Origin of the sequence: Pseudomonas crudilactis (assembly GCF_013433315.1) — a bacterium.
Classification (GTDB): Bacteria; Pseudomonadota; Gammaproteobacteria; order Pseudomonadales; family Pseudomonadaceae; genus Aquipseudomonas; species Aquipseudomonas crudilactis.
Genome location: NZ_WXVV01000025.1, coordinates 55,469 through 113,139, shown reverse-complemented (window position 1 = coordinate 113,139; position 57,671 = coordinate 55,469). Strand labels below are relative to the sequence as shown.

Here is a 57,671-nt window from a genome sequence, read left to right as displayed (position 1 = left end):
CGTGGCGCTGTATGCCGCATGGTTGTCCCACGAACGTCCGTCGAAAGCCTTCTGGGCCTGCGCGGCGCTGGGCAGTGCGTTGGTGCTCGGCTATGCGTTGTATACGGGGGCCGGCAGCATTCAAGCGGGTGATCTGCTGATGCTCGGCGCGATTGCCGTCGGTGGGCTGGGCTATGCCGAGGGCGGCCGCTTGGCCAAGGAGATGGGCGGCTGGCAGGTGATCTGCTGGGCGCTGGTGCTGTCGACGCCGCTGTTGCTCGGGCCGGTGTTGTACCTGGCGCTGCAACATCAGGGCGCGGTGTCGGCCAAGACCTGGTGGGCGTTTGGTTATGTGGCGTTGTTTTCGCAGTTTTTCGGTTTCTTTGCCTGGTACGCCGGGTTGGCCATGGGCGGGATCGCTCGGGTCAGTCAGATCCAGTTGTTGCAGATTTTCTTCACCATCGCCTTTTCGGCGTTGTTCTTTGGTGAACATGTCGAGCCGATTACCTGGGTGTTTGCGTGTGGCGTGATTGCCACCGTCATGCTCGGTCGCAAAACCGCGGTGAAGTCAAATGCGGGAGCGAGCTTGCTCGCGAAGGCGGATTGACAGTCAACGATGATGTTGGCTGTTATGGCCCCTTCGCGAGCAAGCTCGCTCCCACAGGGTTTTGTGTCAGACGAGGTAGCCGTCGGCGCGCAGCAGGGTTTCCAGGCAGTGCTCGCTGATGTTGTAGAAGGCTTTCAACTCTTCGATCTTCACCAACAGCTGAGCCGGGTCGACCGGCTCGGCGCGCTTCACCGCCAGAATCATCTTGTTCTTGTTGGTGTGTTCCAGCGAGATGAACTCGAAGACCTTGGTCTCATACCCGCAGGCCTCAAGGAACAATGCGCGCAAGCTGTCGGTGACCATTTCCGCCTGCTGGCCCAAGTGCAAACCGTATTGCAGCATCGGCTTGAGCAGTGCCGGGCTCTGTATCTGTAAACGGATCTGTTTGTGGCAGCACGGCGAGCACATGATGATCGATGCGCCGGAGCGGATACCGGTGTGGATCGCATAGTCAGTGGCGATGTCGCAGGCATGCAGGGCGATCATCACGTCCAGCTCGCTCGGCGCCACGCTGCGCACGTCACCGCATTTGAATACCAGCCCCGGATGATCGAGTTTTGCCGCCGCGGCGTTGCACAGGTTGACCATTTCCTCACGCAGCTCGACGCCGGTGACTTCGCCTTCAGCCTTGAGCGTGTTGCGCAGGTAATCGTGAATCGCGAACGTCAGATAGCCCTTGCCCGAACCGAAATCCGCCACACGTACCGGTTGCTCCAGCGCCAGCGGCGACGACGTCAGGGCATGGCTGAACACTTCGATGAACTTGTTGATCTGCTTCCACTTGCGCGACATCGCCGGGATCAGCTCGTGTTGCGCGTTGGTCACACCGAGGTCCTTGAGGAATGGCCGGCTCAACTCAAGGAAGCGGTTTTTCTCGCGGTTGTGCTCGGCTGACGGCGCCTCACGCAATTGCTGAGGTTTGCTCTTGAACAGCGAAGGCTTGCCCTTTTTGCTGTATTCGAGCTGGGCTTCGTCAGTCACCGCGAGTAAATGCGCATTCTTGAATGAGGCTGGCAACAGCTCGGCAATCGCCGTCACACCGTCAACCAAGGGCAGGTTTTTGGTGATGTCGCGGGTTTTGTAGCGATAGACGAACGACAGGTTCGGCTGCGCTTTGACCGTCACCGGTTTGATGATGACCCGCTGCAGTTCCGCCTCTTCACCGACGTATTTGGCCAGCACCAGTTTGATGAAGCCGTTCTGTTCGAGACTGGTTTGCAGCAGCTCGATGAACTGGGCGTGGTGATCGGGCGCGGGCTTGGTGGCAGGTGCAGTAACGGACATGGAAAAGCGGCCTCGGACGGGCGAAATCGGGAATGGCGGGTATTTTAGGGGGGATGGGGGTTGGGGACACGCTCTTATTTACCCAACGGTTGTTAGAAGCACCCTCACCCTAGCCCTCTCCCAGAGGTAGAGGGGACTGACCGAGGTGTTTTCACGAGTTACACCGACCTGAAAAACCGAGCCGAACTCAGGTTTGAAGGGTCCCCGATCTGCTCCCTTTCCCCCTCTCCCATTGGGAGAGGGCTGGGGTGAGGGGCTGGATCTCAGCGTCGACGAATAATCCAGGTGTTACCCCAGCACAATCAACCGATTCGGCAACTCATTCCTCACCTGCGTCACCGGCACATGCACTTTCAGCAACTCCCCACACGCCTCGATACACGTCACAAACCCTTCCAGCGTGCGCCCCTGCCGCACCTGCTCGGTAAACGCAGCAACAATTGCATCCCAGGATTTATTGTCGAGCCGTTTGGAAATCCCTTCATCCACCAGAATCTCCACATACCGCTCCGCCTCACAGACAAAAATCAGCATGCCGGTACTGCCCACCGTGTGATGCAGGTTCTGTTCGAGAAACTGCCGGCGTGCCAGGTTCGACGCGCGCCAATGCCGCACGCGGCGCGGTATCAAATGCGTGGTGATTTTCGGCAAACGAAACAGCAGGCACAGCACGATAAACGCCCCCCACTGCACCAGCAGCAAGCTGTGCATGGTCAACCACCCGGTCAGGTAGTGCACGACCCCCGGCACCACCAGCGCCAAAAGGCTCGCCCACAACAGCGGGATGTACGCGTAGTCATCTGCGCGGGCGGCGAGTACCGTCACCAGTTCGGCGTCGGTGTCGCGCTCGACCCGGGCAATCGCCTCGGCGACTTTGCGTTGTTCGTGTTCGGTCAGTAGTGCCATGTTGAAAAGTGCCTGCTCATTATTCTTCTGATCTCACCAGCCGCCGGACGAACCGCCGCCGCCGAAACTGCCCCCGCCGCCGCTGAAGCCCCCGCCTCCACCGCCGCCGCCAAATCCACCACCACCGCCAAAGCCGCCCCCTCCTCCGGAGCCACCCCGGCCGGCAGGCAGGATACCGAGCATCTGGCAGACAAACACCGTCAGGATGAACAACATCACCAAAAACACGAACAATGCAGGGTGCCGCGAGATGAAATCATCGGACGGATCACCGCTGGATTCATATACCGTCGACGGCTCATCCAGCGGATTGCCACCGAGCACCACCAACATTGCCGCGACGCCGTCGCTAATGCCTTTGCTGAAATTTCCGCTTTTGAACGCAGGCGTGATGACTTGATGGATGATCACCGAAGTCTGCGCGTCAGTCAGCCGGTCTTCCAGACCATAACCGACTTCAATGCGCAGTTTGCGCTCGTCACGGGCGACGATCAGCAGCGCACCGTTGTTCTTGTCCTTCTGGCCGATGGCCCAATGTCGACCGAGCTGAACGCCGAAGTCCTCAATGGTTGTGCCTTGCAAATCCGGCACGGTGACCACAACCAATTGCTCGCCGGTCGCCTGCTCGTGGGCCTGCAACTGCTGGCTCAGTTGTGCGCGCACGGACGGCTCGATCATCTGCGCTTCATCCACCACCCGCCCGCTCAGCGCCGGGAACGTCAACTCGGCCCGGGCGCTGATGGCGAACAGCAACAGCATCAGCACCAGGCCCATTTTCAACACGCGCATGGACAACCTCGAATCAGAATTTCACTTCCGGGGCCTTTTCCGCGCCGGGCGTGGTGGCTTCGAAGGTTTCGCGGATCGGCAGGTCGCTGTACATCACGCTGTGCCAGAGGCGACCGGGGAAGGTGCGAATTTCGGTGTTGTATTTCTGCACCGCCAGAATGAAATCGCGACGCGCCACAGCAATGCGGTTTTCCGTGCCCTCAAGTTGCGATTGCAGGGCGAGGAAGTTCTGGTTGGCCTTCAGATCCGGATAGCGCTCGGACACCACCATCAGGCGGCTCAATGCGCCGGTCAGTTGGTCCTGCGCCTGCTGGAATTGCTTGAGTTTCTCGGGATTGTCGAGGGTGCTGGCATCCACCTGGATCGACGTGGCTTTCGCCCGCGCCTCGATCACTGCGGTCAAGGTTTGCTCTTCATGCTTGGCGTAACCCTTCACCGTTTCCACCAGGTTAGGGATCAGGTCGGCGCGGCGCTGGTACTGGTTCTGCACCTGGCCCCACGCGGCTTTGGCCTGTTCGTCGAGGGTCGGGATATTGTTGATGCCGCACGCGGTCAACAGCGTGGCCAGCACCAGCAGTGTGGCGACCTGCAAACGCGAGCGATTGGTTGGGCTTACATTCATCGCAGTGATGCTCCTTGGCACATTTCATTATAAAAACCGAGCGCGAAACATTCTCCGCCGGCTCTTGGGGCATAATCGGCCGCGCCGCTGGATTACGACGCGCCAATGGGCTAAAAAGTGCCCTGCGCGATCACGCTGCCGCAGTGTCGGCTGTCGTTTTTGGCTCTGCTTTTTTGAGCCTGCACCCGAACAACAATAGTCGCTCCCTAAATTTTGGCTGGCCGGCGTTACCTCGCCGTTTGGGCCCTTGAGAAAAATATTCATGAAGAAGCTGTGTTTGCTGGGTCTGTTCGTCAGCCTGGCCAGTCATCAAGTATTGGCCGCCACGACCCCGGTACCCCTGGAAAACAAGGATGCGTTCATCAGCAATCTGATGAACCAGATGACCCTCGATGAAAAGATCGGCCAGTTGCGCCTGATCAGCATCGGCCCGGAAATGCCTCGCGAGCTGATCCGCAAAGAGATCGCCGCCGGCAACATCGGCGGCACGTTCAACTCGATCACCCGTCCGGAAAACCGTCCGATGCAGGACGCTGCCATGCGCAGTCGCCTGAAGATTCCGATGTTTTTCGCCTACGACGTGATCCACGGTCACCGTACGATTTTCCCGATTCCACTGGCCCTCGCGTCGAGCTGGGACATGGACGCCATCGGCCAGTCCGGACGCGTGGCCGCGAAAGAAGCCGCCGCCGACAGCCTCGACATCACCTTCGCGCCGATGGTCGACATCTCCCGCGACCCACGCTGGGGCCGCAGCTCCGAAGGTTTCGGTGAAGACACCTACCTGACCTCGCGCATCGCCGGCGTCATGGTGCGCGCCTATCAGGGCGCCACCCCGAGCGCCGCCGACAGCATCATGGCCAGCGTCAAGCACTTCGCCCTGTACGGCGCGGTCGAGGGCGGCCGCGACTACAACACCGTCGACATGAGTCCGGTGAAGATGTACCAGGACTACCTGCCACCGTACCGCGCCGCGATTGATGCCGGCGCCGGCGGTGTGATGGTTGCGCTGAACTCGATCAACGGCATTCCGGCCACGGCCAACACCTGGCTGATGAACGATCTGCTGCGTCGCGACTGGGGCTTCAAAGGCCTGGCGGTCAGTGACCACGGCGCGATTTTCGAACTGATCAAGCATGGCGTCGCCCGCGACGGTCGTGAAGCGGCGAAGCTGGCAATCAAGGCCGGCATCGACATGAGCATGAACGACACCCTGTACGGCAAAGAGCTGCCGGGGCTGCTCAAGTCTGGCGAGATCGAGCAGAAAGACATCGACAACGCCGTGCGCGAAGTCCTCGCAGCCAAGTACGACATGGGCCTGTTCAAGGACCCGTACTTGCGCATCGGCAAGGCTGAAGATGATCCGGCCGACACCTACGCCGAGAGCCGTCTGCACCGCGCCGAGGCCCGCGAAGTCGCGCGGCGCAGCATGGTGTTGCTGAAGAACCAGAACGAAACGCTGCCGCTGAAGAAAGACGCAAAAGTCATGCTGGTCGGCCCGTTGGCCAAAGCGCCGATCGACATGATGGGCAGTTGGGCAGCAGCGGGTAAACCGGCGCAATCGGTGACCCTGTTCGACGGCATGAACTCGGTGATCGGCGACAAGGCGAACCTGATCTACGCCCGTGGCGCCAACATCACCAGCGACAAGAAGGTGTTGGACTACCTGAACTTCCTCAACTTCGATGCCCCGGAAGTGGTCGATGACCCGCGCCCGGCCAACGTGCTGATCGACGAAGCGGTAAAAGCCGCCAAGGACGCTGACGTGATCGTGGCTGCGGTGGGCGAGTCCCGTGGCATGTCCCACGAATCCTCCAGCCGCACCGACCTGAACATCCCGGAAAACCAGCGCGAGTTGATCCGCGCGCTGAAAGCCACCGGCAAACCGCTGGTACTGGTGTTGATGAACGGCCGTCCGCTTACCATTCTCGAAGAGAACCAGTCGGCTGACGCGATTCTGGAAACCTGGTTCAGCGGCACCGAGGGCGGCAACGCCATCGCTGACGTGCTGTTCGGCGACTACAACCCGTCGGGCAAATTGCCGGTGACCTTCCCGCGCTCCGTGGGCCAGATCCCGACGTACTACAACCACCTGAGCATTGGCCGGCCGTTCACGCCGGGCAAACCGGGCAACTACACCTCGCAGTATTTCGATGACACCACCGGGCCGCTGTTCCCGTTCGGTTATGGCCTGAGCTACACCAACTTTGCCCTGAGCGACATGGCCCTGTCGTCGACCACCCTGAACGCCACCGGCAAGCTCGACGCCAGCGTCATGGTGAAAAACACCGGCAAGCGTGACGGCGAAACCGTGGTGCAGTTGTACATTCAGGACGTCACCGGCTCGATGATCCGCCCGGTGAAAGAACTGAAGAACTTCCAGAAAATCATGCTCAAGGCCGGTGAACAGAAAGTCGTGCATTTCACCATCAGCGAGGATGACCTGAAGTTCTACAACGCCCAGCTCAAGTACGCGGCCGAGCCCGGCAAGTTCAACGTGCAGATCGGCCTGGATTCGCAGGACGTGACGCAGCAGAGCTTCGAGTTGCTGTAACCGCAAGCAACCGCAAAACCCTGTGGGAGCGAGCTTGCTCGCGAAGAGGCCATCACATTCAACATTGATGTTGACTGTCAGGCCGCATTCGCGAGCAAGCTCGCTCCCACAGTGGTTTAAGGGGACTGACTACCCGCGTCTATCGAGGATGTTGACGACCACCCGATCCACCCAGCCCCACACCCGCTGCTTCACCCGCCGCCACAACGGCCGGCGCTGCCACTCTTCCAGACTCACCTGCTGACTCAGCCCGAAGTCCTTCACAAAACTCGCCTGCACCGCTGCCGTCAACGACGGATCCAGCGCCTCAAGATTCGCCTCCAGATTGAAACGCAGGTTCCAGTGGTCGAAGTTGCATGAACCGATGCTCACCCAATCGTCCACCAGCACCATTTTCAGATGCAGAAAACACGGCTGGTATTCGAAGATCTGCACCCCGGCCTTGAGCAGTCGCGGATAGTAGCGATGCCCGGCGTAACGCACCGACGGGTGATCGGTGCGCGGCCCGGTCAGCAGTAGCCGCACATCGACTCCGCGCGCCGCCGCCTTGCGCAGGGAGCGACGGATTTTCCAGGTCGGCAGGAAATACGGTGTGGCCATCCAGATGCGTTTTTGCCCGCTGTTCAAAGCGCGGAACAGCGATTGCAGAATGTCGCGATGCTGGCGGGCATCGGCATACGCCACGCGGCCCATGCCCTCGCCCTTGTCCGGCACGCGGGGTAACCGTGGCAGGCCAAAATGCGCGGCCGGACGCCAGGCGCGACGATAGCGGTTGGCGATCCACTGACGATCAAACAGCAATTGCCAGTCGATCACCAGTGGGCCGCTGATCTCGACCATCACTTCGTGCCACTCGCTGGTGTCGTGGCCCGGCGTCCAGAACTCATCGGTGACACCGGTGCCGCCGACCACCGCCAGACGCTGATCGACCAGCAACAATTTGCGGTGATCCCGATAGAAATTACCGACCCAGCGCCGCCAGTTCAGGCGATTGTAAAAGCGCAGCTCAACCCCGGCATGAGTCAGGCGCTGACGCAGATTGAGGGTAAACGCCAGGCTGCCGTAATCATCAAACAGGCACCGCACGCGCACACCGCGTTCGGCCGCCAGCACCAGCGCCTGCACGATGGTTTCGGCACAGGCGCCCGCCTCGACCAGATACAACTCCAGCTCGATCTGCTCCTGCGCGCCGGCAATCTGCTCAAGCATGCGCGGGAAGAATTGCGGGCCGTCGATCAGCAGCTCGAAACGGTTGCCGTCGCGCCACGGAAACACCGCGCCGCGCATGTCAGCGCGCCGTGAAGATCAGCACCGCACCCACCGGCACCGACAGACTGATGGCCGATAGATCGGCGAGTTTGCGCAGGCTTTCCAGCCCCGGCACAAGGTCGAAATCCTCGGCGTTGATCACCAGCGGTTCCAGGGTGACCACTTGAAAACGGCGGTCATCCAGACGCGTCGCCAGCAGTTCGGCGGGGTATTCGTGTTGCTTGCCGTGCAGATTGACGGTCAACGGCAGACGTAATTCCAGCTGCGCACCGGGGGCCAGATCGTTGATCGGGCGCAGGTCAATCTGGGTGGTGATGGTCGCTTCGGGGAATTGCTCGATCTGAAACAGCTCCTTGCGCATGCGCTCATCGCGCAGCGGGATGCCGCTGTTGATCGAGTCCAGCTCGACTTCGACTTCGGCGCGACCATCGGGATCGACCTTACCGTGCAGCACCAGAAAGCGCTGCACTTCGGAGACATTGGCGTTTTTCGTGCTGACGAACGACAGCCGCGACGACTCGCCGTCCAGGTACCAATTGGCCTGCGCCGGCAGCGCGACGGCGGCGAGCAGCAGGCTGGACAGGGTTGCACAGAGGGAGCGGTTGAACATTGAACACTCATGGGGCCGATAAACCTGCACGAACCTTAACCGCCCAAGCGGTTATTGCAAACTGAAGATCACACCCGGTGGGAGCGAGCCTGCTCGCGAAGGCGTCATCGGCTACAACAGAGTAGGTGCGCCTGCTATTGCATTCGCGAGCAGGCTCGCTCCCACAAAAAACAATCGGGTGTTTTCAGGGATTTAGGCGACAGCCCTGGCGTTCGCTTTGCCACTGGGCACGGTTGCTGCGGCCCATGCCGCTGACGGTGATGGTTTTGCTGGCGCTGTCATCGGTGAACTGGCTGGTCGGCAGCCATTGTTTTACGTAGCCACGGCAATACTCGGCATCGTTGTTCATCACATAACGGCAGGAGCAGTATTCCTTGGCGGTGTAGGCGCTGATGATGTCGGGGAAGGCCCACAGGTTTTCGCGCTCGTAAACGACCCAGCCGAGCAGCAAAACAAGCAGCAACAGCAAAAAGCGCTTCATGGGCGCACCGCCTTCAGCACACGTTTAAGCAATTCGTTGTGACGATAGCTACCGTCGCGATCATCGCCATATCGCACGATCACCAGTTTCTCGCTGGGGATCACGTACAGCGCCTGGCCCCAGTGGCCAAGGGCAGCGAAGGTGTCGGGCGGTGCATCGGGCCACGGTGATGCGGCGCCATCGACGGAGCGATTGAGCCACCAGTGGCCGCCGGGCACGGCTTCGTCCTGATGGGCCTTGTAACCTGCGAAGGGTTTAAGGTTGAACGCGAGCCAATCTTTGGGCAGCAGTTGCCGATCATTCCAGCGCCCGTCGCGGGCCATCAACAAACCGACCCGCGCCAGATCCCGCGCGGTGAGATAGGCATAAGAAGACGCGACAAACGTGCCGCTGGCATCGGTTTCCCACACGGCGTGATGGATGCCTAACGGCTCGAACAATGCCGTCCACGGGTAATCCGGATAACGCTGTGGGCCGACGATGTTTTTCAACGCTGCCGCCAAAAGATTGCTGTCGCCACTGGAATAACGGAAGGCCTGCCCCGATTCGGCGTAGGTGTCGTGCTCAGCGGTAAATGCAGCCATGTCGCGATGGCCACGGGTATAGAGCATCGCCACCACCGAGGATTTCAGCGGGGCATATTCATAGTCTTCCTGCCAGTCGATGCCGGAGGCCCAGTGCAGCAGGTCGGCGATTTTTATCGTCGGGTGTTTGGTCAGTGGCGGGTAAAACTTTGCGGCGGGATCGTCAAGCTTGAACAGGCCTTCGCCATACGCCACACCGAGGACGGTGGCCATCAGGCTTTTGCTGATCGACCAGGTCAGGTGCGGGGTTTGCTCGGTGGTCGGGCCGGCGTAGCGTTCGTAGAGGATCTGGCCGTCGCGGATGATCAGCAGTGCGTCGGTGCGGATGCCTTTGCGGGTTGTGTCGTCGCGGGGTGGGAAGGCGTAATTATCCAGCGCTCCGGTATCGGTGATCGTCGTGCCGGTTGGCCATTCTTCACCCGGCCATTGTTCGGCGTGAACGGTGAAGCTGATCAGCAGCAGAAACAGCGACAGGCCTTTGTACATGGTGAGGGCTCTTGGGAGAACCTGCTGAGACTAGTCGGGGTTTATGACAGATGTGTGGTGATGATTAGATCGCTTTCGCGAGCAAGCTCGCACCCACAGTTGACCGAGTTCCTTCAGTTAGAATGCCATCAAACTGTGGGAGCGAGCTTGCTCGCGAAGAGGCCAGTCAAGCCTGCGCCAAAGCCCTGGCCAAGCGTTTGGCCCGAGCCCCCGCCGCCAACTGCATCACCCCCTGATCGCGCTGCCACATCTGCGCCCATTCTGCCGGCCCGTCAGCCAACGCCTGACTCACCTCCCCCTCCAACGCCTCAAACTGCGCAAACAACCCACCCAACAACACATGCCCGGCGGGATTGTTCGGCGGTTGTCGGCTGGCCTCCGCGCACCCGGCCAACAACGCCAGCAATCGCAACTGCAACGCCTGCGGCCAGTCACTGTCCTGCCCGACGCCATACAGCCACGCAGTCATCGCGCTCAGCACATAGACATCTTCCAGCGTGCGGAACGGTTTGACGTAAGCATCCCAACCATCCCCCGCCAGCAGCTCACACAACGCGCCATCAAGCTCCAACCGGCCATGACTGATGTCCGGCATCAACGGCAGCGCCGGCAATTTCTCGACGGTCACACCGGGCTCGCCGGGATAGACCACGGCCAGACTCAGACGCGGACTTTCGCCGGGCTCTTCACTGCGAGCAGCGATCAACAGCCAGTCCGCGGCATCGCCGGCGGTGACGAAATCCTTGCGCCCGCTCAGGCGCAATTCACTCAGCCGCGTCTGCATGTCCGCCGGACGCAAACTGCGCTGTTCGGTCGCACACAAAGCGCCAAGGCTCAGCGGCGCACTCGGCCACAACATACGCAACGCCGCTTGGTAACCGACCAGAAACGCCAGCCCCGGCGTCGCCATCCGCCGCCCGCCCGCGACCGCCAATTCGAACGGCGTGACGTTGCCCAGTTGCTGCAACAACGTCGCAAAACCCTCAGCCAGATCAGCAACGGCGGACAATCGTTCACGGCTGTGCAGCAGATCTGGCCAGGGCATAAGAGGCTCCTTGTGGGCTGTCATATAAGCATCACCGAACGTTCATGGCGATGACACCGGGGCTACATAGCCTGACTTTGCACAACACGGCTGCATAAAGAAAGTCGATCGGCTGCAACCCACGACGGGTTAAAGGCCCGTACGGAGATTCACATGACTCAGATCGCCCGCATCAGCGACACCGGCAATGAACGCCGCCTGCAAGCCGAACGCCTGATCGGCGCCGAGGCTCTGCAGCAAGCCCAGGCCCTGCGCTTCAACGTCTTCAGCGGCGAGTTCAACGCCAAGCTGAAAGGCGCGGAACTGGGTCTGGACATGGATGATTATGATGTTCACTGCAGCCACATTGGCGTGCGTGATCTGAACACCGGCCGTTTGGTGGCGACTACGCGTTTGCTTGATCACACCGCCGCCAGCAGCCTGGGCAAGTTCTACAGCGAAGAAGAGTTCAGCCTGCACGGTCTGGCGCATCTGCAAGGCCCGATCCTCGAAATCGGCCGCACCTGCGTCGACCCGGCGTACCGCAACGGTGGCACCATCGCGGTGTTGTGGGGCGAGTTGGCGGAAGTATTGAATCAGGGCGGCTACAGCTATCTGATGGGTTGCGCGAGCATCCCGATGCAGGACGGCGGCATTCAGGCCCACGCGATCATGCAGCGCCTGCGCGAACGTTATCTGTGCACCGAACACCTGCGCGCCGAGCCGAAAAATCCGCTGCCGACGCTGGATATTCCATCGAACGTAATCGCCGAAATGCCGCCGCTGCTCAAGGCCTACATGCGTCTGGGTGCGAAGATCTGCGGCGAGCCGTGCTGGGACGAAGATTTTCAGGTCGCCGACGTGTTCATCCTGCTCAAGCGCGACGAACTCTGCCCGCGCTACGCCAAGCACTTCAAGGCGGCTGTGTAATGAGCCGGTTGCGGGTGTACGCGCGGATCGCGCGAGTGCTGTTGGTGGTGTCGCTGGGTTTGACCATGGCCAGCGTCTTCGGCGTATTCGAGCGAATTGGTTTGGCACATTCGATGGAACGGCGTCAGCGCTGGTCGCGCTTTTTCATGGCGCGCCTGAGTAATGCCCTGCCCTTTCGCGTGACGGTGCACGGTGAGTTGCCGAAACAGCCGATGCTGTGGGTCAGCAATCATGTGTCGTGGACTGATATTCCGCTGCTGGGGATGCTCACGCCGCTGTCGTTTCTGTCCAAGGCTGAAGTGCGTACCTGGCCTGTGGCCGGTTGGCTCGCGGCGAAGGCCGGCAGCCTGTTCATTCGTCGCGGTTCGGGCGACAGCCAGTTGATCCGCAAGCAGATGACCCGTCACCTGCAAACCGATCACGCCTTGCTGATGTTCCCGGAAGGCACCACCACCGACGGCCGTTCTTTGCGCACCTTTCATGGTCGCTTGCTGGCGGCAGCGATTGATTCCGAGGTGATGCTGCAACCGGTGGCGATCCGTTATCTGCGTGATGGAGAGATCGATGGGCTGGCGCCGTTTATTGGTGACGATGATCTGCTCTCGCACCTGATGCGCCTGTTCAGCAATGATTGCGGCGACGTTGAAGTGCACCTGCTCAAGCCGATTGCCTGTCAGGGTCGTGAGCGTGCGGCGCTGGCGTTTGAAGCGCAGCAGGCGGTGCAGAAGGCGTTGTTTGGCGAGGTGGCGAAACCGGCCGAACCGCGTCGCGCCGGCGAATTGATTGCTGCCTGAAACCACACTTCTCCCCTGTGGGAGCGAGCTTGCTCGCGAAAGCGGTATGTCATTCAAAGTTGATGTTGGCTGACACGACGCCTTCGCGAGCAAGCTCGCTCCCACATTGGTTTTATGTCATTGACGGGTTTTGCGCGAAGTCCTGGAGTTGCGGGTAGAACAAAGCGAAATCTTCACTCAGCGGTTCATACAACCGCCGCAATTCCTGCATCGCTCCCGCCAGCTCTTCCGGCCGGGTCAGTCGCCGCGAGATCCCGCGCAACACCTGCTCCAGCACTTCAAACTCCTGATACGAACCCAACCAGTCATTGGCAACCATGTGCGGGGCGATCTTCGCCAGGCGCTCGGGCAGTTCCCGCTCGCGGGTCAGCACCCGATACACATCAGCGGTGAAAACCTCCAACGGCTGATCGGCATACAGCCTCCAGTCACGCGCCAGGCAGTGGTCGAAAAACACATCGAGGACGATCCCGGCATAACGCCGGCGCGTGTCGGAAAACCGCCCCAGGGCGATATCCACCAGCGGATGGCGGTCAGTGAACACGTCAATCCGCCGATGCAGTTGAATGGCCGCTTCCACCTCCGGCGCAAACTGCCCTTGCAGCCGGCCTTTGACGAAATCGCCATACAGACTGCCGAGCAGTTGCCCGGGGCGCTGGCCACCGAGGTGTAAATGTGCGAGATAGTTCATGGGCGCAGCTTAGCACTGCGGCCCATAAGCCATACACCCATGTATCGTTATAACGCGATATACCAATTTATGCTGACGTCAGATCAAAATCATATTGGTGTATCGCGATCTAACGATTTATATTTCGCCAAATCGCGATATAGCGTTGTACACATTGTGAGCACCTGCCATGAACCTCGACCTCGACGAAATAATAAAAGCCCTGGCGCACCCAGTACGACGAGACATCCTCAACTGGCTGAAAGACCCGAAGAACGAATTTCCGGAACAGTTGCACAACCACGAGTACGGCATCTGCGCCGGGCAGATCGATCAACGCTGCGGCCTGTCGCAGTCGACCGTTTCGGCACACCTCGCAACGTTGCAGCGCGCCGGTCTGATCAGCAGCCAGAAGGCCGGGCAATGGCACTTTTTCAAACGTAACGAGGACGTGATCCAGGCGTTTCTCAGCACCCTCAGTAAAGAGCTCTGACCCTTAACGTCAGCCAGCCGACAAGGAAACCTGCATGCCCCTCTCGCTACTCATCCTCGCCTTGAGCGCCTTCGCCATCGGCACCACCGAATTCGTCATCATGGGCCTGCTGCCCAATGTGGCGGCCGACCTCGGTGTGTCGATCCCCGGCGCCGGCTGGCTGGTGACCGGTTACGCCTTGGGCGTGGCGATCGGTGCGCCGTTCATGGCCATGGCCACCGCCAGACTGCCGCGTAAAGCGGCGCTGGTGGCGTTGATGGGCATCTTCATTGTCGGCAACCTGCTCTGTGCGATGGCCAGTGATTACAACGTGCTGATGTTTGCCCGGGTGATCACCGCGCTGTGCCACGGAGCGTTCTTCGGCATCGGCTCGGTGGTGGCGGCCAATCTGGTGCCAGCGAATAAACGCGCTTCGGCAGTGGCCTTGATGTTCACCGGCCTGACCCTGGCCAACGTCCTCGGCGTGCCGCTGGGCACGGCGCTGGGTCAGCAATACGGCTGGCGCTCGACCTTCTGGGCGGTCACCGTTATCGGTGTGATTGCTCTGATCGGTCTGATCCGTTTCCTGCCAGCCAAGCGTGACGAAGAGAAACTCGACATGCGCGCCGAACTCGCCGCCCTCAAAGGTGCCGGGATCTGGCTGTCGCTGAGCATGACCGCACTGTTCGCCGCATCCGTCTTCACTCTGTTCACCTACGTCGCCCCGCTGCTCGGCGAAGTCACCGGTGTGTCGCCGCGTGGCGTGACCTGGACGCTGATGCTGATCGGCCTGGGCCTGACCGTCGGCAACATCATCGGCGGCAAACTCGCCGACAAGGGCATGGCCGCCACGCTGATCGGCGTGTTCATCGCCATGGCTGTGATCTCCACCGTACTGACCTGGACCAGCGTCGCGCTGATCCCGACTGAAATCACCCTGTTCCTCTGGGCCACCGCGTGTTTCGCCGCCGTACCGGCGCTGCAAGTCAACGTGGTGACCTTCGGCAAAGCCGCACCGAACCTGGTTTCGACCCTGAACATTGGCGCCTTCAACGTCGGCAATGCCCTCGGCGCCTGGGTCGGCGGCAGCGTCATCGCCCACGGTTATGGCCTGACCAGCGTGCCACTCGCGGCCGCCGCCCTGGCAGTGCTCGCCCTGCTGGTGACCCTGATTACTTTCCGTCAGAACGGCAATGCCGATCTGGCCCCGGCAACTAACTGATTACTTTCCACTTACGAGGGTTGTAGACATGGCAACTATTTTTGATCCGATCAAACTCGGCGACATCGAGCTGGCCAACCGCATCATCATGGCCCCGCTGACCCGCTGCCGCGCCGACGAGGGCCGTGTGCCGAACGCGCTGATGGCTGAATATTATGTACAACGCGCCTCCGCTGGCCTGATCCTCAGCGAAGCCACTTCGGTAACGCCAATGGGTGTTGGCTACCCGGACACCCCGGGTATCTGGTCCAACGATCAAGTGCGTGGCTGGGCCAACGTGACCAAAGCCATTCACGGCGCTGGCGGCAAGATCTTCCTGCAACTGTGGCACGTCGGTCGCGTCTCGCACCCGTCGTACCTCAACGGTGAAGCACCGGTGGCACCGAGCGCGATCCAGCCAAAAGGTCACGTCAGCCTGGTGCGTCCACTGGCCGACTACCCAACCCCACGTGCCCTGGAAACCGCTGAAATCGCCGACATCGTCGACGCCTACCGCACTGGTGCCGAGAACGCCAAGGCTGCCGGTTTCGACGGCGTGGAAATCCACGGCGCCAACGGTTACCTGCTCGACCAGTTCCTGCAAAGCAGCACCAACCAGCGCACCGACAACTATGGTGGCTCGCTGGAAAACCGTGCCCGTCTCCTGCTGGAAGTGACTGATGCGGCGATCGAAGTCTGGGGCGCTGGTCGCGTTGGTGTGCACTTGGCACCGCGCGCTGACTCCCATGACATGGGCGACGACAACCTGGCGGAAACCTTCACCTACGTCGCGCGTGAGCTGGGCAAACGGGGCATCGCGTTCATCTGTTCCCGTGAGAAAGAAGGCGCCGACAGTCTCGGCCCGCAATTGAAAGAAGCTTTCGGTGGCCCGTACATTGCCAACGAGAAGTTCACCAAAGACAGCGCCAATGAATGGCTGGCCAGCGGCAAGGCTGACGCGGTGGCGTTTGGTGTGCCGTTCATTGCCAACCCGGATCTGCCGGCTCGTTTGAAGACGGATGCGCCGCTTAATGATGCGCACCCGGAAACCTTCTACGGCAAAGGCCCGGTCGGTTATATCGACTATCCAGCGCTGTAAGTAGCAGAAACACAAAGCCCCCGACTTGTGAGAGTCGGGGGCTTTTTTGTATTCGCCGGGAGATTGATTGCGCTTTTTAGTACGCAGCCCCTCACCCCAGCCCTCTCCCAAGGGAGAGGGGGCCGATCTTTGTGCTTTTCAAATCTGGAGTTCGACCTGATATCTCAGGTCGGCGTATCTCGAACGATCACCTCGGTCAGTCCCCCCTACCTCTGGGAGAGGGGGCAGATCGGGGAATGTTCGAAACCTGAGCTCGACTGGATTTTTCACGTCGGCGTATCTCGCAAGAACACCTCGGTCAGTCCCCTCTACCTCTGGGAGAGGGCTAGGGTGAGGGCAAGCGGCTCACACTCATTCACACAGAAGACACAAATTCCCTACAAAATGCGTAGCCCGCTACGTTTAAACTCCCCCCGCTGCGAAGCTATATAAAGGCAGGCCAATTGACATAACCTGTGCCAATTACGCATTTGTTTCATTTGCGCAGGCTGGGGCTCAGGCGCAGCATATCCAACCCTGTATCGACCCAACGCTCGGCCTCGGCATGCAGCTCAAAGCTGTCCGGCGCCAGAAGCCATCCATACAGAAGGCCATCGATATAGCTGTGAATACTGATGGCCGCGCGGGCAGTGTCGAGATCTTCCGGCAACTGGCCGCGATTGACCGCATTACGCAACGTCAGAGCGATGCGCTCATTGCAATCGAGACTGACGTCCCGGCGCTGCTGGCGCAAATCGCACATTTCATCGGTGAACTCGCACTTATGAAACAGAATTTCGTTGATACGCCGGGTTTTCGGGTCCAGCGCAACTTGATGAAACAAATGAATCAGCAGTTGGCGCATGCAGCCCAACGGATCGAGTTCATCTTCACTTTCACTGGCCCTGGCCAATTCATCCAGCGGCTCACGCAGCGAATCCAGCATGGCCTGGACCAGATCGGCCTTATTGCTGAAATGCCAGTAAATAGCGCCGCGAGTGACGCCGGCCATTGTCGCGATGTCGGCCAGCGTCGTACGAGCGACGCCCCTTTCATAAAAGGCTTTCTCCGCCGCTTCCAGAATCTGGCTACGGGTTTCTTGAGCTTCCTCTTTGGTACGACGGACCATGACAGTAAAACCTCAAACAGGATGTTTCAGGGATGGCTGAATATCCGCTGAATAAAGAGGGGGCGATCTCTCACGGATCAGCTCCCCGGCCTACAATTTCAAACCTTGCGACGAGTTTTGTAACAGGGTGGGTACGACGCCAAGGTATTTACAAACAACCATGAACGTAAGTATATTCCTTAGCAAGCTACTTATCCACCCGGTATCCTTTTTTTACCCTTACACACTTCTTGTGCGCTATTTGCGCGCCTGACCCGAGGATCTTCATGCAATTCAAGCCAGCTGTTACCGCTCTGGTCACTGCCGTCGCCCTGGCATCGCTGCTCAGCGGATGTAAAAAGGAAGAAGCGGCACCGGCCGCTCCACCGCCTCAGGTCGGCGTCGTCACCCTGCAACCACAAGCGTTTACCCTCACCTCCGAGCTGCCAGGTCGCACCAGTGCGTACCGCATCGCGGAAGTTCGACCGCAGGTCAACGGCATCATTCTCAAGCGTCTGTTCAAGGAAGGCGGCGATGTCAAAGCCGGCCAGCAGCTGTATCAGATCGATCCATCGGTCTATGAAGCGACCCTGAAAAGCGCCGAAGCCAACCTGCGTTCGACCAAGTCGATCTCCGACCGCTACAAGCAACTGGTCGACGAGCAGGCCGTCAGCCGTCAGGAATACGACACCGCCGTGTCCAACCGCATGGAATCGGAAGCGTCGCTGCAGAGCGCGCAGATCAACGTGCGTTACACCAAGGTTTACGCGCCAATCTCCGGCCGTATCGGTCGTTCTTCGGTCACCGAAGGCGCGCTGGTCAGCAATGGCCAGACCGACGCGATGGCGACAATTCAGCAACTGGACCCGATCTACGTTGATGTCACGCAGTCCTCGGTTGAGCTGCTGGAATTGCGCCGCGAGCTGGAGAGCGGTCGCCTGCAGAAATCCGGCGAAAACTCGGCAGCGGTCAAACTGACCCTGGAAGACGGCAGCCAGTACAAGCTCGACGGTAAGCTGGAATTCTCCGAAGTCACGGTCGATCCGACTACCGGTTCCGTGACCCTGCGCGCGGTGTTCCCGAACCCGGATCACACCCTGCTGCCAGGCATGTTCGTTCGCGCCCAACTGCAGGCCGGCGTCAACGCTGCGGCCATTCTGGCGCCGCAACAAGGCGTGACCCGCGACCTCAAAGGCACCCCGACCGCACTGGTCGTCGGCGCCGACAACAAGGTCGAACTGCGTCAGCTCAAGGCCAGCCGCACCGTCGGCAGTCAGTGGTTGATCGAAGACGGCTTGAAAGCGGGCGATCGTCTGATCACCGAAGGGCTGCAATACGTGCGCCCGGGTGTTCAGGTCAACCCGTCCGAAGCCACCAATGTCGGCAACAAGAACCCGGCCCCCGCTCAGGCAGCTGACAAAGCCGCCGGCGGCAAAGGGGAGTAATCCATGTCAAAATTCTTCATCGACCGTCCGATTTTCGCCTGGGTAATCGCCCTGGTGATCATGCTGGTCGGGGCACTTTCGATCCTGAAATTGCCGATCAACCAGTACCCGAGCATTGCGCCGCCGGCCATTGCGATCTCCGTGACCTACCCGGGCGCTTCGGCGCAAACCGTGCAGGACACCGTGGTCCAGGTGATCGAACAGCAGCTCAACGGTATCGACAACCTGCGTTATGTGTCCTCGGAAAGTAACTCCGACGGCAGCATGACCATCACCGCGACCTTCGAGCAGGGCACCAACTCCGACACCGCGCAGGTACAGGTTCAGAACAAGCTGAACCTCGCTACCCCGCTGTTGCCGCAGGAAGTGCAGCAACAAGGTATCCGCGTGACCAAGGCAGTGAAAAACTTCCTCTTGGTCATCGGCGTGGTATCGCGTGACGGCAGCATGACCAAGGACGACTTGTCCAACTACATCGTGTCGAACATGCAGGATCCGATCTCGCGGACCGCCGGTGTCGGTGACTTCCAGGTCTTCGGTGCCCAGTACGCGATGCGCATCTGGCTCGACCCGGCCAAGTTGAACAAGTACAACCTGACCCCGGGCGATGTCAGCACCGCAATCTCGGCGCAGAACGTCCAGGTGTCGTCCGGTCAGCTCGGCGGTTTGCCGGCGCTGCCAGGCCAGCAACTGAACGCCACGATCATCGGCAAGACCCGTCTGCAGACTGCCGAGCAGTTCAAGGCGATTCTGCTGAAAGTTAACCAGGACGGCTCGCAAGTGCGTGTCGGCGACGTCGCTGACGTCGGTCTGGGCGGTGAAAACTCGAGTATTTCCGCGCAGTTCAACGGCAGCCCGGCTTCTGGTCTGGCGGTAAAACTGGCCAACGGTGCCAACGCCCTCGACACCGCCAAGGCGCTGCGCAAGACGATTGACGACCTCAAGCCGTTCTTCCCGCAAGGCATGGAAGTGGTGTTCCCGTACGACACCACTCCGGTGGTGACCGAATCGATCAAAGGTGTGGTTGAAACCCTGGTCGAAGCGATCGTGCTGGTGTTCCTGGTGATGTTCCTGTTCCTGCAGAACTTCCGCGCCACGGTCATCACCACGATGACGGTGCCGGTGGTATTGCTGGGTACATTCGGCATCCTCGCGGCGTTCGGTTTCAGCATCAACACCCTGACCATGTTCGGCATGGTGCTGGCCATCGGTTTGCTGGTGGACGACGCCATCGTGGTGGTGGAAAACGTCGAGCGGGTGATGAGCGAAGAAGGCTTGTCACCGAAGGAAGCGACCAAGAAGTCCATGGGCCAGATCCAGGGCGCACTGGTCGGTATTGCTCTGGTGCTGTCGGCGGTACTGTTGCCGATGGCGTTCTTCAGCGGTTCCACCGGTGTGATCTACAAGCAGTTCTCGATCACCATCGTCTCGGCCATGGCCCTGTCGGTACTGGTCGCGCTGATCTTCACCCCGGCGCTCTGCGCCACCATGCTCAAGGCGATTCCGAAAGGCGAGCATGGCACGCCGAAGAAGGGTTTCTTTGGCTGGTTCAACCGCAATTTCGATCGTGGTGTGCAGAGCTACGAGCGCGGTGTCGGCAACATGTTGTCGCGCAAAGCGCCGTACCTGCTGGCCTATCTGCTGATCGTGGTCGGCATGATCTGGCTGTTCACCCGCATTCCAACCGCGTTCCTGCCGGAAGAAGACCAGGGCGTACTGTTCGCCCAAGTGCAGACCCCGGCCGGTTCGAGTGCCGAGCGTACTCAGGTGGTGATCGACGAAATGCGCAGCTACCTGCTGGATAAAGAAGCAGGCGCAGTGTCCTCGGTGTTCACCGTGAACGGCTTCAACTTCGCCGGTCGCGGTCAGAGCTCTGGCCTGGCGTTCATCATGCTCAAGCCGTGGGACGAGCGTAACGCGGACAACAGCGTGTTTGCCCTGGCCCAACGTGCCCAGCAGCACTTCTTCAGTTTCCGCGATGCCATGGTGTTCGCTTTCGCCCCGCCTGCGGTACTGGAGCTGGGTAACGCCACCGGTTTCGACGTGTTCCTGCAAGACCGCGCCGGTATCGGTCACGAAAAGCTGATGGAAGCGCGTAACCAGTTCCTCGGCCTCGCCGCTCAGAGCAAGGTGCTCTATCAGGTGCGTCCGAACGGTCTGAACGATGAACCGCAATACCACCTGGAAATCGACGACGAGAAAGCCCAGGCCCTTGGCTTGAGCCTCACCGACATCAACAGCACGCTGTCGATCTCCTTCGGTAGTAGCTACGTCAACGACTTCATCGACCGTGGTCGCGTGAAGAAGGTTTACGTACAAGGTCAGGCCGGTGCTCGCATGAGCCCTGAAGACCTGAAGAAATGGTACGTACGCAACAACGCCGGGACCATGGTGCCGTTCTCCGCGTTCGCCAAAGGCGAGTGGATCTACGGTTCGCCGAAGCTGGCCCGTTACAACGGCGTGGAAGCAATGGAAGTGCTCGGTTCTCCGGCGCCGGGTTACTCCACCGGTGAAGCGATGGCCGAAGTCGAAGCGATTGCCAAGAAGCTGCCGGCCGGTGTCGGCATCTCCTGGACCGGTCTGTCCTATGAGGAACGTCTGTCGGGTTCGCAAGCGCCAGCGCTGTACGCCCTGTCGCTGCTGATGGTGTTCCTGTGTCTGGCGGCGCTGTACGAGAGCTGGTCGATTCCGATCGCCGTTATGCTCGTGGTACCGCTGGGGATCATCGGTGCGCTGCTGGCCACCAGCCTGCGCGGGCTGTCCAACGACGTGTACTTCCAGGTGGGGCTGTTGACGACCATCGGTCTGGCAGCTAAAAACGCCATTCTGATCGTTGAGTTCGCCAAGGAACTGCATGAACAGGGACGCAGCCTGCGTGACGCGGCGATTGAAGCCTGCCGCATGCGTCTGCGACCGATCATCATGACCTCGCTGGCCTTCGTCCTCGGTGTTGTACCGTTGGCGATCTCCACTGGCGCCGGTTCAGGCAGTCAACATGCGATCGGTACGGGCGTGATTGGCGGTATGCTCACGGCCACGATCCTGGCGATCTTCTGGGTCCCACTGTTCTTCGTTACGGTTTCGTCCATCGGCCAGCGTAAGATCGCTGACGAGGATGAAGCTACTGAAACTCCTAAAGAGGCTGGCCAATGAGCAAGTCGCTACTCTCCATCGCAGTCGCCGCCTTCGTGCTGAGCGGTTGCTCGCTGATACCTGATTATCAGCAGCCTGAGGCTCCGGTCGCAGGTCAGTACCCGCAGGGGCCGGCGTATTCGCCGGCCCAGGCACCGGCGCAGGCCGCGGCCGAGCAAGGCTGGAAGCAGTTTTTCCATGACCCGGCGCTGCAACAGCTGATCCAGGTGTCCCTGGAAAACAACCGCGACCTGCGTGTCGCGGCGCTGAACATCGACGCTTACGCGGCTCAATACCGCATCCAGCGTGCTGACCTGTTCCCGGCGGTCTCGGCCAATGCCAGCGGCAGCCGTCAGCGGGTTCCGGCCCGTGCCTCGCAGACCGGTGAAGCGGGCATCACCAGCTCCTACTCGGCCACCGTCGGCATCAGCGCTTACGAGCTCGACCTGTTCGGTCGGGTTCGCAGCCTGAGCGAGCAAGCGTTGCAACAATACTTCGCCACTGAAGAAGCACGCCGCAGCACCCAGATCAGTCTGGTCGCCAGCGTCGCCAATGCTTACCTGACCTGGCAAGCGGACAAGGAGCTGCTCAAGCTGACGCAAGACACCCTCGGTGCCTTCGAAGAAAGCTACAAGCTGACCAGCCGCAGCAACGAAGTCGGTGTCGCTTCGGCATTGGACCTGGCGCAGTCGCGCACCTCGGTGGAAAACGCTCGTGCACAACTGGCGCGTTACACCCGCCAGGTGGCGCAGGACGAAAACAGCCTGACCCTGCTGCTCGGCACCGGTATTCCGGCCAATCTGCAAGCGGCCAAACCGCTGGCGGATGACCTGCTCAGCGACGTACCGCCGGGTCTGCCTTCGGATCTGCTGCAACGTCGTCCGGACATTCTCCAGGCCGAGTACAACCTGAAAGCGGCCAACGCCAACATCGGTGCCGCCCGTGCAGCGTTCTTCCCGAGCATCAGCCTGACCGCCAACGCGGGCAGCCTGAGCCCGGATCTGTCCGGCCTGTTCAAGGGTGGTTCGGGGACGTGGCTGTTCCAGCCGCAGATCAATCTACCGATCTTCAACGCCGGCAGCCTGCGCGCCAGCCTCGACGCCGCCAAGATCCAGAAGGACATTGGCGTGGCGAACTACGAGAAGTCCATTCAAACGGCCTTCCAGGAAGTCGCCGACGGCCTGGCCGCACGCCAGACCTACACCGAGCAGTTGCAAGCGCAGCGTGACTTCGTACAGGCCAACCAGGATTACTACCGTCTGGCCGAACGTCGTTACCGCATCGGCGTCGACAGCAACCTGACCTTCCTCGATGCCCAGCGTCAGCTGTTCAGCGCGCAACAAGCGCTGATCACCGACCGCCTCGCGCAGCTGACCAGTGCGGTCAACCTGTACAAGGCCCTGGGCGGTGGCTGGAATGCGCAAACCGCGCAGAACGAACCGCTGAAAGAAGAAGCACCGAAGATGAAGTTGTTCTGATCATCATCAGGTGAACACAAGGAGCCCACCGATTGGTGGGCTTTTTGTTGCCTGTCAGAAAGTTGTGGTGTCTGGGCTGGCCCCTTCGCGAGCAAGCTCGCTCCCACAGGGGAGCGCATTCCAAATGTGGGAGCGAGCCTGCTCGCGAAGAGGCCCGCACATCCACCCAAAAAAACCCGGCTCAATGTTGCGTTCGATAATCGCCCAAAACCCGCTTTTACCAATTGAATCAAAACATCCGCGCCCCGCACCATTCGATCAACAAAACCAATAACAACAGGTTCGACACCATGCTCCCGCGCCCTGCTCCGACCGGCTGACCGCCGTCGCCTTACCCCCTGAATTCGTCGCATTTCTGCACCGTAAAAAACGGCCGCAGCGCACCCGTTCGCCTTAAAAAAACAAGAGAGACCCCAGCTATGACAACCTCCCCTGCGCCTTACGCATTTCCCGGTCTGATCGCCCTGGCCCTGGCCGGCGCGGCGATGCCCGCTGCGGCTGAAGAGGCCGGTTTCATCGAAGGGGCCAAGGTCAACCTGAACCTGCGCAACTTCTACATCAACCGCAATTTCACCAACCCGACCAAGGCTCAGGGCAAGGCTGAAGAGTGGACGCAGAGCTTCATCCTCGACGCCAAATCCGGCTTCACCCAAGGCACCGTCGGTTTCGGCATGGATGTACTGGGCCTGTATTCGGTGAAACTCGATGGCGGCAAAGGCACCGGCGGCACGGCGTTACTGCCGCTGGATCACGACGGTCGTCCGGCGGACAACTTCGGTCGCACCAACGTCGCCTTCAAAGCCAAGCTTTCCCAGACCGAAGTGAAGGTCGGCGAGTGGATGCCGGTGCTGCCGATCCTGCGTTCGGACGACGGCCGCTCGCTGCCACAAACTTTCCGCGGCGGGCAGATCACTTCGAAGGAAATCGACGGCCTGACCCTCTACGGCGGGCAGTTCCGCGCCAACAGCCCGCGCGACGACAGCAGCATGAGCGACATGTCGATGACCGGCAAAGCGGCGTTCACCTCTGATCGCTTCAACTTCCAGGGCGGCGAATACGTTTTCAACGAAAAACGCACGCAGATCGGCCTGTGGAATGCCGAACTCAAAGACATCTACAGCCAGCAATACGTCAACCTGATCCACAGCCAGCCGCTGGGCGACTGGACCCTCGGCGCCAACCTCGGCTTCTTCTACGGCAAGGACGATGGCAGCGCCCGCGCTGGAGACCTCGACAACAAAACCTGGTCGGGGATGTTCTCGGCGAAGTACGGCGGCAACACCTTCTACGTCGGTCTACAGAAACTCACTGGCGACAGCGCGTGGATGCGCGTCAACGGCACCAGCGGCGGGACGCTGGCCAACGATAGCTACAACGCCAGCTATGACAATGCGCAGGAACGCTCCTGGCAGTTGCGTCACGACTACAACTTCGCTGCCATGGGCGTTCCCGGCCTGACATTGATGAACCGCTACATCAGCGGCGACAACGTGCACACCGGGACGATTACCGACGGCAAGGAATGGGGCCGCGAATCGGAACTGGGCTACACCGTGCAGAGCGGCGCGCTGAAGGATCTGAACGTCCGGTGGCGCAACTCGACCATGCGCCGGGATTTCAGCAACAACGAATTCGATGAGAACCGCTTGATCGTCAGCTACCCGATCAGCCTCCTGTAAACACCGATCCACCCCTGTAGGAGCTGCCGCAGGCTGCGATCTTTTGATCTTAAAAACAAGATCAAAAGATCGCAGCCTGCGGCAGCTCCTACATTGGAATTCTCGCCATTGGTCAGGAGAAGTGGCACTTCGCCGGCCGGCAGGTAAAGTGACAAAACCTGAAGGACTCAGGTGCTTCATCTTTCCGCTTCCGTCGTCGTAGTCGGTCCTCAAGCTGGGAGCCAGGTTGTCATCGGAAGACACCAACGATCACCGGAGGACCACCTCAATGATCTCTCGTCTCGCAACACCCGACTGGGACGCCAAGGCGTACCAGCAGTTTTCCCGTCTCAGGCAACGCCCGGTCCATGAATTGCTCGACCGTGTCGACCTGCCCAACCCGCAACGTATTTACGACCTTGGCTGCGGCACCGGCATTGCCACGCAGTTGTTGGCCAAACGCTGGCCGCGCGCGCAGTTGCAGGGAATCGACAGCTCCGCGCAGATGCTCGACGAAGCGCGCTGTCTGCCGGTCAAAGCGTTGTGGAAACATTGCGATCTGCTCGACTGGCAACCGGAGCAGCCGGCGGATCTGCTGTTCGCTGCCGCCGTGCTGCACTTTATCGACGGCCACGAAACGTTGCTGCCGCGCCTGCTCGGCCATATCAACACCGGTGGTTGTCTGGAAGCGCACATGCCGGACTGGCGCGATGCGCTGTGGTATCGGCTGATGCTCGACACCCTCGAAAACGGCGGTCCCGATGGCACGCCGATAGGCACACCTGAACTGCGCCAGCGCATGTCGGCGCGGCCGTTGTTGGCGCTGGAGGATTATTACCGGTTGCTCGCGCCGCTGACCTCCTTGCTGGATATCTGGGAGACCGAGCAGCTGCAGGTAGTCGACGGCAAATCACCGGTATATGACTGGGTGAAAGTCTCGGCGCTGCGGCCGGTGATGCAGGCGCTGAGTCCAGAGGAACAGACGCGGTTTATTTATCATTACCTGATGCGGGTGCATGAGCATTATCCGCAGGAGGGGGATGGGCATACGTTGTTTGCGTTCAAGCGGATATTTATTGTTGCCAGGGTTTGAGCGCATGCGCTGATTAACACATAACGGCGTCTGGCGCTTTCGCGAGCAAGCTCGCTCCCACATTTTTTTTGTGATCGACACAACTCCAATGTGGGAGCGAGCTTGCTCGCGAAGGCGTTGTTTCGGGCGCCATCAATCCCGGGATTCGACTCCTAGCTCATCCCACACCGATTCAGCCAGATGAAACGTCGCATTCGCTGCCGGAATCCCGCAGTAAATCGCACTCTGCATGATCACTTCCTTGATCTCGCCCCGGCTCACGCCGTTATTGGCCGCCGCGCGCAGATGCAGTTTCAGCTCACCCTCGCGGTTCATGCCGATCAGCATGGCGATGGTGATCAGGCTGCGCGTGTGCCGAGGCAAGCCCGGACGCGTCCAGATATCGCCCCAGGCATGCCGGGTAATCATCTCCTGAAACTCCGAGTTGAACTCGGTCAGCGTGGTCAGGCTGCGATCGACATGCGCATCGCCCAACACCGCGCGGCGTACCTGCATTCCGTCGTCGTAACGTTGTTTCTCGTCCACAAAAACTCCCTCACTTAGCCTGCAAAAACGCCAACACGCGATCACTGAAATCTGCGCCAGCCTGCACGTTGGACAGGTGCGCCGCATAGAACTCGGCGTACTCCGCACCACGTACATGTTCCTGAATGAAATGCCCACCGGACGGCGGCGTCACCGCATCTTCCGTACCGGCAATCACCAGCAGCGGCACGTTGATCGAAGCCAGTTGCTCGCGGAAATCGGCATCACGCACTGCCGCGCAATTGGCCGCATAACCTTCAGGTGAAGTGGCCGCGAGCATGTCGGTAATCTGCTTGGCCGCCGCCGGGTGCGCTGCCGAGAAGTCCGGGGTAAACCAACGGGCAATCGACGCGTCACGCAGGGCAACCATCGCTGCAGCGCCATCACGCAGCACGGTTTCGATGCGTGGATTCCACACCGATGGATCGCCGATTTTTGCCGCAGTGTTGCAGACGATCAGCTTGTGCAGACGATGACCAACGTTGATCCCCAGCCACTGCCCAATCAGACCGCCCATCGACAGCCCGCAGAAATGCGCGCGCTCGATGTGCAGCGCATCCAGCAGACCGAGCACGTCGTGACCCAATTGCTCAATGCTGTAAGGCCCCGGCGTCACCAGCGATTTGCCGTGGCCACGGGTGTCGAAACGCAACACACGAAAATGCTCGGTAAACGCCGGCATCTGCGCGTCCCACATATGCAGATCGGTGCCCAGCGAGTTGGACAGCACCAGCACCGGCGCATCGACCGGACCTTCAATTTGATAGTGCAGTTCGCCATCGGCGAGTTGAACGAAAGCCACAGCCCTCTCCTTTCAGACAGACAATGCGTTGTGTTCGGCCACCGCACGCTCGACCCAGGTTTTCGCCTGACCGAGGTAATGGGCGGGGTTCAAAAGATGATCGAGTTCAGCGCTGCTCAGCTCAGCAGTGACTTGCGGTTCGTCACCCAGTACGGCGCGTAAATGGCGCTGCTCGGCCACTGCGCGTTTGCAGCACTGTTCGAGCAGGTGATGCGCGGTGTCGCGGCCGACACGCTGGGCGAGGACGATGCTGACGGCTTCGGCCAGCACCAGCCCCTGAGTCAATTCGAGATTGCGCGACATACGTTCAGCGTCGACTTCAAGCCCATCCGCCAGCAATCGCGCTTGTTGCAGTGAACCGGATACGAGGCAGCAGATTTCCGGCAGGGTTTCCCATTCGGCATGCCACAAACCGAGACTGCGTTCATGTTCCTGGGGCATCGCGCTGAACAGCGTCGAGACCAGACCCGGCACCCGCGTCGCTGCGCCGATCAACACCGCTGCGCCGACCGGATTACGTTTGTGCGGCATGGTCGACGACCCCCCCTTGCCTGGCGCCGATGGCTCGAACACTTCAGCCGCTTCGGTCTGCATCAACAGGCTGATGTCGCGGCCGAATTTGCCGAGGCTGCCGGCGATCAAACCGAGCACCGCGCCAAACTCGACCACGCGATCGCGCTGGGTGTGCCACGGTTGTTCCGGCAAGGTCAGTTGCAGTTCTTCGGCCAACGCTTGGGCAATCGGCAAGGCCTGTTCGCCCAACGCGGCGAGGGTCCCGGAGGCACCGCCGAACTGCAGCACCAGCAGACGCGGCTTGAGTTCGCGCAGACGTTGGCGGCTACGAGTGACAGCGCCCAGCCATCCGGCGATTTTCATGCCCAGGGTCACTGGTGTCGCGTGTTGCAGCCAAGTGCGTCCGGCCAGCGGCGTTGCAGCATGACGTTGTGCTTGAACAGCAAGAGAGTCAGCCAGTTGCGCCAGATCGCCTTCGATCAAATCCAGCGCCTGCCGCAATTGCAGCACCAGCCCGGAATCCATCACGTCCTGACTGGTCGCGCCCAAATGTACATAGCGCTCGGCTTCTGCATCGGTAGCGGCAATCTGCTTGCCCAACGCCTTGACCAGCGGAATCGCCGAATTGCCGGCCGTGGCAATCGCCTCGCCCAGCGCCGCAAAGTCATACAGATCAGCGCTGCACGCCGCCGCAATAGGTTTCACCGCTGCAGATGGAATCAATCCAACCCGCGCCTCGGCCCTGGCCAGCGCCGCTTCAAAGTCGAGCATGGCCTGCACGCGGCCCTGATCGCAGAACACTTCGCGCATATCACGGGCAGTGAAATAGGCATCGAACAATTGATTGCCCGGTCGCTGAGTCATAAACAGTCCTTGCCGGCGCGGGCCATCACGGCCCGCGCGCATCGGGTTAGAGATCGTGGTGCAAGTACGCCGCCTGTTTCGGCAGGCGCAGGCTGAACAGGAAGGCGATCGCCATCATGGCCGTCACGTACCAGTAGAAGGAATTTTCCATACCGATGTTCTTCAAGCTCAGCGCGACGAATTCCGCCGAACCGCCGAAGATCGCATTCGCCACCGCGTAAGCCAGACCGACGCCGAGGGCGCGGACTTCCGGCGGGAACATTTCGGCTTTCACCAGGCCACTGATCGAGGTGTAGAAACTGACAATCGCCAGCGCGACGGTGATCAGCACAAATGCGAGGAACGGGCTGCTGACGCTTTTCAGGCTCAACAGAATCGGCACAGTGAACAGCGTACCGAGCGCGCCGAACCAGAGCATCGAGTTACGTCGGCCGATCTTGTCGGCGAGCATGCCAAACAGCGGCTGCATGCACATATACAAGAAGAGCGCGCCGGTCATGATGTAGCTGGCGGTCTTGGCGTGCATGCCGGCGGTGTTCACCAGGTATTTCTGCATGTAAGTGGTGAAGGTGTAGAAAATCAGCGAGCCACCGGCGGTGTAACCGAGCACGGTGATGAACGCGGCTTTGTGATCGCGAAACAGCGCGGCGATGCTGCCGGCGTCTTTGTGTGCGCGGGTTTCCTTGTTGGTGGTTTCTTTCAGGCTGCGACGCAGGAACAGCGAAATCAGCGCCGCCACTGCACCGACCACAAACGGAATCCGCCAGCCGTAGGCGCGCAGGTCTTCTTCGGTGAGGAATTGCTGCAGGATCACCACCAGCGACACCGCCAGCAGTTGCCCGCCGATCAGCGTCACGTACTGGAACGAGGCGAAAAATCCGCGCTGGCCCTTGAGCGCGACTTCGCTCATGTAGGTCGCGGTGGTGCCGTACTCGCCGCCGACCGACAAGCCTTGCAGCAAGCGTGCGAACAACAGCAGGACCGGTGCCCAGACGCCGATGTCCTTATAGGTCGGCAAGCAGGCAATCAGCAACGAGCCGAAGCACATCATCAGAATCGAGATGAGCATCGAGTTCTTGCGACCGTGTTTGTCAGCCACGCGACCGAAAATCCAGCCACCAATCGGGCGCATCAGGAAGCCGGCAGCGAACACGCCAGCGGTGTTGACCAGCTGCACCGTCGGGTTGTCGGAGGGGAAAAACGCCGGGGCGAAATAGATCGCGCAGAAGGCGTAGACGTAGAAGTCGAACCATTCGACGAGGTTGCCGGACGAGGCGCCGACAATGGCAAAGATGCGCTTGCTGCGCTCTTCACCGGTGTAATGGGAGGTGGTGGTTGTCATTGTTTTTCACTCGATAGGGACAGTGAGAGTCTAGACATACTTTGCAACAGTCCCGTTCCACAGTTCCATCTGCAACACAGTTCCCTTGTAGGAGTGAGCCTGCTCGCGATGGCGGTGTGTCATTCAGACCATTTAAATCTGACACACCGCCATCGCCAGCAGGCTCACTCCTACAGGGATTGGGGTGTTCTTCAGTAATCGAAGAACACGGTCTCGGCGTCAGTGCCCTGCAGGATCACATTCCACTGGTAAACACCCGAGGCGTCCTGCTTGGCCAGCAACGTCGTGCGGCGCTCGGCCGGCACACACTCGAGCAACGGATCATCAACGTTCGCCGGCTCACCTTCAAAGTAGATTCGCGTCAGCAAGTGCTTCACCAAGCCACGGGCAAACACCAGCACCACCAGATGCGGCGCCTGGGTCGAGCCCTTCAGCCCTTCAACCGTGCCCGGTTTGATCGTGGTGAAACGGAAGCGCCCTTCCGCATCCACCGGTACCCGGCCGAAACCTTCAAAGTGCGGATCGAGCGGTTTGTCCTGCTCGTCTTCCGGGTGGTCGTACTTGCCGGCGGCGTTGGCTTGCCAGACTTCGAGCATGGCGTCGTTGACGACATCACCATTGCCATCCACCACTTGCCCGGTGATCGCCACACGCTCGCCGAGGGTCTGCTCGACGGTGAGATTTTCGCGGTTCAGCCAGGTCAGGCCGATGTGGTAATACGGCCCGACGGTGTGGGACGTGGTCGCAGTCAGCGTCATCTTATTTCTCCATCGGCGTGGCTTCACGCCCGCGCAACACGATGTCCCAGCGATAACCGAGGGCGTAGGACGGAATGGTTTTTTCCAGATCGAAACGGGCGATCAGGCGTTCCTTGGCCGAAGTGTCCGGCACGCAGTTGTAGATCGGGTCGTAGGCCAGCAGCGGATCGCCCGGGAAATACATTTGCGTGACCAGACGGGTGAGGATGCTCGGCCCGAACAGCGAAAAGTGGATGTGCGCCGGACGCCAGGCGTTGTGGTGGTTGCCCCACGGGTAGGCGCCGGGCTTGATGGTCTGAAACTGATACCAGCCGTCGGCGTCGGTGACGGTGCGGCCGGTGCCGGTGAAGTTCGGGTCCAGCGGCGCATCGTGCAGGTCGCGCTTGTGGTTGTAGCGGCCGGCAGCATTGGCCTGCCAGATTTCCACCAGAATTCCCGGCACCGGCAGGCCGTTTTCATCGAGCACGCGGCCGTGAATGATGATGCGTTCGCCCTGCGGCTCGCCTTCATGCTGGGCGGTCAGGTCGTTATCGGTGTCGCCCACACGCTCGGCGCCGATGGTCGGGCCGGTGATTTCCGACAGCGAGTGCGGCAGAAACACCAACGGCTTCGACGGCGAGCGCAGGTTGGTGGATTGATACGTCGGGTGCAGGTACTCAGGCTGAGTGCCTTCCTGCGGACGACGGTAACCAGGCTTGTCAGACATGTCGCTTTCCTCTGTTCTTTTTCGTCACGGCTTGCGTCAGACGCGTTCGATGGCCAGGGCCAGACCTTGGCCGACACCGACGCACATGGTCGCCAGACCTTTCTTGCCACCGGTCTTTTCCAGCTGATGCAGGGCGGTCAGCACCAGTCGTGCGCCGCTCATGCCCAGCGGGTGACCCAAGGCAATAGCGCCACCGTTCGGGTTGACCTGCGCGGCATCGTCCGCCAGACCCAGTTCACGCAGCACCGCCAGGCCTTGGCTGGCAAACGCTTCGTTGAGCTCGATCACGTCGAAATCGCTGACGGCTACGCCGAGACGCTCGATCAATTTGCGCACCGCTGGCACCGGGCCGATGCCCATTACCCGCGGCGCAACACCGGCGCTGGCCATGCCAAGCACTTTGGCGCGGGCGGTCAGACCGTGTTTTTTCACCGCTTCAGCGGAAGCCAGAATCAGCGCGGCAGCACCGTCGTTGACGCCAGAAGCATTGCCGGCGGTGACGGTTTTGTCAGGGCCGTTGACCGGTTTCAGCTTGGTCAACGCTTCAATCGTGGTATCGGCGCGCGGATGTTCGTCCTGGCTGACCACGGTTTCGCCCTTCTTGTGGGCAATCCGTACTTCAACAATTTCTTCGGCGAAGTAACCAGCAGCCTGCGCGGCGGCGGTACGTTGCTGACTGCGCAGGGCAAACGCGTCCTGATCGACCCGCGAGACTTTATAGTCATCGGCGACGTTATCGGCAGTCTGCGGCATCGCATCGACGCCGTACTGCGCCTTCATCAAAGGATTGATGAAACGCCAGCCGATGGTGGTGTCTTCCAGTGTCATGTTGCGCGAAAACGCTGCGTCAGCCTTGCCCATCACGAACGGTGCACGGGACATCGACTCGACACCGCCGGCAATCGCCAGCTCCATCTCGCCACTGGCAATCGCACGGAATGCGGTGCCGATGGCGTCCATGCCCGAGGCGCAAAGACGATTGAGGGTCACGCCCGGCACGCTTTCCGGCAGACCGGCCAGCAACAGCGCCATGCGCGCAACGTTGCGGTTGTCTTCGCCGGCCTGGTTGGCGCAGCCGAGGAATACTTCGTCGATGGCGTTCCAGTCCACCGACGGATTGCGTTCCATCAGGGCCTTGATCGGCACGGCGGCCAGGTCATCGGCGCGAACGGCGGACAGTCCGCCGCCGAAACGGCCGATCGGCGTGCGAATCGCGTCGCAGATATAAACGTCACGCATCATGCTTCTCCCGGTGCCTGGCCGTGGGCGGCGGCGGTGCGCGCTTCGAGGTCGCGCAGTGCGGTCAGTTCGACGTCGGTCGGTTCAGCGGTGGTTTCGACGTTGTCAGCAAAACGAATCGCCCAACCGGTGGCCGCCACCACTTGCTCGCGGGTCACACCCGGGTGCAGTGCGGTGACCACGAATTCATGAGTGCCCTCTTCCGGCTCCATGATGCACAGATCGGTGATGATGCCGACCGGACCGGCGCCCGGCAGGCCCAGACGTTTGCGCGAATCGCCGCCCTCGCCGTGACCGACCGAGGTGATGAAATCGAGCTTGTCGACAAACGAGCGCGCCGACTGTTTAAGGATGATCAATACGCTTTTCGCCGAACCGGCGATCTCCGGCGCACCACCGGCACCCGGCAAACGCACTTTCGGCGAGAAGTAATCGCCGACCACGGTAGTGTTGATGTTGCCGAAACGGTCGACCTGCGCGGCGCCGAGAAAACCGACGTCGATGCGCCCGCCCTGCAGCCAATAGCGAAAAATCTCACCGGTCGGTACGACAGTATCAGCGGTTTCCGCCAACTCGCCGTCACCGATCGACAGTGGCAACACGCTTGGCTTGGCGCCAATCGGACCCGATTCGTAGATCAACACTACGTCCGGCGAAGAAGTCAGGCGCGCGAGGTTGGCGGCTTTCGACGGCAGGCCGATGCCGACGAAGCATACCGAGCCGTTCTTCAGGCGACGGGCTGCGGCGACGGTCATCATTTCATTGGTGGTGTAAGTCATTACTTGGCCTCCGAAGCAGCGGCCAACTTGGCCTGAAACGCGCTGAAGTCAGCGCAGCCATGGATGTATTCGTTGATCCACGCGGTAAATGTCTCACGGTCGCGGGCGATCGGATCCCACGCCTGATAGAAACGATTGTCGCGCTCGTTGTAACCGTGGGCGTAGGACGGATGTGCACCACCGGGTACGTGGCAAACCGCGCTCAAGGCCCAGGTCGGCAATACGCAAGAGTTCATCGGCGCGTTGAGGTTGTCGACGACTTCTTCAACGGTGACGATGCAGCGCTTGGCGGCCAGTGCGGCTTCTTTCTGTACACCAAGAATGCCCCACAGCAGCACATTGCCCTGGCGGTCGGCTTTCTGTGCGTGGATCACGGTCACGTCCGGACGCACCGACGGCACCGCCGCCAGTACTTCACCGGTGAACGGGCAAGTCACAGTCTTGATCAGCGGGTTGACCTTCGGCAGGTCGGAACCGGCGTAGGCTCGCAGCACCGCGAACGGTAGGCCGGAAGCGCCAGCAACGTAGGCATTCGCCAGGTCGGCGTGGCTGTGCTCTTCGATTTCGAGAGCGTGCGGCCATTGTTTCTCGACCGCATCGCGCAGACGGTGCAACGAACCTACACCGGGGTTGCCGCCCCAAGAGAAAATCAACTTACGGGCGCAACCGGCGCCGATCAGTTGGTCGTAGATCAGGTCAGGCGTCATCCGCACCAGCGTCAGATCTTTCTTGCCCTGACGAATGATTTCATGACCCGCTGCCGTAGGGATCAGGTGAGTGAAGCCTTCGAGTGCGACGGTGTCGCCGTCGTTGACGAATTGCTTCACCGCGTCGTGCAGCGAAAGGATCTCAGCCATGGAGCGGGCTCCTGTTTTTGTAATGAATCGCCAGTGATAAAAAGGCGCGAGGTTCAGCGCCGGAGTCACTGCAGATTAAGCCTGGGAAATTCGCCAAACAATCCGATAATCGACTGAGTGTTCGTTTATCGAACAGATTGTTACTCCCCTAACAATCAAGATCCAAGGCTTCGCCAGCAAGGCCGCTCCCACATTTTGAAATGCATTCCAATGTGGGAGCGAGCTTGCTCGCGAAGGGGCCAGAACATTCAAAGAAGATTCTGACAGTAGTACTCAAGTCGCATCTGCATGACTGACCATGCCTTTGATCACCACTGCAGTAGTCGCCAACGCCGCCGGAATCACCAACGCCGTCAGCACCTGCTCGAAATTCCAGCCAAGGCCCAACAACGTCGCGCCCATCCACGCCCCGAGAATCGCGCCAAAGCGGCCAATCCCCAGCATCCACGACACGCCAGTCGCCCGCCCCTGCGTTGGATAGAAACGCGCCGCCAGCGACGGCATCGCCGATTGCGCGCCGTTCACGCACATCCCCGCCACCAGTACCAACGTCGCCAGCAACGTAATGTTGCCCAGGCTCTGCCCTACCGCGTAGGCAAACACCCCGGCCAGCAGGTAGAAAGTGCCGATGACCTTGTGCGGGTTGAAGCGATCCATCGCCCATCCCACAGCGACCGCGCTCAACACCCCGCCGAACTGGAACAAGGCACCGATAAATGCGGCTTGCTCCATGCTAGCGCCGCTGTCACGCATCAGCGTCGGCAGCCAACTGGTCAGCAGATAGACAATCACCAGGCCCATGAAATAAGTCAGCCACAGCAACAAGGTGCCGGTGCTGTAAGTGCCGGAGAAGATCACCGCGAAGACGTTGCGCGCCTTGACGGTCTTCTGTTCAGGCACGCTGAAACTCGAGGCTTGGGCGACAGTGACTGGATCAATCGGCGCCAGAGTCTTGCGGATTTTGTCGGTGCCACGATTGCGCACGACCAGATAGCGCGCCGATTCCGGCAACCAGAACAGCAACACCACGGCGAGAATCAGCGGCAAAATCCCACCGATCAACAACAGGCTGTGCCAGCCGAACGCTGGTATCAGCTTGGCGGAAATAAACCCGCCACCGGCCATGCCGAGGTTGAAACCGCAGAACATGCTGGTCACCAGCAGCGACTTTTTGCGCTCGGGGGTGTACTCCGACAGCAAAGTGGTGGCGTTCGGCATCCCGGCGCCCAAGCCAAGGCCAGTGAGGAAGCGCAGCACCAGCAATTGCTCAACGTTGCTGCTGTAGGCCGACGCCAGGCTGAAGGCACCGAACAGAATCACGGCGCCGACGAGCACGACTTTTCGCCCGAAACGGTCAGCCAAAGGGCCGGAACCCAGTGCGCCGAAAACCATGCCGATCAACGCCGCACTCATCACCGGGCCGAGGCTGGCGCGGTCGATGCCCCAGTCCTGCGACAGCGCCGGGGCAATGAAGCCCATCGCGGCGGTGTCGAGGCCGTCGAGGAAGACAATCAGGAAACACAGGATCACCACCCGCCACTGATAGCGCGAGATCGGTTGGGCATTGATGAAGGTCTGCACGTCGAGGCAGTTACCCACAGCGGACTGAGGCTGGTTCATTATTTTTATTCCACGCAAAAAACGCAGTCGAACGGCGGCCGGCCAGAGAGCGGCACGGACACAAGAATAGAAGGTCTGGATCAGGCGTTGCGGGAAACCCGGCAACAGCGGATGGGGCGGAGACAGTCGGAGAGCATGCGCATGGTGAGTTGCCTCTTGTCATTATTATGGGAGTCGGCAGTCCGGCGGGCTCATTCACATCAGCGCCGGATGACGCTGCCGCGACATTAATGATCCGAGGGTTTTAGCGTCAATTCGATAAACGCAACACTGTGCGTTTATCGAACACTTCATCAGGCAAACAATTGCGCGCTGAGGTCGCGACTGGCGCTGAGCAGGCCCGGCAGGAAGCGCTGCTCCAGCTCGGTACGACTGACGCGACCGGCGTGGGTGCTGACGTTGAGCGCCGCAACGACCTGACCGGAAGCATCGTAGACCGGCACGGCAATCGAACGCAGGCCTTGTTCCAGTTCCTGATCGACGATGCACCAGCCTTGCTGCCGCACTTCCTGCAGGCATTCGAGCAAAGCATCAGGTGTATGGATCGTGCGGCTGGTCTTGGCCACCAGTTCGGCGTGATCAAGGTATTCACGCAGCGATGTGTCGTCGAGTGCTGCCAGCAGAATCCGGCCCATCGATGTGCAATACGCCGGCAAGCGCCCACCCACTGACAGATCCACCGAAATCAGCCGCTGGGTGGTTGCCGAGCGGGCGATGTAGAGAATGTCGTCGCCCTCCAGCGTGGCCATGTTGCAGGCTTCGTGGAGTTGTTCGCTCATGCGGTCGAGGTATGGCTGGGCGGACACCGCCAAAGGCGTCGACGACAGATAGGCGTGGCCGAGGGTCAGCACTTTGGGCAGCAGCGAATAGGTGCGTCCGTCAGTGGTGGCGTAGCCAAGTTTGATCAGCGTATGCAAGCAACGGCGTACGGCCGCGCGGGGAATCTCGGTGCGGTGGCTGATCTGGGCGATGGTCAGGTGCCGTTTGCGTTCCTGAAACGCCTGCACCACCGCCAGACCACGGGCCAACGAGGTCATGAAATCCGGATCACCGGTCAGCGCCTGGATGCGTTTGGCCGGCGAGGCGACGATCGGCGGTGCCACGGAAGTGAAGGAGTTGCGCATTTGATCGTTCATTTATTGTCCTTTTATCCGGCACGGATCAATGGGCTATACAAGCGGCTCGCCGGCAAATGCACAAGCGCCAAGCCTGCAAGATTGGGCGATTATCGAACCGTCAGCCGATAATCGCAATCTGCCGTGCGGCTTGTCGCAAGCCCTTTCCGGGGTTCGCGCAACTTCGGCCGTTATCTGAATCACTGCTTTAGTTGTTCGACTAAATGACGCCAAAAACTGATCGCGTGGCAAATAAGGGCCAACGCGCACTTCAACTAGTGATAAAAGTTGCGGGTCACAAAACAATCACACATCCAGAACCGTTTTTAACTTGGCAAAGATAGTCATTCCCGAATCGACCGCTATAATGCACATCAGTGACGCCTTGTCTTAATGGCCGAGGTCGCCACTCGCTGCGGCGATGTCCATCGCCAACAGCCCGGCCAGCGCCTGACGCGCATCACTCATGCAACGCCTGCGCTCGCTGAAACAGGAAACTGATGCTGCGTCAGTTTTTATCTGGTGCCGTAGCCGCCTGTAACACGGAAGTCTTGATCGCCCCACCGATTACACCAATGCCTGTCCGGGTGTTGGATGCTCGGTGGCCTCGTTCAATCGATTCGTTGCAGTGCGTTTCACCAGACACTTAACTCAACTCATACAGGTAGCACTGTGACGAAAGACGAACTGCGCGCGGAACTTGAGCGCCAGGAACAACGTTACAAGGAAGTTTACGGCGGGGAAGTCACCACCTACGCCGCTCAGCCCGAACCGGAACGCAAAGCGTGGCGTAAACGCCCGACCGTTCAGGATCAGGTCTTCAAGCAGGAAATCGAAAAGATCGAAAAGGAACTCAAAGCCGAAGAGCCTTGAGCCACGGTTTTCGTTTCTTTTGAAGGTTTGCGTCCATACCGGCTACGAGCGCGGTGGAACGACGATGCCTTGCGCGCCCGCTACCCGCGGGCAGCGGCCATCAACCGGCCTGGCGGGTTGAGGACGGGCGTCCTACACGTTTCACAGATATTTCAGACAAGCGTTTGAGACCACCCTGCATGGGTGAAAGCGCCCGAAAAATAAGGCTTTTTTCAATATAATCAACAGGTTGAAAAACCCTGCGCAACGCTTGGTTTTCATGCGCTGCAACAAATTAAATCGAAGAAGTGCGTAACCGATGAGCAGGTAGGGCATCGATTTCCAGTCTTTTCTGGCATAATCGCGCCCCCTTACGACCGGGTCAGAAAACCTTCATGATCGATTTATTCAGCGGACTGGATGCTTGGGTGCTTGTGAGCCTCTTGCTCGCCCTGACGTTTGTCCTCGCCTTCGAGTTCATCAATGGATTTCATGACACCGCTAACGCGGTAGCCACTGTTATCTACACCAAAGCCATGCCGCCTCATCTGGCAGTGTTCTTTTCCGGTGTGTTCAATTTCCTCGGCGTGCTGCTGGGCGGCGTTGGCGTGGCGTATGCCATTGTCCACTTGCTGCCGGTGGAACTGCTGATCAATGTGAACACCGGCCATGGCCTGGCGATGGTGTTCTCGTTGCTCGCCGCGGCAATTACCTGGAACCTTGGCACCTGGTACTTCGGTATTCCGGCGTCCAGCTCGCACACCCTGATCGGCTCGATCCTCGGTGTCGGCCTGGCCAATGCCCTGATCAACGATATCCCGTTGGCTGACGGCGTGAACTGGCAGAAAGCGATCGACATCGGCGCCTCGCTGGTGTTCTCGCCGATGGCCGGCTTCCTGATCGCCGCGCTGGTGTTGATCGGCCTGAAATGGTGGCGCCCGCTGTCGAAGATGCACAAGACGCCGGAACAGCGCCGCAAGATCGACGACAAAAAGCACCCACCATTCTGGAACCGTCTGGTCTTGGTGATCTCGGCCATGGCCGTGAGCTTCGTGCACGGTTCCAACGATGGCCAGAAAGGCATCGGCCTGATCATGCTGGTGCTGATCGGTATCGTCCCTGCGCAGTTCGTCCTCGACCTGAACAGCACCACCTATCAGATCGAACGCACTCGCGATGCGACTTTGCACCTGAGCCAGTTCTACCAGCGCAACGCCGATTCGCTGGGTGAATTCCTGGCCCTGGGTAAAAGCGTGGAAGGCGACCTGCCGGAGAAATTCCGCTGCAACCCGCAGCAGACCGAACCGACTATCACCGCTCTGCTGCACACCCTTAAAGGCGTAGCGGACTACCATTCGCTGTCTTCGGAAAGCCGTGTGGAGGTTCGTCGCTACCTGCTGTGCCTGGACGACACCGCGAAAAAGGTTGGCAAGCTGCCTGGCCTGGAAGCCCGTGAAAAGGCTGACCTCGACAAGCTGCGCAAAGACCTGACCACCACCACCGAATACGCGCCGTTCTGGGTGATTCTGGCGGTTGCACTGGCTCTGGGCCTGGGCACCATGGTTGGCTGGAAACGCGTTGTATTGACCATTGGCGAGAAGATCGGCAAGCAGGGTATGACTTATTCCCAGGGCATGTCGGCGCAGATCACCACCGCCAGTCTGATCGGCATGGCCAACATCTTCAGCCTGCCGGTGTCGACCACTCACGTTCTGTCCTCGGGCGTGGCCGGCACCATGGTTGCCAACAAGAGCGGCCTGCAAGGTGGCACGGTGCGCACGATTCTGTTGGCGTGGGTGTTGACCCTGCCGGCGACTGTGGCGCTGTCGGCCGGGTTGTTCTGGCTGGCGTCGAAGGCGCTGGGTAGTTGATAGATAGCGGTACATGAGAAAGGCGCGATTCGAGAGGATCGCGCCTTTTTTGTTTTTTGGGGTTTGGGTTTGTGGGCATATCCGTTGCTGCGGGTGCTGCCGCTGGCGGTTTCGCTCTTACAGCGAGTCACCTTTTCCAAACGCCGAAAAGGTAACCCAAAAGGCTTTGCCCCTGGCGTACGGCACTTCGCTGAGGCTCAGTGTTCCCTCGCTACGGTGGGGCAAAAGATCAAAAGCCAAAGCAAAAGCCAAAGCAAGATCAAAAGCCCCTCACCCTAGCCCTCTCCCAGAGGGAGAGGGGACTGACCGAGGTGTTTGGGAGAGGTACGCCGACGTGCGATACCGCGTTGAACTCAGACTTTGAAAAACACACAAACCGGCCCCCTCTCCCTCGGGAGAGGGCTGGGCGGGCGGCGTTCCGATGAGGGGGAAATCCACCACAAATCCAAAGCCGACCACGCCCCGCTCTTCACCACTCAATAGGCCGAGTGTCAGCTCGCCTGCTCTTGATCTTGATCTGTAAGGCGACGTCGGAAGGCTGAGTGGAGGGATTGATCCGGGCGTGGGAGCGCAGCGACCGTTTGGCGAAGCCAAACACAGCGGAAGGAGGTGCAGCGAAGCAAACCGGAGCCGCTGCGCCCGGATCGATCCCGCAGCGAAGGAACCCGAGCCTGCGAGGGCCGAACGCAGGAGCAAGCCTTTTCGGTTACCTTTTTGGCGTTTGAAAAAGGTGACCCGCCGTAAGGGCGGAACCGTAATCAGCAACACCCGCAAAAACGGATATTCACCCAGAACCCCAGGAGCATGGTCGGCCCAAAGGCCGCCAAGACACAAAAAAAAGGGGCAACCGAAGTCGCCCCAAAATGCCTTGCGTGCTCATCAATCCAGAAGAATCACTTCTTGCGCTTATTCGCATCCTTCCAGATAAAAAATCCAAACCCTGCAAAAAACAGAACCATCAGCCCTACAGTCAGGACCCCGGCAAACACCACGTTATCGAAAAACATGACTGGCCTCCTGGCCCCTGCTCTGCTGCGATGGACCTAAGTTACCAAACACACAGGCGCACAAATTGACCGGGATCAATACCAGCAACGAAGGGAGATAAAGGAGGGGCATTAAATGACCTGCATCAAAGGATGCAGGGGCAGATCAGCGCTTTTTCGGCTTGTTTTTCGACTTTTTCTTGGCTTTTCCCAGCGGCATCGCCTGCTCGAAGGCCTGGCGCACTTCGTTCAGGCGCTTCTCTTTTATGTCATGCACCCGCTTGGCGCGCTCAGTGCTGAGGTCAATCAGTTTGTCGTCTTGGCTCATGGCATTCAGTACATCGCAGTAAAGGATCACAACTGCCACATCACCGGCAGGACCGCGTCAATAATGCAACGTCACACCAGCGCTGACCAGCCGAAGATCAGATCTCGATATCGACCCACAAGCCCTGACGCGGCTGATCTTCCATCAGCGGCACCACCGGCACGGTGTTGTCGGCGTTCAACTCGGTACCGGGCACAGCCAGGTGTTCTTCCGGGTCTTCGTCGGCTTCGCGACGGCGACGGTCACGCTCTTGCTGACGACGCTGTTCTTCGCGCGCCAGCAGGCGGTCCTCTTCCGGATCGCGCTTTTGCAGATCGATCGTGCTTTCGTTGGAGCTTTCCTGAACCGGCACCACCGGAGGAATGTCCGGCCGCTGGCGGATCGGATCCTGCTGGGAAGTGATCGGCACAGCGCTCAGGGGGAGCATCGGTGGCAACATATAAAGGGTCTCCTGTCAGCAGGCTATCGGCTGCGGCAAAGGCGCCTTGAGCCATCCGTCGCAAATCTGTGACCTGATTGGCACTCACAGGTGCCCTGCACAGGAAGAAAACAGACGCATGACGCTTTTCTTTTCAGCTTGCAGCTCGCGGCTAAAAGCTCGCCGCTGTTCCTAATCCTTTGGCCCTGAAGCCTGCATTCCGTTAAGATAGCCCGCTTTTTCAAGGTGGGAGTCAGGCAGCATGGCGCAGCAGTATCAACCGGGGCAACGCTGGATCAGTGACAGCGAAGCAGAGCTTGGTTTAGGCACCGTTCTGGCACAGGACGGCCGCTTGTTGACCGTGCTTTACCCGGCCACTGGCGAAACCCGCCAGTACGCGCTACGGAATGCGCCCCTGACCCGCGTGCGATTCTCGCCGGGCGACAGCATCACCCACTTCGAAGGCTGGAAGATGACGGTGCAGCAAGTCGACGACGTCGACGGGCTGATGGTCTATCACGGTCTCAACGGGCAGAACGAAGCCGTCACCCTGCCGGAAACCCAGCTGTCGAACTTCATTCAGTTCCGTCTGGCCAGCGACCGTCTGTTCGCCGGGCAGATCGACCCGCTGGCGTGGTTCTCGCTGCGTTACAACACCCTCGAACACACCAGCCGCCAGCTGCAATCTTCGCTCTGGGGCCTGGGTGGCGTTCGCGCTCAGCCAATCGCACACCAATTGCACATCGCCCGCGAAGTCGCCGACCGTATCGCGCCACGCGTACTGCTGGCGGACGAAGTGGGTCTGGGTAAAACCATCGAAGCCGGTCTGGTGATCCATCGCCAACTGCTCTCGGGCCGCGCCAACCGCGTGCTGATCCTCGTCCCGGAAAACCTCCAGCACCAGTGGCTGGTGGAGATGCGCCGCCGCTTCAACCTGCAGGTCGCGCTGTTCGACGAAGAACGTTTCATCGAAAGCGATGCCACCAACCCGTTCGAAGACACCCAACTGGCGCTGGTAGCGCTGGAATGGCTGGTCGACGACGAGAAAGCGCAGGACGCACTGTTCGCTGCCGGCTGGGATCTGCTGGTGGTCGACGAAGCGCACCACCTGGTCTGGCACGAAGAGAAAGCCAGCGTGGAATACTCGCTGGTCGAGCAACTCGCCGAAGTCATCCCGGGCGTGCTGCTGCTCACCGCCACCCCGGAACAACTCGGTCAGGATAGCCACTTCGCCCGTCTGCGCCTGCTTGACCCGAACCGTTTCCACGACCTGGCTGCATTCCGCGCCGAGAGCGACAACTATCGCCCGGTGGCCGAAGCCGTTCAGGAACTGCTCGACAAGGGCCGCCTCTCGGCCAAGGCGCACAAGACCATTCAGGGTTTCCTCGGCAACGAAGGCGAAGCCCTGCTGACCGCGGTCAACGATGGCGACACTGAAGCCAGCGCCCGCCTCGTGCGTGAACTGCTCGATCGCCACGGCACCGGCCGCGTGCTGTTCCGAAACACCCGCGCTGCCGTGCAGGGTTTCCCGGAGCGCAAACTGCACCCGTACCCGCTGCCGTGCCCGGACGAATACCTCGAACTGCCGCTGGGCGAACACGCCGAGCTGTACCCGGAAGTCAGCTTCCAGGCCCAGCCGGACGCCAGCGAAGAAGAGCGCTGGTGGAAATTCGACCCGCGTGTCGAGTGGCTGATCGATCAGCTGAAAATGCTCAAGCGCACCAAGGTGCTGGTGATCTGCGCCCACGCCGAAACCGCGATGGACCTGGAAGACGCCTTGCGCGTGCGTTCCGGCATCCCGGCCACGGTGTTCCACGAAGGCATGAACATCCTTGAGCGTGACCGCGCCGCCGCCTACTTCGCCGACGAAGAGTTTGGCGCGCAAGTGCTGATCTGCTCGGAAATCGGCAGTGAAGGTCGTAACTTCCAGTTCGCGCACCACCTGGTGCTGTTCGATCTGCCGTCGCACCCGGACCTGCTCGAGCAGCGTATCGGTCGTCTCGACCGGATCGGCCAGAAACACATCATCGAACTGCACGTGCCGTACCTGGAAACCAGCCCGCAAGAGCGCCTGTTCCAGTGGTATCACGAAGCGCTGAACGCGTTCCTCAACACCTGCCCGACTGGCAACGCCTTGCAGCACCAGTTCGGCCCGCGCCTGCTGCCGCTGCTCGAAGAAGCCGACGACAGCGAGTGGCAAGCGCTGATCGACGAAGCACGCACCGAGCGCGAGCGTCTGGAAGCCGAGCTACACACCGGTCGCGACCGTCTGCTGGAGCTGAACTCCGGCGGTGCCGGCGAAGGTGAAGCGCTGGTCGAGGCGATCCTTGAGCAAGACGATCAGTTCGCCCTGCCGATCTACATGGAAACCCTATTCGACGCGTTCGGCATCGACAGCGAAGACCATTCGGAAAACGCCCTGATCCTCAAGCCGAGCGAGAAAATGCTCGACGCCAGTTTCCCGCTGGGCGACGACGAAGGCGTGACCATCACTTACGACCGCAATCAGGCGCTGTCGCGCGAAGACATGCAGTTCATCACCTGGGAACACCCGATGGTGCAGGGCGGCATGGACCTGGTGCTGTCCGGTTCGATGGGCAACACCGCCGTCGCGCTGATCAAGAACAAGGCGTTGAAGCCGGGCACCGTGCTGCTGGAACTGCTCTACGTCAGCGAAGTGGTCGCGCCGCGCTCGCTGCAACTGGGCCGTTACCTGCCGCCGGCCGCCCTGCGCTGCCTGCTCGATGCCAACGGCAATGACCTGTCGCCACGGGTCTCGTTCGAAACGCTGAACGATCAGCTGGAAAGCGTGCCGCGTGCCAGCGCCAACAAGTTCATCCAGGCTCAGCGCGATCAGCTGACGCCACGGATCAACGCCGGTGAAGACAAGATCGCCCCGCGTCACGCCGAGCGCGTGGCCGAGGCCCGTCGCCGTCTGGCGGCCGACACCGACGAAGAACTGGCGCGCCTGACCGCGCTGCAAGCGGTCAACCCGACCGTGCGTGACAGCGAACTGGTGGCGTTGCGTGAGCAGCGTGAGCAGGGTCTGGCGATGCTGGATAAAGCGGCGTTGCGTCTGGAAGCGATTCGGGTGTTGGTGGCGGGCTAAACCGCCCTGCTCCATCGCTGAAAACAAAAAGGCCCGCAGTGATGCGGGCCTTTTTGTCTGTCTGTTATTTGTTAGTTGATGCTGATGGCCCCTTCGCGAGCAAGCTCGCTCCCACAATTTGGAATGCGTTCCCATGTGGGAGCGAGCTTGCTCGCGAAGGCGGCTATGCAGTCGCTACTGCAACTTCTGGCTCAACCACCGCAACCAGCCCCTCCTTCATCCGCTGCGCATCGCGCACAAAACACCGCGCCGCCAGAAACAGAAACACCATGGTCAAAAACAGCGCCACCGGTATCAGGTACATCGCATCATGCAGCCCGACAGCCTTGAACGCCTCGGTCATCTGCTCAGCCCCCGCCGCCAGCATCGCCGTGTGGGCAAAATGATCCGACAGGCCACCGACCACCACCGGCCCCAGACCACCACCCAGCAGATACAGCCCGGCAAAGAACAACGCCATCGCCGTCGCTCGCAGGCGCGGTTCGACCACGTCCTGAATCGCCGTATAAACGCAGGTGTAGAAGTTGTAGGCAAACAGCCAGCCGACACTGAACACCGCGACAAACACGCCAATCTCGACCCGCCCCGAATGCAACGCCCACGCCGTGCACAGCGTCGAGATAATCAGGCTGAACGCGGCGAACAACAACCGCCCGTTGGCCACACGCTGGTGAATCTTGTCGGCGATCCAGCCGCCCAAAGTCAAGCCGACCAGCCCGGTCACGCCAACAATGATCCCGGTGGCCACCGCCGCTTCCTGCAACGGCATTAGGAAATAGCGCTGCAGCATCGGCACCAGAAACGAGTTGCAGGCATAGGTCGCGAAGTTGAAGCACAACCCGGCCATCACCAGCCAGAGAAAGGTCGGCACCGCGAGAATACGGCGGATCGGCTTGTCGACTTTCTCTTGCGAAACCTGCACGGTCTCCGCTGCGCCGCGCTTCGGCTCTTTGATGAAGAACATGAAAATCGCCAAAAGCAGACCCGGCACCGCTGCAATAAAGAACGGCGCACGCCAGCTATCAAACGCCTTCACCATCCAGCCGATGGTGAAGAACGCCAGCAACAGCCCCAGCGGCAGACCGAGCATGAAAATACCCATGGCCCGCGCCCGACGGTGTGCTGGAAACAGATCACCGATCAGCGAGTTGGCCGCTGGCGCATAACTGGCCTCGCCGATGCCGATGCCCATGCGCACGATCAGGAAACTCCAGAAACTGCCAACCAGGCCGTTGACCGCCGTCAGCGCGCTCCACGTCGCCAAGCCCCAGCCCATCAGTTTGCTGCGCGAACCGGTGTCGGCCATCCGCCCCAGCGGCAATCCGGCGATGGCGTAAACAATGGTGAAGGCGGTGCCGACGATCCCCAGTTGAAAATCGCTGAGGTGCCATTCCATGCGGATCGGCTCGATGATGATCGCCGGAATGGTGCGGTCGAAGAAGTTGAACAGGTTGGCAAGGAACAGCAGGAACAGAATGCGCCAGGCATTCGCCGCTTGGGTCGAGTTCTGCATGGGTCCGTCTCTTTATTGTTATAGGGCTTCACTGCCAACGCATCCGAGCCCGGAACCTGCAATCTAGTCAGCCGCGCAAAGGCTGTCTGTGATCATTCGTCTGCCTGATATCGGCCCATGGCACTGTAACGAAACGTAAGCCCTTGATAACGCTTGAATCCCCCGAAAACCGGGGCTTTTGCGGCAAAACCTTGCCACAAAAAAATAGTTTCACGCCCCCCTTCCCAACGCCGTGGCGAAGCCTAGAATAGCCGCCGGATCCGTCCGGATCTCCCGATCAATCCCTTTGATACCCCCGTCCATGTCCGAAGTCAGTCCGTGTCTGAATTGCGGTGCCTGTTGTTCCCATTTCCGTGTGTCTTTTTTCTGGGGTGAGTGCGCTTCCTCCGGCGGCACCGTGCCCGATGAACTGGTCACGCAGATCAGCCCCAGTCGGGTGGCGATGAACGGCACCGACTGCAAATCGCCACGCTGCACGGCGTTGGAAGGCGAAGTCGGCAGCGAGGTGAAGTGCTCGATTTATGAATTGCGCTCCAGCCCCTGCCGCGAATTCGAATCGTCATGGGAAAACGGCGAACAGAATGTCGATTGCGACAAGGCTCGCGCGCGTTTCGGCTTGCCGCCGCTGCAACCGGACTGGGCGCACATCCCTTTCGAACAGATCGCTTGAGCCTTTAGCGCCAATCGCTATGACGCTAATGCCGAAATCATTAGCGCCAATGTGCCACTACCCCTTGCACCCCGAAATCGGCCTCTATACTCCTGACATTCAACTGCGTTCAACGCGCACTCGGGACGACTTCAGAGACGGGGCATGCTATGGAGTGGCTTGGTTTGCAGTTTGTTGCCGAGCTGCCGGAGAGCGGGCAGGTCATCCTCGATTGCAGTCACAACCCTCTCCTGGTGATGGTTGCGTATCTGGTCGCCTGCGCAGCCAGTTTCGCCACCCTGGATATGGCTGAGCGCGTTGTAAATGCCGAAGATCCGGGGTCGCGGCGGATCTGGCGCTGGATCGGCGCGACCTGCCTGGCCGGCGGCATCTGGGCCATGCATTTCATCGGTATGCTGGCTTTCCAGACACCGATCGACATTCAGTACGACCTGGGCATCACCCTTTTCTCGTTGCTGATCGCCCTGCTCGCCTCTTGGCTGGCCATGCAAACCCTGAGCGAAGTGCAGCCGAGTGCATTGCATTGCTTGAAAACCGCGTTTGTCATCGGCCTGGGCATCGCCGGCATGCATTACGTTGGCATGGCGGCGATGAAGTCGAGCGCCACCGCCTACTATCATCCAGGACTGTTCGCGCTGTCTGTGGTGATCGCCATCGGCGCCAGTTTCGCCGCGCTGTGGGTGGCCCGCTATCTGAGCGAAGGCAGCGGCGTGGCGCATCAGTTGCTCAAGTACAGCGCTGCGCTGATACTCGGCGCCGGCATCATCAGCATGCATTTCACCGGCATGGCTGCGCTGGATCTGGTTCTTCCCGAGGGAGGCCTGACAGCGAGCGGCGGCGATAACGGGCATCTGCAACTGGGCCTGACCGTGGCGCTGATCATCCTGCTGATCCTTGGCAGTGCGATCAGTGCGGCGCTGGCCGATAAAAAACTGCAGAACAAGGAAGAAGACCTGCGCCGCGTCAACGCCCTGCTCAGCCAGCTCGATCAGGCGCGCATGTCGCTGCAACAAGTGGCCAACTACGACGCCCTGACCAACCTGATCAACCGTCGCGGTTTCAATCAGATTTTCGCCGAGAAACTCAGCCAGAAAACCAGCGAAGGCGGCATGCTCGCGGTGATGTTTCTCGACATCGACCACTTCAAACGGATCAACGACAGCCTCGGCCATGACGCCGGGGACGAACTGCTCAAGGTCATCGCCCAGCACATCAAAGGCTCGGTGCGCAGCCATGAAGACGTGGTCGCGCGTTTCGGCGGCGACGAGTTCTGCATCCTCATCAGCCTGCGTGACCGTGAAGAAGCCCGCAACATGGCCCAACGCATCATGCTCAAGATGAAGGAGCCGATCGAGTTGGCCGGACGCCGCATGGTGATGACCACCAGCATCGGTATCAGTCTGTTTCCGGAGGATGGCAGCACCTGCGAAGAACTGCTCAAGCACGCCGATCTGGCGTTGTATCAATCCAAAGGCGCGGGGCGTAATGGCCTGCACTTTTTCAGTTCCAACCTCAAGACCCGCGCCAGCTTCGAGCTGCAACTGGAAGAAGAACTGCGCCATGCCCTGCGCGAGGAAAACGGTCTGACGCTGTATTACCAACCGATCTTCGAACTGAAAACCGGCCGTGTCACCAAACTGGAAGCGCTGATCCGCTGGCAGCATCCGCTGCACGGGTTGCTGACCCCGGATCGCTTTATCACCATCGCCGAAAACAATGGCCTGATCGCCGAACTGGACAACTGGGTGCTACGCCGCGCTTGCAAGGATCTGGGTGAACTGTCGCGCCATGGCTGCGAAGAACTGAAAATCGCCTGGAACTGCTCGCCACTCAACCTCACCCGGGAAGAACTGGCCAACGAAATCGAAAGTGCCTTGCGCACCGCCGGGGTGGCGCCGGAACGGCTGGAACTGGAAGTCACCGAAAATGCGCTGATGGGCAACATTGCCAACACCCTGGTGCTGCTGCGGCAGATTCGTGCCTTGGGCGTCTCACTGTCGATCGACGACTTCGGCACTGGCTACTCGTCGCTGGCCTACCTCAAGCGCCTGCCACTCAACACCCTGAAGATCGACCGCTCGTTCATCCTCGATATTCCCACGGCGACCGCCGACATGGAGATCGTCCAGGCGATCATCGTCATGGCGCACACCCTGCATTTGCAAGTGGTCACCGAAGGCGTTGAAAGCCTGGAACAGTACGAATTCCTTGAGCGCTCAGGCTGCGACTTCATTCAGGGTTACCTGCTCAGCCGTCCGGTGCCGCTGGACGAACTGCGCCCGGTACTGGAGGAAATCAATCAGCGCAAACACTCACACGCGGTCAATCCGTTGATTCTGGCGCGCGGTACATTTGCACCAGTGTCGCTGGATCCTGCGCCAGATAGCCTTGCGCCCCATGCAGGCGCATCAGTTGTGCGGCCAATCCGCTGATCGGCGTCGCCGAACCCTGTTCGCGGGAGAATTTGACGGCGGTGTCGAGATCCTTGAGCAGTGTGCGCACGTGCCATTTGATCGGTTCGAAACGGCTTTCGGCCATTTGCGGGGCGAGAATCTGCAACGGTTTCGAGTCGGCAAAACCACCCGCCAGCGCCTCAGCGATCAGACTCGCATCGACCCCGGCCTGCTCCGCCAGCGCCACCACTTCGGCGATCACCAGCGCATTGCAGGCGACGATCATCTGGTTGCAGGCCTTGGTCACCTGGCCCGCGCCAATGCCGCCCATGTGCGTGACGCGCTGACCGAGATTGAGCAGCACCGCACGTACGCGCTGAAGATCTGCCGCTTCGCCACCGACCATGATCGCCAGACTGCCCGCCTCGGCACCGCCCACGCCGCCGGACACCGGTGAGTCCAGCCAGGCCATTCCGGTTTTCTCCAGCAGTTGCGCCGCCATTTCGCGAGTGGCCGTCGGTTCAAGGCTGGAAAAATCCACCAGCAACTGGCCGCTTTTCGCGCCTTCTGCGATACCGCCAGCGCCAAAAACCACCTCGCGAACCACTGCCGTATCGGCCAGACACAACATCACCACGTCGGCGTGTCCGCACAGTTCAGCGGCTGTCGCCACCTGCCGGGCACCGGCCTCGACCAGTGGCGCGCACTTGGCCGGGTTGCGATTCCACACGGTCAGCGGGTAACCCGCCGCCAACAGACGCCGGCACATGGGCAGGCCCATCAGACCGATTCCGGCGAACCCCAACGAAGGTAGCGTTGACATCATTTTGCCTCTTTTCGATTAAAGATCGCCGAATAATGGCCGATTCATCAACGATCAGGAAAGGATTCCCCCCAGCGACAGTCAGGCCAAACCCTGATGCTCGGGCTCAATTCGCGCAATTAAAAGACGCGAGATCTTATTCCGTGAGGTTCGCCGGCATTGGCCAGCGAGCCAACCAGTCCAGGTATATGGCGCACAATGACTTCTAAAAACAATCCCGCCACTGCGGTAGCCGATCTGACTTTGAGCCCCGCCGCCAACAGCCCGTCATCGTCAAAGCCATTGGTCCCGTCGCGCCCGCTGTCGACTCAGCAATACCTGTACTTCACCGAAACCAACACCGACCGCATCCTCGACAACCTCGACGGCCTGCGTGATCTGGTGTTCCCGCGCCCGCCGCACCTGGAAGGCGACAACGAACAGCACAACGATCAGGAATTCCCCTCGGTGTGTCTGATCGGCCTCGGTCGCTGCGGCTCCAACATCGCGCTCGATGTCGCGGAGTTGGTGTACAACGCGCGCAAGTTCTACCTCAACGAATTCAACAACGAAGACCGTGTGGCAGATCGCCGACTGGCCGACAAGGGTTACAGCCCGGCGCAGTGGATCAAGAACAACCTGCGCATCGGCCCGAACAAATCGACCAAACCGGTGTTCCTGGTCGAACCGCTGGTGATGCTCGGCGACCTCGACAAGGACATCGCCGGGCGCATCCGTTTCTCGCGCAAGGGCGAGAAAAGCGGCTTCCTGCGCGACTACAGCAAAATGAAGATCATGGACTTGTCCGAAGTCCACGCCGGTGGCGCCGGTAACGCGCCGATCCTCGGCCAGTACCTGGCGAAAATCATCCTCAACAAGGACACCCAGCGTTTCTCCAGCCCTGACTGGAAAATGATCCACTCGTACCTGATCGACAGCTGCGGCATCAAAGCCAACCAGTCGCGTCTGTATTTCTCGATCTTCAGTGCTGGCGGCGGTACCGGTTCCGGTATGGCCTCGGAGTTCGGTCTGGCCCAGCAGCACTCGTACATGAACAAGACGTTCGACACCAAGCCGATGGATGAGCATGACGGCAAGAGCGGGCATTCGTTCGTGTTCGAACCGATCTTCACCAGCGGCATCTGCGTGCTGCCGAACATCTCCGATCACCGCAGCGAAATGTCCGAGGCGCTGCACATCAACGCCGGTCGCCTGCTTTGCAAATACCTTTCGGAAGAATGGGATTTCTCCTACAACTTCGCCAATGAAGACAGCAGCGAAGCCAGCGTCATGGGCCGTATCCGCCCTTGGAACGCGATGATGCTGATCTCCAACGACATCATGCGTTACGCCGAAGAAAGCGATGACGGCAACATCCAGAACATTGATGTCAATGCCATGGAGAAGCACGCCAATCAATACATCTCGCAGCAGATATTCAACATTCTGACGGCGCAGGCAGTCACCACTGACTACGACCAGAACTACTTCCGCCGCGCCGGCATCGACATCGGCGAAACCATTCGCCTCGACGCCAATGACCTGTTCATGAGCCTCGCCGGCCCGGTGGCAATTGCCTACGCCGAATCGGTGGTGCCGGAAACCCCGCCGCCGAGCAGCGACAAATTCAAGGTGTTCGACAAAGAGCCGCAGCGCCTGAACATCGACGACCTGTTCTTCCGCTCGATCGACCTGCCGCACTTCAACAAAGTGACGCAGGCGATTGAAGGCATCAGCCTGCTGCCGATCGAGTCCAAGCGCTATCGCGCTTCGCTGGAGCAGTACAAGAATTCCGGCTACGACGCCGCCGCACTGCACGACCTGCACTTCTTCAAGAACTGCTCGTCGGTGGTCTCGATTGTCTCGTTGCCGAAAGACTACAAGCTGTCGTACATGGACCTGAACCGGTTGAAGACCCACCTCAACAGCCTGTTCCCGAATACCACGCTCAAACGTTATGCGCTGGTGATCGGTGCATCGGCCAACCTGTCGCTGACCACCCTGATCGCCAAGAGCCCGTGCCTGTCGGACGACTTCCTGACTTTGATCGTGGCGTTCATCAAGCGCTGCTTCGCGAAGAACCCGTACCGTTTCGACGAGACCCTGGACAACTCGATCCTCGATTTCATCATCAACGAAGAGTTCGACGAAGACCGTATCGACGACCTGCTCAACGAGTTCGAGAACCCGGCGAAAATCCTTGATACCAACTGGTACGCGATCAAACCGATGTACGAGAAGAAGTACCGCGAGCTGATCAATGACAAAGAGAAGTTTGTCTCGATCAACGACATTCGCCTGTCGCGCGATTGCGTGAAGAAGTCGATCAAGTACTTGCGCGAGATTTATCGTCACCGGATTGGCAAGACCAAGGTTATTTCCCTCAATAACCACACCGGCAAATCATTCACGGTCTGATCCACGACCGAGTCGCCCCCTTCGCGATCAATCTCGCTCCCACATTTGGAATGCGTTCCCCTGTGGGAGCGAGCTTGCTCGCGAAGGGGTCAGCCGATTCCCTGAAGAATTCAGCCTTTCCAATATCCAGAAACAATTAAGCAGCCGTTAGGCTGCTTACTAAACTGTTCCCGTTACGTTTACGTCACCGTGAGGCCACCGTCGCTTGTGGTGTTTCTCTACGGCAACTTGCCATCACGCTACTGCGCTACACACTTTTCGCTGATGATCAACCGCACCATCAAGGTGCAGCGTCTGAAGTGACTGCCCTTTCCTGGATCAGAATCCACGGCGAAACCACCACCGCCCACAGTTGCGGATCACGTTCAAAAAGATCCAGCGCCCGCGTTTCAGACAGCTTGGCGAGTTTGTCTTCGGCCAGCCAGGCAGCCACTTTCTCGCCTTCATCAGACGCCACGGCCTCGGCAGCGGTGATCAAATCCAGGTCTGGGTCGACCCACAATAGGGCACCCTTGGCGAAGAACGGCTCCAACTCTTTCCAGGTAATAGATGCGGTTTCACCAAGCAGCTTGGCATAGAGGGTGCTAGGTTCTTGATTCATGGGATCTGTCCGGAAAAGAAATCGACGCGAATGATAACGTCGGTGGTCCGCCAGAAAAACCCGGTTGCAAATGGCTGCACCGAACGAAAAGAGCAGGAACGCCAAGGAATGCTGCTGATTGGGATATATGCCCACGAACGCCCCGCCGCAATTCTGTCTTTTTCATTCAAAAATGCGACACCCCCAAGTTTTGCCCCTCGGCGCCCGCTTCCCAGGCTGACAACCGGCGCTCTACACTGTACCGGTACAGTTGCCGGGGGCATTTCCGGAGGGTATCGCAAAGATATCTGACCCGGTTCTGCTGCTACGGCGCCAGAACTCAAAAAAATTACAACAGTAAGAGTGGAGCACTATGACTAAGGCTACTAAGCAGATTTCCAAACTGTTTGCCGCTATGGTTCTGGCCGGGGTTGCCAGCCATTCGTTCGCAGCTGACACCATCAAAATCGGTATCGCCGGTCCTAAAACCGGTCCAGTAGCCCAATACGGCGACATGCAGTTCAGTGGCGCGAAAATGGCCATCGAGCAGATCAACGCCAAGGGCGGCGTCGACGGCAAGAAGCTCGAAGCCGTTGAATACGACGATGCCTGCGATCCGAAACAAGCCGTAGCCGTAGCGAACAAGGTCGTCAACGACGGCGTCAAGTTCGTGGTCGGTCACCTGTGCTCCAGCTCCACTCAACCTGCTTCGGACATCTACGAAGACGAAGGCGTGATCATGATCACCCCGGCTGCTACCAGCCCGGACATCACCGCCCGTGGTTACAAAATGATCTTCCGTACTATCGGTCTCGACAGCGCCCAGGGTCCTGCCGCCGGTAACTACATTGCCGATCACGTCAAACCGAAAATCGTTGGCGTGCTGCACGACAAACAGCAGTACGGTGAAGGCATCGCCACCGCGGTGAAATCGACTCTCGAGAAGAAAGGCACCAAGGTTGCCGTATTCGAAGGCGTGAATGCCGGCGACAAAGACTTCTCGGCGATCATCGCCAAACTCAAACAAGCCAACGTCGACTTCGTTTACTACGGCGGCTACCACCCTGAGCTGGGTCTGATCCTGCGTCAAGCCCAGGAAAAAGGCCTGAAAGCCAAGTTCATGGGTCCGGAAGGCGTGGGTAACGATTCGATCACCCAGATCGCCAAAGACGCGGCCGAAGGCCTGCTGGTGACCCTGCCGAAATCCTTCGACCAGGATCCAGCCAACATTGCTCTGGCTGATGCTTTCAAGGCGAAGAAAGAAGATCCGAGCGGCCCGTTCGTGTTCCCTTCCTACTCGGCGGTTGAAGTGATTGCCGAAGGCATCAAGGCAGCCAAGTCCGAAGACGCGACCAAAGTGGCTGAAGCCATTCATGCCGGTACCTTCAAGACGCCTACTGGCGACCTGAGCTTCGACGCCAAGGGCGACTTGAAAGACTTCAAATTCGTGGTCTACGAGTGGCACAACGGCAAGCCGAAAACCGAAGTGTCACCTCAGTAAGGCGCTGCCTGACTGACTGCCAATAAAGCCCACGGCGTGCCGTGGGCTTTGTTTTACGAATGTATTGGGCCGCGCTGGCGTGATCCGCCAGTCTCCCCACCTGAAAATCTCAAAACCGTCATCAGCGGTTCGCTGGCAAAACCCGGATTCGAAGTGGATAAAGATCCACGGGGCCGGGCGGGAAAATGACTCCACCAGTGAAATGCGTATCAGGTTTTTAGGAGCGCTGTAATGCCTGACATCTATCACTTCTTCCAACAGCTGGTTAACGGCCTGAACGTTGGCAGCATGTATGCCTTGATCGCCATCGGCTACACGATGGTCTACGGCATCATTGGAATGATCAACTTCGCCCACGGCGAGGTGTACATGATTGGCTCCTACGTGGCGTTCATCGCCATCGCCGGTTTGACCATGATGGGACTCGACAGTGTCCCGCTGTTGATGACTGCGGCGTTTATCGCCAGCATCGTCGTCACCAGTTCCTACGGTTACAGCATCGAACGGATCGCCTACCGCCCCCTGCGCGGCAGCAACCGTCTGATCCCGCTGATTTCCGCGATCGGTATGTCGATCTTCCTGCAGAACACGGTTCTGCTGGCGCAAGACTCCAAGGACAAAGCTATCCCCAACCTGATTCCGGGCAACATTGCCTTCGGCCCAGGTGGCGCACAAGAAGTGCTGATTTCCTACATGCAGATCGTGGTGTTCGTGGTGACCCTGATCGCCATGCTCGGCCTGACGCTGTTCATCTCCCGCTCTCGCCTGGGTCGCGCCTGCCGCGCCTGCGCCGAAGACATCAAGATGGCCAACCTGCTCGGCATCAACACCAACAACATCATCGCCCTGACCTTCGTCATTGGTGCCGCGCTGGCAGCCGTTGCGGCTGTGCTGTTGAGCATGCAATACGGGGTGATCAACCCGAACGCCGGTTTCCTCGTCGGCCTCAAAGCCTTCACCGCAGCAGTACTCGGCGGCATCGGCAGCATCCCCGGCGCCATGCTCGGCGGGTTGGTGCTTGGGGTGGCGGAAGCCTTTGGTGCCGATATCTTCGGCGACCAGTACAAGGACGTCGTGGCATTCGGCTTGTTGGTTCTGGTGCTGTTGTTCCGTCCGACCGGCATTCTGGGCCGTCCGGAGGTTGAGAAAGTATGACTAGGAATCTTAAACAGGCACTGTTCAGTGCCTTGCTGGTGTGGGCCGTGGCCTACCCGGTACTCGGTTTGAAACTGACCATCGTCGGCATCAACCTGGAAGTGCACAACACCAGCCCGACCGTGCTGGCGACCATCGCCATCTGCTCGGTGCTGATGTTCCTGCGCGTGCTGTTCAACCAGCAGATCAGCAAGGCCTGGCGTGCGTCGCCGGGGCTGCCGCTGATTCCGGCCAAGGCGAGCAACTTCCTCACTCTGCCAACCACCCAGCGCTATTTCATCATTGCGCTGATTCTGGTGGCGCTGGTGTGGCCGTTCTTCGGCTCCCGTGGTGCGGTGGACATCGCCACGCTGATCCTGATCTACGTGATGCTCGGCCTCGGTCTGAACATCGTCGTTGGTCTGGCCGGTCTGCTCGATCTCGGTTACGTCGGCTTCTACGCCGTCGGCGCCTACAGCTACGCGCTGCTGTCGCACTACTACGGTCTGAGCTTCTGGATCTGCCTGCCGATTGCCGGTCTGATGGCGGCGACGTTCGGTTTCCTGCTGGGCTTCCCGGTGTTGCGTTTGCGCGGTGACTATCTGGCGATCGTGACCCTCGGCTTCGGCGAGATCATCCGTCTGTTCCTGCGTAACCTGACCGACATCACTGGCGGTCCGAACGGCATCAGCAACATCGAGAAGCCGACGTTCTTCGGTCTGACCTTCGAACGCAAGGCTGCGGAAGGCATGCAAACCTTCCACGAGTATTTCGGCCTGCAATACAACTCGATCAACAAGGTAATTTTCCTCTACCTGGTTGCGCTGTTGCTGGCGCTGGCGGCACTGTTCGTCATCAACCGCCTGCTGCGCATGCCGATCGGCCGTGCCTGGGAAGCGCTGCGTGAAGACGAAATCGCTTGCCGTGCGCTGGGTCTGAATCCGACGATCATCAAGCTTTCCGCCTTCACCCTCGGCGCTGCATTCGCCGGTTTCGCCGGTAGCTTCTTCGCTGCGCGTCAGGGTCTGGTGACGCCGGAATCGTTCACCTTCATCGAGTCGGCAATCATCCTCGCCATTGTGGTGCTGGGTGGCATGGGCTCGCAGCTGGGTGTGATCCTGGCCGCCGTGGTGATGATCCTGTTGCCGGAAATGATGCGTGAGTTCAGCGAGTACCGCATGTTGATGTTCGGTGCGCTGATGGTGTTGATGATGATCTGGCGTCCACAAGGTCTGCTGCCGATGCAACGCCCACACATGGAGTTGCGAAAATGAGCCGCGAGATCTTGAAAGTTGAGAACCTGAGCATGCGCTTCGGCGGTTTGCTTGCGGTCAACGGCGTGGCCCTGACCGTCAAAGAGAAACAGGTGGTTGCACTGATCGGGCCGAACGGCGCGGGCAAGACCACCGTGTTCAATTGCCTGACCGGCTTCTATCAGCCCAGCGGTGGCAGCATCCTGCTCGATGGCGAACCGATCCAGGGCCTGCCGGGCCACAAGATCGCCCTCAAAGGCGTGGTGCGTACCTTCCAGAACGTGCGCCTGTTCAAGGACATGACGGCGGTCGAGAACCTGCTGATCGCCCAGCACCGTCACCTCAACACCAACTTCCTGTCCGGCCTGTTCAAGACCCCGGCGTTCCGCAAAAGCGAACGCGAGGCCATGGAGTTTGCCGAATACTGGCTGGAAAAGGTCAACCTCAAAGAGTTCGCCAATCGTACTGC

Annotated in this window: 50 protein-coding genes (2 of these 50 running past the window's edge); 22 read left to right on the top strand and 28 right to left on the bottom strand. The window is 59.8% G+C overall.

Annotated features, from left to right (window positions below; all coding sequences use genetic code 11):
• Positions 1-586, top strand: the 3' portion of a protein-coding gene (locus tag GTU76_RS24330) for a DMT family transporter (protein WP_180699782.1). 320 nt of this gene lie to the left of the window's left edge; 586 of the gene's 906 nt are visible here — the last part of the coding sequence; its start codon lies off the left edge, out of view; its stop codon occupies positions 584-586.
• A gap of 66 nt (positions 587-652) precedes the next feature.
• Here the strand turns inward: GTU76_RS24330 and GTU76_RS24325 are convergent, their stop codons facing one another.
• From GTU76_RS24325 to GTU76_RS24310, 4 genes are all read right to left on the bottom strand, one after another.
• The gene (locus GTU76_RS24325; protein ID WP_016982792.1) at positions 653-1,870 is read right to left on the bottom strand and encodes a class I SAM-dependent methyltransferase; all 1,218 of its coding nucleotides are present in this window, start codon (positions 1,868-1,870) and stop codon (positions 653-655) included.
• Positions 1,871-2,158: 288 nt separating this feature from the next.
• Complete coding sequence (locus tag GTU76_RS24320) at positions 2,159-2,776, bottom strand: TPM domain-containing protein (protein WP_150647023.1); 618 nt, start codon at positions 2,774-2,776, stop codon at positions 2,159-2,161.
• 33 nt (positions 2,777-2,809) lie between these two features.
• Positions 2,810-3,565 carry a TPM domain-containing protein gene (locus GTU76_RS24315; RefSeq protein ID WP_016982793.1) on the bottom strand — a complete coding sequence of 252 codons (756 nt, stop codon included), beginning with the start codon at positions 3,563-3,565 and terminating at the stop codon, positions 2,810-2,812.
• Positions 3,566-3,578: 13 nt separating this feature from the next.
• Positions 3,579-4,187: a LemA family protein gene (locus GTU76_RS24310; RefSeq protein WP_016982794.1), complete on the bottom strand. Its 609-nt coding sequence runs from the start codon at positions 4,185-4,187 to the stop codon at positions 3,579-3,581.
• A gap of 262 nt (positions 4,188-4,449) precedes the next feature.
• Between GTU76_RS24310 and bglX the strand changes: the two genes are divergently transcribed.
• Entirely contained in the window at positions 4,450-6,741 is a 2,292-nt protein-coding gene (bglX, locus tag GTU76_RS24305) for a beta-glucosidase BglX (protein WP_016982795.1), read from the top strand.
• A gap of 129 nt (positions 6,742-6,870) precedes the next feature.
• Here bglX and GTU76_RS24300 read toward each other — a convergent pair whose 3' ends face one another.
• The 5 genes from GTU76_RS24300 to GTU76_RS24280 form a co-directional block, all read right to left on the bottom strand.
• On the bottom strand, positions 6,871-8,028 hold the full coding sequence (locus GTU76_RS24300) for a phospholipase D-like domain-containing protein (RefSeq protein ID WP_016982796.1): 1,158 nt from the start codon (positions 8,026-8,028) through the stop codon (positions 6,871-6,873).
• Between the two features lies 1 nt (position 8,029).
• Positions 8,030-8,620, bottom strand: coding sequence for a YceI family protein (locus GTU76_RS24295; RefSeq protein ID WP_180699781.1), 591 nt, complete (start codon positions 8,618-8,620; stop codon positions 8,030-8,032).
• A 184-nt stretch (positions 8,621-8,804) separates the two neighbouring features.
• On the bottom strand, positions 8,805-9,101 hold the full coding sequence (locus GTU76_RS24290; RefSeq protein ID WP_180699780.1) for an amidase: 297 nt from the start codon (positions 9,099-9,101) through the stop codon (positions 8,805-8,807).
• The gene (locus tag GTU76_RS24285) at positions 9,098-10,171 is read right to left on the bottom strand and encodes a serine hydrolase domain-containing protein (protein ID WP_180699779.1); all 1,074 of its coding nucleotides are present in this window, start codon (positions 10,169-10,171) and stop codon (positions 9,098-9,100) included. The genes GTU76_RS24290 and GTU76_RS24285 overlap by 4 nt, the downstream gene beginning before the upstream one ends.
• 166 nt (positions 10,172-10,337) lie before the next feature.
• A complete protein-coding gene (locus GTU76_RS24280; RefSeq protein ID WP_180699778.1) occupies positions 10,338-11,216 on the bottom strand; it encodes an acyl-CoA dehydrogenase middle domain-containing protein in 879 nt (292 codons plus the stop codon).
• Positions 11,217-11,369: 153 nt separating this feature from the next.
• On the opposite strand from GTU76_RS24280, the gene olsB reads away from it, so the two are divergent.
• The gene (gene olsB / locus GTU76_RS24275; RefSeq protein ID WP_007916280.1) at positions 11,370-12,125 is read left to right on the top strand and encodes an L-ornithine N(alpha)-acyltransferase; all 756 of its coding nucleotides are present in this window, start codon (positions 11,370-11,372) and stop codon (positions 12,123-12,125) included.
• Positions 12,125-12,919 carry a lysophospholipid acyltransferase family protein gene (locus GTU76_RS24270; protein ID WP_175555137.1) on the top strand — a complete coding sequence of 265 codons (795 nt, stop codon included), beginning with the start codon at positions 12,125-12,127 and terminating at the stop codon, positions 12,917-12,919. The genes olsB and GTU76_RS24270 overlap by 1 nt, the downstream gene beginning before the upstream one ends.
• Positions 12,920-13,031: 112 nt before the next feature.
• On the opposite strand, the gene GTU76_RS24265 is transcribed toward GTU76_RS24270, so the two are convergent.
• Positions 13,032-13,610: an acyl carrier protein phosphodiesterase gene (locus GTU76_RS24265; protein ID WP_180699777.1), complete on the bottom strand. Its 579-nt coding sequence runs from the start codon at positions 13,608-13,610 to the stop codon at positions 13,032-13,034.
• Between the two features lie 169 nt (positions 13,611-13,779).
• Between GTU76_RS24265 and GTU76_RS24260 the strand changes: the two genes are divergently transcribed.
• Genes GTU76_RS24260 through GTU76_RS24250 form a run of 3 tightly spaced genes read left to right on the top strand, consistent with a single transcriptional unit; the run spans position 13,780 to position 16,361 of the window.
• Complete coding sequence (locus GTU76_RS24260) at positions 13,780-14,082, top strand: ArsR/SmtB family transcription factor (RefSeq protein ID WP_007917068.1); 303 nt, start codon at positions 13,780-13,782, stop codon at positions 14,080-14,082.
• A gap of 34 nt (positions 14,083-14,116) precedes the next feature.
• Positions 14,117-15,283: an MFS transporter gene (locus tag GTU76_RS24255; RefSeq protein ID WP_180699776.1), complete on the top strand. Its 1,167-nt coding sequence runs from the start codon at positions 14,117-14,119 to the stop codon at positions 15,281-15,283.
• 28 nt (positions 15,284-15,311) lie between these two features.
• Positions 15,312-16,361, top strand: coding sequence for an alkene reductase (locus GTU76_RS24250; RefSeq protein WP_016982805.1), 1,050 nt, complete (start codon positions 15,312-15,314; stop codon positions 16,359-16,361).
• A gap of 475 nt (positions 16,362-16,836) precedes the next feature.
• Here GTU76_RS24250 and emhR read toward each other — a convergent pair whose 3' ends face one another.
• A complete protein-coding gene (gene emhR, locus GTU76_RS24245) occupies positions 16,837-17,469 on the bottom strand; it encodes an efflux system transcriptional repressor EmhR (RefSeq protein WP_016982806.1) in 633 nt (210 codons plus the stop codon).
• Between the two features lie 266 nt (positions 17,470-17,735).
• On the opposite strand from emhR, the gene GTU76_RS24240 reads away from it, so the two are divergent.
• The 5 genes from GTU76_RS24240 (at position 17,736) to GTU76_RS24220 (ending at position 26,254) form a co-directional block, all read left to right on the top strand.
• Positions 17,736-18,893: an efflux RND transporter periplasmic adaptor subunit gene (locus GTU76_RS24240; RefSeq protein ID WP_016982807.1), complete on the top strand. Its 1,158-nt coding sequence runs from the start codon at positions 17,736-17,738 to the stop codon at positions 18,891-18,893.
• Between the two features lie 3 nt (positions 18,894-18,896).
• Positions 18,897-22,046, top strand: a complete 3,150-nt coding sequence (gene emhB, locus GTU76_RS24235) for an efflux RND transporter permease subunit EmhB (protein ID WP_123594812.1) — start codon at positions 18,897-18,899, stop codon at positions 22,044-22,046.
• Positions 22,043-23,503, top strand: coding sequence for an efflux RND transporter outer membrane subunit EmhC (gene emhC, locus GTU76_RS24230; protein WP_016982809.1), 1,461 nt, complete (start codon positions 22,043-22,045; stop codon positions 23,501-23,503). The genes emhB and emhC overlap by 4 nt, the downstream gene beginning before the upstream one ends.
• 419 nt (positions 23,504-23,922) lie before the next feature.
• Entirely contained in the window at positions 23,923-25,182 is a 1,260-nt protein-coding gene (locus tag GTU76_RS24225; RefSeq protein ID WP_180699775.1) for an OprD family porin, read from the top strand.
• 268 nt (positions 25,183-25,450) lie between these two features.
• Positions 25,451-26,254 (top strand): methyltransferase domain-containing protein, encoded by an 804-nt coding sequence (locus GTU76_RS24220; RefSeq protein WP_180699774.1) that lies wholly within the window; start codon positions 25,451-25,453, stop codon positions 26,252-26,254.
• A 132-nt stretch (positions 26,255-26,386) separates the two neighbouring features.
• On the opposite strand, the gene pcaC is transcribed toward GTU76_RS24220, so the two are convergent.
• The 11 genes from pcaC to pcaR all read right to left on the bottom strand — a co-directional run bounded on the left by pcaC (position 26,387) and on the right by pcaR (position 37,395).
• The gene (gene pcaC / locus GTU76_RS24215; protein ID WP_007957838.1) at positions 26,387-26,779 is read right to left on the bottom strand and encodes a 4-carboxymuconolactone decarboxylase; all 393 of its coding nucleotides are present in this window, start codon (positions 26,777-26,779) and stop codon (positions 26,387-26,389) included.
• 10 nt (positions 26,780-26,789) lie between these two features.
• Entirely contained in the window at positions 26,790-27,581 is a 792-nt protein-coding gene (gene pcaD / locus GTU76_RS24210) for a 3-oxoadipate enol-lactonase (protein WP_180699773.1), read from the bottom strand.
• Positions 27,582-27,593: 12 nt separating this feature from the next.
• Positions 27,594-28,958 (bottom strand): 3-carboxy-cis,cis-muconate cycloisomerase, encoded by a 1,365-nt coding sequence (locus tag GTU76_RS24205; RefSeq protein ID WP_180699772.1) that lies wholly within the window; start codon positions 28,956-28,958, stop codon positions 27,594-27,596.
• 46 nt (positions 28,959-29,004) lie between these two features.
• Entirely contained in the window at positions 29,005-30,300 is a 1,296-nt protein-coding gene (locus GTU76_RS24200; protein ID WP_180699771.1) for an MFS family transporter, read from the bottom strand.
• Positions 30,301-30,491: 191 nt separating this feature from the next.
• Positions 30,492-31,058, bottom strand: a complete 567-nt coding sequence (gene pcaG / locus GTU76_RS24195; protein WP_175555143.1) for a protocatechuate 3,4-dioxygenase subunit alpha — start codon at positions 31,056-31,058, stop codon at positions 30,492-30,494.
• Position 31,059: 1 nt separating this feature from the next.
• A complete protein-coding gene (gene pcaH, locus GTU76_RS24190; RefSeq protein WP_016982815.1) occupies positions 31,060-31,764 on the bottom strand; it encodes a protocatechuate 3,4-dioxygenase subunit beta in 705 nt (234 codons plus the stop codon).
• Between the two features lie 36 nt (positions 31,765-31,800).
• A complete protein-coding gene (gene pcaF / locus GTU76_RS24185) occupies positions 31,801-33,006 on the bottom strand; it encodes a 3-oxoadipyl-CoA thiolase (RefSeq protein WP_180699770.1) in 1,206 nt (401 codons plus the stop codon).
• Positions 33,003-33,782, bottom strand: coding sequence for a CoA-transferase subunit beta (locus GTU76_RS24180; protein ID WP_175555145.1), 780 nt, complete (start codon positions 33,780-33,782; stop codon positions 33,003-33,005). The genes pcaF and GTU76_RS24180 overlap by 4 nt, the downstream gene beginning before the upstream one ends.
• Complete coding sequence (locus GTU76_RS24175) at positions 33,782-34,639, bottom strand: CoA transferase subunit A (RefSeq protein ID WP_175555146.1); 858 nt, start codon at positions 34,637-34,639, stop codon at positions 33,782-33,784. The genes GTU76_RS24180 and GTU76_RS24175 overlap by 1 nt, the downstream gene beginning before the upstream one ends.
• Before the next feature lie 273 nt (positions 34,640-34,912).
• A complete protein-coding gene (pcaK, locus tag GTU76_RS24170) occupies positions 34,913-36,259 on the bottom strand; it encodes a 4-hydroxybenzoate transporter PcaK (protein WP_180699769.1) in 1,347 nt (448 codons plus the stop codon).
• A 293-nt stretch (positions 36,260-36,552) separates the two neighbouring features.
• Positions 36,553-37,395 (bottom strand): pca regulon transcriptional regulator PcaR, encoded by an 843-nt coding sequence (gene pcaR / locus GTU76_RS24165; protein WP_007917109.1) that lies wholly within the window; start codon positions 37,393-37,395, stop codon positions 36,553-36,555.
• Positions 37,396-38,046: 651 nt separating this feature from the next.
• On the opposite strand from pcaR, the gene GTU76_RS24160 reads away from it, so the two are divergent.
• The gene (locus GTU76_RS24160; RefSeq protein WP_008080067.1) at positions 38,047-38,247 is read left to right on the top strand and encodes a hypothetical protein; all 201 of its coding nucleotides are present in this window, start codon (positions 38,047-38,049) and stop codon (positions 38,245-38,247) included.
• Positions 38,248-38,621: 374 nt separating this feature from the next.
• Positions 38,622-40,097 (top strand): inorganic phosphate transporter, encoded by a 1,476-nt coding sequence (locus GTU76_RS24155; RefSeq protein ID WP_016982821.1) that lies wholly within the window; start codon positions 38,622-38,624, stop codon positions 40,095-40,097.
• Positions 40,098-40,990: 893 nt separating this feature from the next.
• Here the strand turns inward: GTU76_RS24155 and ccoM are convergent.
• The 3 genes from ccoM to GTU76_RS24145 all read right to left on the bottom strand — a co-directional run bounded on the left by ccoM (position 40,991) and on the right by GTU76_RS24145 (position 41,850).
• Complete coding sequence (gene ccoM / locus GTU76_RS30295; RefSeq protein ID WP_003222396.1) at positions 40,991-41,104, bottom strand: cytochrome c oxidase subunit CcoM; 114 nt, start codon at positions 41,102-41,104, stop codon at positions 40,991-40,993.
• A gap of 145 nt (positions 41,105-41,249) precedes the next feature.
• Complete coding sequence (locus GTU76_RS24150) at positions 41,250-41,411, bottom strand: hypothetical protein (protein ID WP_007918490.1); 162 nt, start codon at positions 41,409-41,411, stop codon at positions 41,250-41,252.
• A gap of 97 nt (positions 41,412-41,508) precedes the next feature.
• On the bottom strand, positions 41,509-41,850 hold the full coding sequence (locus GTU76_RS24145) for a hypothetical protein (protein WP_003222394.1): 342 nt from the start codon (positions 41,848-41,850) through the stop codon (positions 41,509-41,511).
• 241 nt (positions 41,851-42,091) lie between these two features.
• Between GTU76_RS24145 and rapA the strand changes: the two genes are divergently transcribed.
• Positions 42,092-44,938 (top strand): RNA polymerase-associated protein RapA, encoded by a 2,847-nt coding sequence (gene rapA, locus GTU76_RS24140; RefSeq protein ID WP_180699768.1) that lies wholly within the window; start codon positions 42,092-42,094, stop codon positions 44,936-44,938.
• A 163-nt stretch (positions 44,939-45,101) separates the two neighbouring features.
• On the opposite strand, the gene GTU76_RS24135 is transcribed toward rapA, so the two are convergent.
• A complete protein-coding gene (locus tag GTU76_RS24135) occupies positions 45,102-46,451 on the bottom strand; it encodes a spinster family MFS transporter (RefSeq protein ID WP_180699767.1) in 1,350 nt (449 codons plus the stop codon).
• A gap of 301 nt (positions 46,452-46,752) precedes the next feature.
• Between GTU76_RS24135 and GTU76_RS24130 the strand changes: the two genes are divergently transcribed.
• Both GTU76_RS24130 and GTU76_RS24125 read left to right on the top strand, forming a co-directional pair.
• Entirely contained in the window at positions 46,753-47,121 is a 369-nt protein-coding gene (locus GTU76_RS24130; protein WP_016986603.1) for a YkgJ family cysteine cluster protein, read from the top strand.
• Between the two features lie 149 nt (positions 47,122-47,270).
• Entirely contained in the window at positions 47,271-49,553 is a 2,283-nt protein-coding gene (locus tag GTU76_RS24125; RefSeq protein WP_180699766.1) for a putative bifunctional diguanylate cyclase/phosphodiesterase, read from the top strand.
• Here the strand turns inward: GTU76_RS24125 and GTU76_RS24120 are convergent.
• On the bottom strand, positions 49,444-50,340 hold the full coding sequence (locus GTU76_RS24120) for an NAD(P)-dependent oxidoreductase (protein WP_180699765.1): 897 nt from the start codon (positions 50,338-50,340) through the stop codon (positions 49,444-49,446). The two genes, GTU76_RS24125 and GTU76_RS24120, sit on opposite strands and share 110 nt — an antisense overlap.
• A 195-nt stretch (positions 50,341-50,535) precedes the next feature.
• Between GTU76_RS24120 and GTU76_RS24115 the strand changes: the two genes are divergently transcribed.
• Entirely contained in the window at positions 50,536-52,734 is a 2,199-nt protein-coding gene (locus tag GTU76_RS24115; protein WP_016986600.1) for a hypothetical protein, read from the top strand.
• Between the two features lie 280 nt (positions 52,735-53,014).
• Here the strand turns inward: GTU76_RS24115 and GTU76_RS24110 are convergent, their stop codons facing one another.
• Entirely contained in the window at positions 53,015-53,335 is a 321-nt protein-coding gene (locus tag GTU76_RS24110; RefSeq protein WP_016986599.1) for a DUF2288 domain-containing protein, read from the bottom strand.
• 352 nt (positions 53,336-53,687) lie between these two features.
• Here GTU76_RS24110 and GTU76_RS24105 point away from each other — a divergent pair, with 352 nt between their 5' ends.
• The 4 genes from GTU76_RS24105 to livG form a co-directional block, all read left to right on the top strand.
• Positions 53,688-54,815, top strand: a complete 1,128-nt coding sequence (locus tag GTU76_RS24105) for a branched-chain amino acid ABC transporter substrate-binding protein (RefSeq protein WP_016986598.1) — start codon at positions 53,688-53,690, stop codon at positions 54,813-54,815.
• A gap of 231 nt (positions 54,816-55,046) precedes the next feature.
• Entirely contained in the window at positions 55,047-55,970 is a 924-nt protein-coding gene (gene livH / locus GTU76_RS24100; protein WP_007918526.1) for a high-affinity branched-chain amino acid ABC transporter permease LivH, read from the top strand.
• Positions 55,967-57,223, top strand: a complete 1,257-nt coding sequence (locus GTU76_RS24095) for a high-affinity branched-chain amino acid ABC transporter permease LivM (protein ID WP_038358181.1) — start codon at positions 55,967-55,969, stop codon at positions 57,221-57,223. Before livH ends, GTU76_RS24095 begins: the two co-directional genes overlap by 4 nt.
• Positions 57,220-57,671, top strand: the 5' portion of a protein-coding gene (gene livG, locus GTU76_RS24090; RefSeq protein ID WP_016986595.1) for a high-affinity branched-chain amino acid ABC transporter ATP-binding protein LivG. 316 nt of this gene lie beyond the right edge of the window; only the first 452 of its 768 coding nucleotides appear in the window; the start codon lies at positions 57,220-57,222; the stop codon falls past the right edge of the window. The genes GTU76_RS24095 and livG overlap by 4 nt, the downstream gene beginning before the upstream one ends.

What these genes read in the sequence shown, in the direction of transcription:
- emhC (WP_016982809.1), top strand. Translation starts at nt 22,043, where the DNA reads ATGAGCAAGTCGCTACTCTCCATCGCAGTCGCCGCCTTCGTGCTGAGC.
- ccoM (WP_003222396.1), bottom strand. Translation starts at nt 41,104, where the DNA reads ATGTTTTTCGATAACGTGGTGTTTGCCGGGGTCCTGACTGTAGGGCTG.
- GTU76_RS24150 (WP_007918490.1), bottom strand. Translation starts at nt 41,411, where the DNA reads ATGAGCCAAGACGACAAACTGATTGACCTCAGCACTGAGCGCGCCAAG.
- GTU76_RS24220 (WP_180699774.1), top strand. Translation starts at nt 25,451, where the DNA reads ATGATCTCTCGTCTCGCAACACCCGACTGGGACGCCAAGGCGTACCAG.
- GTU76_RS24225 (WP_180699775.1), top strand. Translation starts at nt 23,923, where the DNA reads ATGACAACCTCCCCTGCGCCTTACGCATTTCCCGGTCTGATCGCCCTG.
- GTU76_RS24325 (WP_016982792.1), bottom strand. Translation starts at nt 1,870, where the DNA reads ATGTCCGTTACTGCACCTGCCACCAAGCCCGCGCCCGATCACCACGCC.
- GTU76_RS24205 (WP_180699772.1), bottom strand. Translation starts at nt 28,958, where the DNA reads ATGACTCAGCGACCGGGCAATCAATTGTTCGATGCCTATTTCACTGCC.
- GTU76_RS24265 (WP_180699777.1), bottom strand. Translation starts at nt 13,610, where the DNA reads ATGAACTATCTCGCACATTTACACCTCGGTGGCCAGCGCCCCGGGCAA.
- GTU76_RS24115 (WP_016986600.1), top strand. Translation starts at nt 50,536, where the DNA reads ATGACTTCTAAAAACAATCCCGCCACTGCGGTAGCCGATCTGACTTTG.
- pcaF (WP_180699770.1), bottom strand. Translation starts at nt 33,006, where the DNA reads ATGATGCGTGACGTTTATATCTGCGACGCGATTCGCACGCCGATCGGC.
- emhB (WP_123594812.1), top strand. Translation starts at nt 18,897, where the DNA reads ATGTCAAAATTCTTCATCGACCGTCCGATTTTCGCCTGGGTAATCGCC.
- GTU76_RS24285 (WP_180699779.1), bottom strand. Translation starts at nt 10,171, where the DNA reads ATGTACAAAGGCCTGTCGCTGTTTCTGCTGCTGATCAGCTTCACCGTT.
- livH (WP_007918526.1), top strand. Translation starts at nt 55,047, where the DNA reads ATGCCTGACATCTATCACTTCTTCCAACAGCTGGTTAACGGCCTGAAC.
- GTU76_RS24105 (WP_016986598.1), top strand. Translation starts at nt 53,688, where the DNA reads ATGACTAAGGCTACTAAGCAGATTTCCAAACTGTTTGCCGCTATGGTT.
- GTU76_RS24240 (WP_016982807.1), top strand. Translation starts at nt 17,736, where the DNA reads ATGCAATTCAAGCCAGCTGTTACCGCTCTGGTCACTGCCGTCGCCCTG.
- bglX (WP_016982795.1), top strand. Translation starts at nt 4,450, where the DNA reads ATGAAGAAGCTGTGTTTGCTGGGTCTGTTCGTCAGCCTGGCCAGTCAT.
- GTU76_RS24280 (WP_180699778.1), bottom strand. Translation starts at nt 11,216, where the DNA reads ATGCCCTGGCCAGATCTGCTGCACAGCCGTGAACGATTGTCCGCCGTT.
- GTU76_RS24200 (WP_180699771.1), bottom strand. Translation starts at nt 30,300, where the DNA reads ATGACAACCACCACCTCCCATTACACCGGTGAAGAGCGCAGCAAGCGC.
- GTU76_RS24135 (WP_180699767.1), bottom strand. Translation starts at nt 46,451, where the DNA reads ATGCAGAACTCGACCCAAGCGGCGAATGCCTGGCGCATTCTGTTCCTG.
- GTU76_RS24290 (WP_180699780.1), bottom strand. Translation starts at nt 9,101, where the DNA reads ATGAAGCGCTTTTTGCTGTTGCTGCTTGTTTTGCTGCTCGGCTGGGTC.
- olsB (WP_007916280.1), top strand. Translation starts at nt 11,370, where the DNA reads ATGACTCAGATCGCCCGCATCAGCGACACCGGCAATGAACGCCGCCTG.
- GTU76_RS24120 (WP_180699765.1), bottom strand. Translation starts at nt 50,340, where the DNA reads ATGATGTCAACGCTACCTTCGTTGGGGTTCGCCGGAATCGGTCTGATG.
- GTU76_RS24260 (WP_007917068.1), top strand. Translation starts at nt 13,780, where the DNA reads ATGAACCTCGACCTCGACGAAATAATAAAAGCCCTGGCGCACCCAGTA.
- emhR (WP_016982806.1), bottom strand. Translation starts at nt 17,469, where the DNA reads ATGGTCCGTCGTACCAAAGAGGAAGCTCAAGAAACCCGTAGCCAGATT.
- GTU76_RS24155 (WP_016982821.1), top strand. Translation starts at nt 38,622, where the DNA reads ATGATCGATTTATTCAGCGGACTGGATGCTTGGGTGCTTGTGAGCCTC.
- pcaH (WP_016982815.1), bottom strand. Translation starts at nt 31,764, where the DNA reads ATGTCTGACAAGCCTGGTTACCGTCGTCCGCAGGAAGGCACTCAGCCT.
- GTU76_RS24310 (WP_016982794.1), bottom strand. Translation starts at nt 4,187, where the DNA reads ATGAATGTAAGCCCAACCAATCGCTCGCGTTTGCAGGTCGCCACACTG.
- pcaK (WP_180699769.1), bottom strand. Translation starts at nt 36,259, where the DNA reads ATGAACCAGCCTCAGTCCGCTGTGGGTAACTGCCTCGACGTGCAGACC.
- GTU76_RS24125 (WP_180699766.1), top strand. Translation starts at nt 47,271, where the DNA reads ATGGAGTGGCTTGGTTTGCAGTTTGTTGCCGAGCTGCCGGAGAGCGGG.
- GTU76_RS24145 (WP_003222394.1), bottom strand. Translation starts at nt 41,850, where the DNA reads ATGTTGCCACCGATGCTCCCCCTGAGCGCTGTGCCGATCACTTCCCAG.
- GTU76_RS24095 (WP_038358181.1), top strand. Translation starts at nt 55,967, where the DNA reads ATGACTAGGAATCTTAAACAGGCACTGTTCAGTGCCTTGCTGGTGTGG.
- GTU76_RS24315 (WP_016982793.1), bottom strand. Translation starts at nt 3,565, where the DNA reads ATGCGCGTGTTGAAAATGGGCCTGGTGCTGATGCTGTTGCTGTTCGCC.
- GTU76_RS24180 (WP_175555145.1), bottom strand. Translation starts at nt 33,782, where the DNA reads ATGACTTACACCACCAATGAAATGATGACCGTCGCCGCAGCCCGTCGC.
- GTU76_RS24255 (WP_180699776.1), top strand. Translation starts at nt 14,117, where the DNA reads ATGCCCCTCTCGCTACTCATCCTCGCCTTGAGCGCCTTCGCCATCGGC.
- GTU76_RS24130 (WP_016986603.1), top strand. Translation starts at nt 46,753, where the DNA reads ATGTCCGAAGTCAGTCCGTGTCTGAATTGCGGTGCCTGTTGTTCCCAT.
- GTU76_RS24110 (WP_016986599.1), bottom strand. Translation starts at nt 53,335, where the DNA reads ATGAATCAAGAACCTAGCACCCTCTATGCCAAGCTGCTTGGTGAAACC.
- GTU76_RS24175 (WP_175555146.1), bottom strand. Translation starts at nt 34,639, where the DNA reads ATGGCTGAGATCCTTTCGCTGCACGACGCGGTGAAGCAATTCGTCAAC.
- GTU76_RS24250 (WP_016982805.1), top strand. Translation starts at nt 15,312, where the DNA reads ATGGCAACTATTTTTGATCCGATCAAACTCGGCGACATCGAGCTGGCC.
- pcaR (WP_007917109.1), bottom strand. Translation starts at nt 37,395, where the DNA reads ATGAACGATCAAATGCGCAACTCCTTCACTTCCGTGGCACCGCCGATC.
- GTU76_RS24295 (WP_180699781.1), bottom strand. Translation starts at nt 8,620, where the DNA reads ATGTTCAACCGCTCCCTCTGTGCAACCCTGTCCAGCCTGCTGCTCGCC.
- GTU76_RS24270 (WP_175555137.1), top strand. Translation starts at nt 12,125, where the DNA reads ATGAGCCGGTTGCGGGTGTACGCGCGGATCGCGCGAGTGCTGTTGGTG.
- GTU76_RS24320 (WP_150647023.1), bottom strand. Translation starts at nt 2,776, where the DNA reads ATGGCACTACTGACCGAACACGAACAACGCAAAGTCGCCGAGGCGATT.
- rapA (WP_180699768.1), top strand. Translation starts at nt 42,092, where the DNA reads ATGGCGCAGCAGTATCAACCGGGGCAACGCTGGATCAGTGACAGCGAA.
- pcaG (WP_175555143.1), bottom strand. Translation starts at nt 31,058, where the DNA reads ATGACGCTGACTGCGACCACGTCCCACACCGTCGGGCCGTATTACCAC.
- GTU76_RS24300 (WP_016982796.1), bottom strand. Translation starts at nt 8,028, where the DNA reads ATGCGCGGCGCGGTGTTTCCGTGGCGCGACGGCAACCGTTTCGAGCTG.